Source organism: Actinomycetota bacterium, from assembly GCA_035765775.1.
Classification (GTDB): Bacteria; Actinomycetota; CADDZG01; order JAHWKV01; family JAOPZY01; genus DASTWV01.
The window spans coordinates 55919-103223 of the sequence record DASTWV010000032.1 but is presented as its reverse complement, the minus strand read 5'-3'; the positions used below and the strand labels follow the sequence as shown (position 1 = coordinate 103223).

46 protein-coding genes, 3 tRNA genes, 1 pseudogene and 1 riboswitch (1 of these 51 only partly in view) are annotated in these 47305 nt (G+C 70.5%); of the genes and pseudogenes, 25 read left to right on the top strand and 25 right to left on the bottom strand.

Annotated elements, in window-relative coordinates:
• The 13 genes and pseudogenes from VFW71_07075 to VFW71_07015 form a co-directional block, all read left to right on the top strand.
• Positions 1-277 (top strand): FAD-binding oxidoreductase (locus VFW71_07075; GenBank protein ID HEU5002522.1); only part of this gene is annotated, 277 nt, incomplete at its 5' end.
• Between the two features lie 136 nt (positions 278-413).
• Positions 414-926, top strand: a complete 513-nt coding sequence (locus tag VFW71_07070) for a hypothetical protein (protein ID HEU5002521.1) — start codon at positions 414-416, stop codon at positions 924-926.
• Between the two features lie 430 nt (positions 927-1356).
• Positions 1357-2601: a sulfate adenylyltransferase gene (gene sat, locus VFW71_07065; GenBank protein HEU5002520.1), complete on the top strand. Its 1245-nt coding sequence runs from the start codon at positions 1357-1359 to the stop codon at positions 2599-2601.
• A gap of 3 nt (positions 2602-2604) precedes the next feature.
• Positions 2605-4248 (top strand): nitrite/sulfite reductase, encoded by a 1644-nt coding sequence (locus VFW71_07060; GenBank protein HEU5002519.1) that lies wholly within the window; start codon positions 2605-2607, stop codon positions 4246-4248.
• 10 nt (positions 4249-4258) lie between these two features.
• Positions 4259-4819: an adenylyl-sulfate kinase gene (gene cysC, locus VFW71_07055; GenBank protein ID HEU5002518.1), complete on the top strand. Its 561-nt coding sequence runs from the start codon at positions 4259-4261 to the stop codon at positions 4817-4819.
• Complete coding sequence (locus tag VFW71_07050) at positions 4803-5513, top strand: phosphoadenylyl-sulfate reductase (GenBank protein ID HEU5002517.1); 711 nt, start codon at positions 4803-4805, stop codon at positions 5511-5513. The genes cysC and VFW71_07050 overlap by 17 nt, the downstream gene beginning before the upstream one ends.
• On the top strand, positions 5510-5707 hold the full coding sequence (locus VFW71_07045; protein HEU5002516.1) for a hypothetical protein: 198 nt from the start codon (positions 5510-5512) through the stop codon (positions 5705-5707). The genes VFW71_07050 and VFW71_07045 overlap by 4 nt, the downstream gene beginning before the upstream one ends.
• 103 nt (positions 5708-5810) lie before the next feature.
• Positions 5811-7232: a siroheme synthase CysG gene (gene cysG / locus VFW71_07040; protein ID HEU5002515.1), complete on the top strand. Its 1422-nt coding sequence runs from the start codon at positions 5811-5813 to the stop codon at positions 7230-7232.
• A gap of 78 nt (positions 7233-7310) precedes the next feature.
• Positions 7311-7478: a hypothetical protein gene (locus VFW71_07035; protein HEU5002514.1), complete on the top strand. Its 168-nt coding sequence runs from the start codon at positions 7311-7313 to the stop codon at positions 7476-7478.
• 283 nt (positions 7479-7761) lie between these two features.
• The gene (locus tag VFW71_07030; GenBank protein HEU5002513.1) at positions 7762-9414 is read left to right on the top strand and encodes an MFS transporter; all 1653 of its coding nucleotides are present in this window, start codon (positions 7762-7764) and stop codon (positions 9412-9414) included.
• Between the two features lie 13 nt (positions 9415-9427).
• A complete protein-coding gene (locus tag VFW71_07025; GenBank protein ID HEU5002512.1) occupies positions 9428-10081 on the top strand; it encodes a TetR/AcrR family transcriptional regulator in 654 nt (217 codons plus the stop codon).
• 34 nt (positions 10082-10115) lie between these two features.
• A complete protein-coding gene (locus VFW71_07020) occupies positions 10116-11018 on the top strand; it encodes a L,D-transpeptidase (GenBank protein ID HEU5002511.1) in 903 nt (300 codons plus the stop codon).
• A gap of 121 nt (positions 11019-11139) precedes the next feature.
• Positions 11140-11270 (top strand): annotated as a pseudogene (locus tag VFW71_07015) (IS110 family transposase).
• A gap of 82 nt (positions 11271-11352) precedes the next feature.
• On the opposite strand, the gene VFW71_07010 reads toward VFW71_07015, so the two are convergent.
• The 9 genes from VFW71_07010 to coxB form a co-directional block, all read right to left on the bottom strand.
• Positions 11353-12258 (bottom strand): formate/nitrite transporter family protein, encoded by a 906-nt coding sequence (locus VFW71_07010; GenBank protein ID HEU5002510.1) that lies wholly within the window; start codon positions 12256-12258, stop codon positions 11353-11355.
• Positions 12259-12327: 69 nt separating this feature from the next.
• Positions 12328-13833 carry a ubiquinol-cytochrome c reductase cytochrome b subunit gene (locus tag VFW71_07005; protein HEU5002509.1) on the bottom strand — a complete coding sequence of 502 codons (1506 nt, stop codon included), beginning with the start codon at positions 13831-13833 and terminating at the stop codon, positions 12328-12330.
• A complete protein-coding gene (locus tag VFW71_07000) occupies positions 13830-14666 on the bottom strand; it encodes a Rieske 2Fe-2S domain-containing protein (protein HEU5002508.1) in 837 nt (278 codons plus the stop codon). The genes VFW71_07005 and VFW71_07000 overlap by 4 nt, the downstream gene beginning before the upstream one ends.
• Complete coding sequence (locus VFW71_06995) at positions 14659-15549, bottom strand: c-type cytochrome (GenBank protein HEU5002507.1); 891 nt, start codon at positions 15547-15549, stop codon at positions 14659-14661. The genes VFW71_07000 and VFW71_06995 overlap by 8 nt, the downstream gene beginning before the upstream one ends.
• The gene (locus tag VFW71_06990; GenBank protein ID HEU5002506.1) at positions 15546-16412 is read right to left on the bottom strand and encodes a cytochrome c oxidase assembly protein; all 867 of its coding nucleotides are present in this window, start codon (positions 16410-16412) and stop codon (positions 15546-15548) included. Before VFW71_06990 ends, VFW71_06995 begins: the two co-directional genes overlap by 4 nt.
• A gap of 13 nt (positions 16413-16425) precedes the next feature.
• A complete protein-coding gene (locus VFW71_06985; protein HEU5002505.1) occupies positions 16426-16839 on the bottom strand; it encodes a hypothetical protein in 414 nt (137 codons plus the stop codon).
• A 24-nt stretch (positions 16840-16863) separates the two neighbouring features.
• Complete coding sequence (locus tag VFW71_06980) at positions 16864-17523, bottom strand: heme-copper oxidase subunit III (protein ID HEU5002504.1); 660 nt, start codon at positions 17521-17523, stop codon at positions 16864-16866.
• Positions 17524-17526: 3 nt separating this feature from the next.
• Positions 17527-19431 carry a cytochrome c oxidase subunit I gene (gene ctaD, locus VFW71_06975; GenBank protein HEU5002503.1) on the bottom strand — a complete coding sequence of 635 codons (1905 nt, stop codon included), beginning with the start codon at positions 19429-19431 and terminating at the stop codon, positions 17527-17529.
• Between the two features lie 13 nt (positions 19432-19444).
• Positions 19445-20380: a cytochrome c oxidase subunit II gene (gene coxB / locus VFW71_06970; protein ID HEU5002502.1), complete on the bottom strand. Its 936-nt coding sequence runs from the start codon at positions 20378-20380 to the stop codon at positions 19445-19447.
• A gap of 527 nt (positions 20381-20907) precedes the next feature.
• Here coxB and VFW71_06965 point away from each other — a divergent pair.
• The 4 genes from VFW71_06965 to VFW71_06950 all read left to right on the top strand — a co-directional run bounded on the left by VFW71_06965 (position 20908) and on the right by VFW71_06950 (position 23182).
• The gene (locus VFW71_06965; GenBank protein HEU5002501.1) at positions 20908-21135 is read left to right on the top strand and encodes a hypothetical protein; all 228 of its coding nucleotides are present in this window, start codon (positions 20908-20910) and stop codon (positions 21133-21135) included.
• 21 nt (positions 21136-21156) lie between these two features.
• The gene (locus VFW71_06960) at positions 21157-21828 is read left to right on the top strand and encodes a hypothetical protein (protein ID HEU5002500.1); all 672 of its coding nucleotides are present in this window, start codon (positions 21157-21159) and stop codon (positions 21826-21828) included.
• Between the two features lie 134 nt (positions 21829-21962).
• On the top strand, positions 21963-22346 hold the full coding sequence (locus tag VFW71_06955) for a VOC family protein (GenBank protein HEU5002499.1): 384 nt from the start codon (positions 21963-21965) through the stop codon (positions 22344-22346).
• Positions 22347-22411: 65 nt separating this feature from the next.
• Positions 22412-23182, top strand: a complete 771-nt coding sequence (locus VFW71_06950; protein ID HEU5002498.1) for a DUF1206 domain-containing protein — start codon at positions 22412-22414, stop codon at positions 23180-23182.
• A gap of 38 nt (positions 23183-23220) precedes the next feature.
• On the opposite strand, the gene VFW71_06945 is transcribed toward VFW71_06950, so the two are convergent.
• Positions 23221-24000 (bottom strand): DUF6424 family protein, encoded by a 780-nt coding sequence (locus VFW71_06945; protein HEU5002497.1) that lies wholly within the window; start codon positions 23998-24000, stop codon positions 23221-23223.
• Between the two features lie 161 nt (positions 24001-24161).
• Positions 24162-24797, bottom strand: a complete 636-nt coding sequence (locus VFW71_06940) for an EndoU domain-containing protein (GenBank protein ID HEU5002496.1) — start codon at positions 24795-24797, stop codon at positions 24162-24164.
• A 247-nt stretch (positions 24798-25044) separates the two neighbouring features.
• On the opposite strand from VFW71_06940, the gene VFW71_06935 reads away from it, so the two are divergent.
• Positions 25045-27693, top strand: coding sequence for a thiamine pyrophosphate-dependent enzyme (locus VFW71_06935; protein HEU5002495.1), 2649 nt, complete (start codon positions 25045-25047; stop codon positions 27691-27693).
• Between the two features lie 237 nt (positions 27694-27930).
• Here VFW71_06935 and VFW71_06930 read toward each other — a convergent pair whose 3' ends face one another.
• The gene (locus VFW71_06930) at positions 27931-28527 is read right to left on the bottom strand and encodes a carboxymuconolactone decarboxylase family protein (GenBank protein HEU5002494.1); all 597 of its coding nucleotides are present in this window, start codon (positions 28525-28527) and stop codon (positions 27931-27933) included.
• 97 nt (positions 28528-28624) lie between these two features.
• Between VFW71_06930 and VFW71_06925 the strand changes: the two genes are divergently transcribed.
• Entirely contained in the window at positions 28625-29500 is an 876-nt protein-coding gene (locus VFW71_06925; protein ID HEU5002493.1) for a sigma-70 family RNA polymerase sigma factor, read from the top strand.
• A 100-nt stretch (positions 29501-29600) separates the two neighbouring features.
• On the opposite strand, the gene VFW71_06920 is transcribed toward VFW71_06925, so the two are convergent.
• The 7 genes from VFW71_06920 to VFW71_06890 all read right to left on the bottom strand — a co-directional run bounded on the left by VFW71_06920 (position 29601) and on the right by VFW71_06890 (position 37066).
• The gene (locus VFW71_06920) at positions 29601-30485 is read right to left on the bottom strand and encodes a hypothetical protein (protein HEU5002492.1); all 885 of its coding nucleotides are present in this window, start codon (positions 30483-30485) and stop codon (positions 29601-29603) included.
• A 10-nt stretch (positions 30486-30495) separates the two neighbouring features.
• Positions 30496-32556, bottom strand: coding sequence for a M64 family metallopeptidase (locus VFW71_06915; protein HEU5002491.1), 2061 nt, complete (start codon positions 32554-32556; stop codon positions 30496-30498).
• Positions 32557-32735: 179 nt separating this feature from the next.
• Positions 32736-33494 (bottom strand): DUF998 domain-containing protein, encoded by a 759-nt coding sequence (locus VFW71_06910; protein HEU5002490.1) that lies wholly within the window; start codon positions 33492-33494, stop codon positions 32736-32738.
• A 29-nt stretch (positions 33495-33523) separates the two neighbouring features.
• Complete coding sequence (locus VFW71_06905; GenBank protein HEU5002489.1) at positions 33524-34747, bottom strand: hypothetical protein; 1224 nt, start codon at positions 34745-34747, stop codon at positions 33524-33526.
• Positions 34747-35172, bottom strand: coding sequence for a sigma factor-like helix-turn-helix DNA-binding protein (locus tag VFW71_06900; GenBank protein HEU5002488.1), 426 nt, complete (start codon positions 35170-35172; stop codon positions 34747-34749). The genes VFW71_06905 and VFW71_06900 overlap by 1 nt, the downstream gene beginning before the upstream one ends.
• Positions 35173-35530: 358 nt before the next feature.
• A complete protein-coding gene (locus tag VFW71_06895; GenBank protein HEU5002487.1) occupies positions 35531-35980 on the bottom strand; it encodes a cupredoxin domain-containing protein in 450 nt (149 codons plus the stop codon).
• Positions 35981-36148: 168 nt separating this feature from the next.
• Positions 36149-37066, bottom strand: coding sequence for a cobalamin-binding protein (locus VFW71_06890; GenBank protein ID HEU5002486.1), 918 nt, complete (start codon positions 37064-37066; stop codon positions 36149-36151).
• On the opposite strand from VFW71_06890, the gene VFW71_06885 reads away from it, so the two are divergent.
• The 4 genes from VFW71_06885 (at position 37059) to VFW71_06870 (ending at position 41386) form a co-directional block, all read left to right on the top strand.
• Positions 37059-38456, top strand: coding sequence for a cobyrinate a,c-diamide synthase (locus VFW71_06885; protein ID HEU5002485.1), 1398 nt, complete (start codon positions 37059-37061; stop codon positions 38454-38456). The two genes, VFW71_06890 and VFW71_06885, sit on opposite strands and share 8 nt — an antisense overlap.
• 113 nt (positions 38457-38569) lie before the next feature.
• A complete protein-coding gene (locus tag VFW71_06880; protein HEU5002484.1) occupies positions 38570-39142 on the top strand; it encodes an RNA polymerase sigma factor in 573 nt (190 codons plus the stop codon).
• Between the two features lie 204 nt (positions 39143-39346).
• A riboswitch (cyclic di-GMP riboswitch) is annotated at positions 39347-39424 on the top strand.
• Positions 39425-39440: 16 nt separating this feature from the next.
• Complete coding sequence (locus VFW71_06875) at positions 39441-40130, top strand: hypothetical protein (protein HEU5002483.1); 690 nt, start codon at positions 39441-39443, stop codon at positions 40128-40130.
• 308 nt (positions 40131-40438) lie between these two features.
• Complete coding sequence (locus VFW71_06870; protein ID HEU5002482.1) at positions 40439-41386, top strand: ABC transporter substrate-binding protein; 948 nt, start codon at positions 40439-40441, stop codon at positions 41384-41386.
• Between the two features lie 637 nt (positions 41387-42023).
• On the opposite strand, the gene VFW71_06865 is transcribed toward VFW71_06870, so the two are convergent.
• From VFW71_06865 to VFW71_06840, 6 genes are all read right to left on the bottom strand, one after another.
• The gene (locus VFW71_06865) at positions 42024-42524 is read right to left on the bottom strand and encodes a Uma2 family endonuclease (GenBank protein ID HEU5002481.1); all 501 of its coding nucleotides are present in this window, start codon (positions 42522-42524) and stop codon (positions 42024-42026) included.
• A 182-nt stretch (positions 42525-42706) separates the two neighbouring features.
• Positions 42707-42780: transfer RNA gene (locus tag VFW71_06860), tRNA-Arg, on the bottom strand.
• A complete protein-coding gene (locus tag VFW71_06855; GenBank protein HEU5002480.1) occupies positions 42771-43358 on the bottom strand; it encodes a hypothetical protein in 588 nt (195 codons plus the stop codon). The genes VFW71_06860 and VFW71_06855 overlap by 10 nt, the downstream gene beginning before the upstream one ends.
• A gap of 113 nt (positions 43359-43471) precedes the next feature.
• Positions 43472-44848: a M20/M25/M40 family metallo-hydrolase gene (locus tag VFW71_06850; GenBank protein HEU5002479.1), complete on the bottom strand. Its 1377-nt coding sequence runs from the start codon at positions 44846-44848 to the stop codon at positions 43472-43474.
• Positions 44849-44912: 64 nt separating this feature from the next.
• Positions 44913-44983 (bottom strand) — tRNA-Gly (locus tag VFW71_06845).
• 4 nt (positions 44984-44987) lie between these two features.
• Positions 44988-45061, bottom strand: a tRNA-Pro gene (locus VFW71_06840).
• Between the two features lie 426 nt (positions 45062-45487).
• On the opposite strand from VFW71_06840, the gene tig reads away from it, so the two are divergent.
• Both tig and VFW71_06830 read left to right on the top strand, forming a co-directional pair.
• Entirely contained in the window at positions 45488-46810 is a 1323-nt protein-coding gene (gene tig / locus VFW71_06835; GenBank protein HEU5002478.1) for a trigger factor, read from the top strand.
• 42 nt (positions 46811-46852) lie between these two features.
• Positions 46853-47305, top strand: the 5' portion of a protein-coding gene (locus tag VFW71_06830; protein HEU5002477.1) for an ATP-dependent Clp protease proteolytic subunit. The gene runs 186 nt beyond the window's last position; 453 of the gene's 639 nt are visible here — the first part of the coding sequence; the start codon lies at positions 46853-46855; the stop codon falls past the right edge of the window.

Sequence of the window (47305 nt, the reverse complement as noted above, 5' to 3'; positions counted from 1 at the left end):
CACCGAGATCGCCCGGGGAGCCGCCGCCCTGGTGCCGGCCCTGGCCGGCGTCCCCCTGGTGGCGGCGTGGTCCGGCGTGCGGCCCACCAGCCCGGACGGGAGGCCGCTCATCGGGTGGCTGCCGGGCGTCGAGGGGTTCTTCGTGGCCGGTGGCCACGGCGGGCAGGGGGTAACCCTCGGGGCGGGGAGCGGCCGGCTGGCCGCGGAGATCCTCCTCGGGAGGCCGCCGTTCACCGATCCGGGTGATTTCTCGCCGGCCCGGTTTCTCCCTACGTAGTCCTTTATGACTATCTTCGCGGGCTAATGGATTTTGCAGGCTGGGGTTTGGGTACCGGGGTTCCGATGATGTTCAGGACAACTTGCGCAGTGACCGTTCTCTGAGTCCGCCCGGACACCCAGAAAGGGGCCCCTCCGTGCCAGACCTCACGATCATCTCCTGCCCGACCTGCGGGCTTCCCGCCGAACTCCTCACCAGCTTCGACCCCGACCCCGCCACCGGCGTGCTCCGTGAGTTGCTGGTGCGCTGCATGGACGACCACGTTGCCACGATCCAGCTTTCCGGCTCCGGCGCCGCCCCCAGCGGCGCGCCCGCCGAGATCGACCTCACCGAGCCCCCACCGGAGCCGTCGCCGGCCGATGCCCCCGTCGGCGTCGTGCCGATCCGGAACCGCCACTCGCTGCTGGCCCGGGTGGTCGACGCCCTGCGGACGCGCTCGCGGATTATTTTCTGGTTCGCTTTCGGGGCCTTGGCGGCCGCCCTGTTCCGCCAGTCGCCGCTCGCCGCCCTCGTGCTCCTGCCCCTGTCCCTGCCGGTTGCCGGGCTGGTGTCCGCCCGCCGGTCCTGGGCCCCGGTGCGGCTGGCCCCCCCGGCGCCGGGAGTGGCGCTGGTCGTGCCACCGGCCGAGGAGGGCCAGGAAGCCGCGTAACCGCCGTACCTTCCCCGAACCGGGGTCACTGTGCCCGCCGTAGCCGGGCAGAGTGGCCCCGTTTCCATTTCCAGTTCCATTTCCGGCGTGTCTATGGAGCCGGCGGTGGTAGACTACATATTGTCCGTTTTACCGAGAAACAAAGGAAAACGGGCCGAGATTCCGCAGGTGATGTGCCGGTGGTGGCTTGGGAGGGGGCGGCGTCGACCCCCCCGTCCCCTCCCCGATCCACCCGGCCGTTTCGCGGCTCCCCCATCCCCTCCCTTCGGGGGTGCCGCGCGCCCGCTCGGAGGGTAGAGGCGCCGGCCTCCCTTAAATAGAGTTTGCCCCGTGCTAAATGCCCAAAAAGCTGCTACAGTCGAGCCGCGCGTCCCCGACCGGGGCGCAAGATGTTTTGCTCATCCGAGTTGAGGCGATACAGGGAGCCTATGTGACCACCCCGGAACCGTCATCCCTCCGGCTGGCCCGGCCGTCCGGCATCCGGCCGACCCCCATCGCCGAGCGGCCCCTGCCCGGCCCGGAGCCCCACGGCGGCACGCTCACCAGCCGGCTCGCCGGCCCCGAGGAGCGGGACCGCTGGCTGGACCAGGTGCCCGTGCTCCCCTCGGTCACGCTGTCCGCCCGGGAGGTCGCCGACATCGAGTGCCTGGCCGTCGGAGCGTTCAGCCCGCTGGAAGGGTTCATGGGCAAGGCCGACTACGGCCATGTTGTTGCCGAGATGCGCCTGGCCAGCGGGCTGGTCTGGAGCCTGCCGGTCACGCTCGCGGCCACCGCGGACGAGGTCCTCACCCTGAAGAAGGGGGGCGACGTCGTCCTGCGCGACCCGCAGAGCGAACCGCTGGCGATCCTGCACCTCGACGAGATCTACGCCTACGACCGGGAGGACGAGGCCGAGAGCGTCTTCCGCACGTCGGACGCCTCGCACCCGGGCGTCGCCGCCCTGCTGGCGCAGGGGGAGTGGTTGCTGGGCGGCAAGGTCACCGTCCTGCGCCTGCCCCGGGGGCGCCCCTTCATCGCCTACCGCCAGACCCCCAAGGAGGTCCGGATGGCGCTGGCCGACCGGGGGTGGCGCACCGTCGTGGGCTTCCAGACCCGCAACCCCATGCACCGGGCGCACGAGTACATCACCAAGTGCGCCCTGGAGCAGGTGGACGGTCTCCTGTTTCACCCGCTGGTGGGGGAGGCGAGCAGCGACGACGACGTGCCCACCAAGGTCCGGATGCAGATCTACGAGACCCTCATCGAGAACTACTACCCGGCGGACCGGGTGCTGCTGGCGGTGTTCGTGGCCGCCATGCGCTACGCCGGCCCCCGGGAGGCCATCTTCCACGCCGTCTGCCGCAAGAACTACGGCTGCACCCATTTCATCGTCGGCCGGGACCACGCCGGTGTGGGCAACTACTACGGCACCTTCGACGCCCAGGACATCTTCCGGCAGTTCACGGCCGCCGAGTTGGGCATCACGCCGATTTTCTTCGACCACGCCTTCTTCTGCCGGCGCTGCGGCCACATGGCCACGGTCAAGACCTGCCCGCACGGCACCAGCGACCGGGTCACCCTGTCCGCCGCCGAGGTGCGCCGCCGTCTGTCCGGCAACGAAGAGATCCCGCCCGAGTACGCCCGCCCCGAGGTCGCCGGCATCCTGCGCTCGGCGTCCTCCGCACCCACGGAGTGAGCTATGCCCAAATTTGGCGAAGCACAGTGGGCACTGGGCTACATGGAGCCCCAGAATAAGAACGAGCGCACCAAGCGTGACGACGACGCGCTGAATGTCCGCCAGCGCATCGACACCATCTACGCCCAGGGCGGCTTCCGGTCCATCTGGCCCGACGACCTGCGGGGCCGGTTCCGCTGGTGGGGTCTGTACACCCAGCGCCGCCAGGGCGTGCCCGGGGGGGCGACCGCATCGGTCGAGCCCTGGGAGCTGGAGGACGAGTTCTTCATGATGCGCATCCGGCTGGCGGGTGGCCGGCTGACCAGCGAGCAGCTGCGCACCATCGCCTGGGTCTCCGAGCGCTTCGGGCGGGACGTGGCCGACGTCTCCGACCGCCAGAACATCCAGCTGCACTGGATCCGCATCGAGGACGTGCCCCGGATCTTCGAGGCGATCGAGGCCGTGGGCCTGACGACGTGCGAGGCGTGCGGGGACTGCCCCCGGGCGTTCCTCGGCTGCCCGCTGGCGGGAGTGGACCGCCACGAGATCCTCGACGGAACCCCCTCGCTGCTGGCCATCCACCAGCGGTTCGTGGGCGACCCCACGTTCTCCAACCTGCCCCGCAAGTACAAGACCTCGGTGTCGGGCTGCACCCAGCAGTGCGCCGCCCACGAGATCAACGACATCAGCTTCGTGGGCGTGCTGCGCAACGGCCAGCCCGGATTCGACCTGTGGGTGGGGGGCGGGCTGGGGTCCAACCCGCATTTCGCCAAACGCCTGGGCGCCTTCGTGGAGCCCTGCCTGGTCGAGGAGGTCTGGGCCGGCGTCACCGGGTGCTTCCGGGACTACGGCTACCGGCGGGCGCGCAACCATGCCCGGCTCAAGTTCCTCATGGCCGACTGGGGGCCGGTGAAGTTCCGGGAGGTCGTCGAAAAGGAGTACCTCGGCTTCAGCCTGCCCGACGTCGAGGCGGCCCCGCCATCGACCACCACCCAACGGGACCACGTGGGTGTGTACGAGCAGAACGACGGCGACTACTACGTCGGCTTCGCCCCCCGGGCCGGTCGTATCTACGGCCACCAGCTCCGCCAGGTGGCGGAGTTCGCCGACATCTACGGCTGCGGCCGGGTGACGCTGACCACCCAGCAGAAGATGGTGATCCCGGGCGTGCCCGAGGGCAAGGTCGATGAGCTGGTGGCCGCCCTCGAGGACCACGACCTTCGGGTGCGGCCGAGCGCATTCCGGCGCTCGACGATGGCCTGCACCGGCATCGAGTTCTGCAAGCTGGCCCTGGTGGAGACCAAGCACCGGGCCGACTGGCTGTACCGGGAGCTCGAGGAGCGGATGCCGGAGTTCGACGAGCCCATCCGCATCAACCTCAACGGCTGCCCGAACAGCTGCGCCCGCTTCCAGCTGGCCGACATCGGCTTCATGGGCTGCCTGGGGAGCGCCTCGGACGGTACCAAGGTCGACCACTTCCAGGTTCACGTCGGGGGGCACCTGGGCGAGGGCCACACTTTCGGGCGCAAGGTGAAGCGGCTGAAGGTGCCGGCCTCCGAGCTGGCGAACTACTGCGAACGGGTACTGCGCCGCTTCCAGTCCACCCGCCACGCCGACGAGCCCTTCCACTCCTGGGCCGCCCGGGCGCCTGAGCCCTGGCTCCTGTGACGAGGCTGCGTTGAGTACGCACGAGGCGGTGGCGGTGCGGGCGGACCGCGGGGTGGTGATCTGGTTGACCGGGCTCCCCTCGGCGGGCAAGAGCACGGTCGCCGAGGCGGTGGCGGTGGCCCTGAAGGCCCGGGGTGAGCGGGTGGAGCTCCTGGACGGCGACCTCGTGCGGGAGAACCTGTCTAAGGGCCTGGGGTTCTCCAAGGAGGACCGGGACATCAACATCCGGCGGATCGGCTTCGTGGCCGAGCTGCTGGCCCGCAACGGGGTGAAGGTGATCACGGCCGCCATCTCGCCCTACCGCTCGGTGCGCGACGAGGTCCGGGCGCACGTCGGCGAGCATTTTCTCGAGGTGTACATCTCCACCCCCCAGGAGGTGTGCGAGGCCCGGGACGTCAAGGGGCTGTACGCCAAGGCCCGCTCGGGCGCCCTCACCGGCTTCACCGGCATCGACGACCCCTACGAGCCGCCGTTGGCGCCCGAGATCGAGATCCAGACCCAGGGCGAGACGGTCGATGCCTCGGCCGCCCGCGTGATCGACGTACTCTTGAACCGTGGCTACCTCGACTGACGATCTGTCGCCGGCAGGTGCGGCCTTCGCCGAGCAGCCCGTGCTGCCCGACCTGGACGATGCCTCCGCCGAGTACATCCTCACGTGGGCCATCGAGCGCTTCTACCCGGACATCGCCGTGGCGTGCTCGATGCAGGACTCGGTCGTGGTGGACATCGCCTGGCGGATCGAGCCCCGGATCGAGGTCTTCTTCCTGGAGACCGGGTTCCACTTCCCGGAGACCCTGGAAACCGCCGATCGGCTGCAGAAGCGCTACGAGCTCAACCTCGTTGCGGTGCAGCCGGTCGAGAACCCCGCCATCTACTCCCGGGACGGCGTGGAGGCATGCTGTGCCGCCCGCAAGGTGATCCCCATGGACCGCCACCTCGCCGGGCGGCGGGCCTGGGTGTCCGGGCTGCGCCGGGCGGAGTCCGCCACCCGGGCCGGTGCCCATGCCCTGGAGTGGGACGCCAAGCGGGGCCTGGTGAAGGTGAATCCCATCGTCGCCTGGAGCGACGAGCAGGTGGCCACCTACATCGCCGATCACGACCTGATCGTGAACCCCCTGCTGGCCCAGGGCTACGGCTCGGTGGGCTGCTGGCCGTGCACCCGGGCGGGCGAGGGCCGGACGGGCCGCTGGGCGGGCCTGGACAAGACCGAGTGCGGGATCCATCCCGTATCGCCGGGACCGGCCGGGCCCGCAGGGGGCCAGTGACGGGGGAGTCCTCCCCGTCGCCGGACGAGGTCCGGGTCCAGCCCTACTACTGCCCCTACTGCGGCGAGGAGGATTTCGTGCCTTCGGGGCCCCTGGACGGACCGCCGGGGGAGTACCACTGCCGGTCGTGCAACCGGCGGTACCGGGTGCGCTTCCTGGGCCACGGCGCGGGTGCGGAGGAGGGCGGCGGATGACGGTTCGTGCGCCGGGGGCCGCCGAACTGGGGAGCATGTTGCCCCATTCCGGGATCACATCCTCCCCAGAACGATCCGAGCGATCCTCTCAAGGAGTGCGGACGTGAGTTTCAGCTACCCGATCACGCTCGACGTAGAGGGGCGGCGGTGTGTGGTGGTCGGCGGCGACACGGTGGCCGAGCACAAGGTGACCGGGCTGCTCGAGGCCGGGGCGGCCGTCACCGTGGTGGCCGCCGGCGTGACCCCCGGTCTTGCGGCGCTGGCCGATGCCGGGTCGGTGGCCCGGGTGGTGCGGGGATACCAGGACGGGGACCTCGAGGGTGCTCTGCTGGCCATCGCCGCCAGTGCGGACCCCGGCGTGAACGCCGCCGTCCACGCCGAGGGCCGGGCCCGCGGCGTGCTGGTCAACGCCGTCGATGACATCGCCCACTGCGACTTCGCCGCGCCCTCCATCGTGCGCCGGGGGGACCTGACGATCTCGGTGGCCACCGGTGGCAAGGCCCCGGCCCTCGCCCGGCGCCTGCGGGAGCAGCTCGGCCGGCAGTTCGGGGAGGAGTGGGGAGAGCTGGTCTCGCTGCTCGCCGAGGCGCGGGCCTCGGCGGCGGGGGCCCGGGCGTCGGTGGACTTCGCTACCTGGGCAGCCCGGTGGCAGGCGGCCCTGGACGCCGACCCGCTCGCCCTGGTCCGGGAGGGCCGGACGGACGAGGCTCGGGAGGCGGTGCGCCGGGCGCTGGAGGGTGAACGGACGGCCCCCGGGCGCGGCCGGGTGGCCATCGTGGGCGCCGGGCCGGGCGATCCCGAGCTCATCTCGGTCCGGGGCCGGGCGCTGCTCGACCGGGCCGACGTCGTCGTCTACGACCGGTTGGTCCACCCGAGCCTGTGGGAGGGCCGGGAGGCCATCGACGTCGGCAAGCAGGCGGGCGGGCACCGGGTGGAGCAGGAGCACATCAACGCCCTGCTGGTGTCCCTCGCCCGGGAGGGCAAGTCCGTCGTGCGCCTCAAGGGCGGCGACCCCTTCGTCTTCGGGCGGGGGGCGGAGGAGGCGGAGGCCCTGATCGAGGCGGGGATCGACGTCGAGGTGGTCCCCGGCCCGACCTCGGCGATCGCTGCGGTGGCCGCCGCCGGCATCCCGGTCACCGACCGCCGGCATGCCTCCTCGGTGGCCATCGTGACCGGGCACTGCGGTGGTGGAGGAGGCCAGGCTGGCGGGGGTGCAGGCGGGGACCCGGACCGGGTGGACTGGGCCGGTCTGGCGATCGCGGTGGACACCCTGGTGGTGCTCATGGGCCTGCGCCACCTGCCCGAGATCGTCGCCCGCCTGCTGGCCGCCGGGCGCCCGGGCGATACCCCGGCGGCGGTGGTGGAGAACGGTTCCCTGCCCTCCCAGAGGGTGGTCACCGCCTGCCTGGCGGAGCTCCCGGCGGCGGTGGCGGCGGCGGGCGTGGCCTCGCCGGCGATCATCGTGGTGGGCTCGGTGGTGACGCTCCGCGAGCGGTTGGACAGGCGAGATTTCCCGCGGTTGTAACAGGTTGGCAACGGGTAGGTAACCTTTCAGCGTTAGGGTGGTGTTGCCGCTCGGAAGTCCTGCCGAAGGAGGTCCCGAATGCCCCGTTGCCCCGTCTGCGGCTCAACTCACATCGTGGTGGAGATCCGGCCGAAGCGCCGGGCACAGTGCGTGGGGTGTGACCTGCAGTGGGGGTTGGACGGGCCGGGCAACCGGCCGAGCAGCAACCCGGAAGACGGCACGCCCGCCTACCGCACCCAGCGCTGACCCGCTGATCCCCTCGCAGCACCTGGTGGTCCGCCGGCCGCCAGGTGCTGCGCCGCGTCTGGGGTCCTGCGCGCGAGCCGAGGTAGGGCCAGGCTCACCAACGACGCCGCCCGGCCGCCCGCCCGCAGAAAAAATTTCTGGACCGATGAATTTTTTTCGGCCCGAAGGTCTTGACATGGGACGGGGCGCCCGGCACACTGCGTAACGCTACGTATCGGTTTCGTAATGGTTCGTTCAGCACTCGTACTGGTCTGAGGCAGCACCGAGACGGGAGGTGGGGCGGGTGGAGCATCCAGAGGGGTACGAACGCAGGTGGTGGATCCTCGGGGTCCTCTGCCTGAGCCTGTTGCTCATCGTGATGGACAACACGATCCTCAACGTGGCGCTGCCCACCCTGGTGCGCAAGCTCCACTCCACCGAGAGCCAGCTGCAGTGGATGGTGGACGCCTACAGCCTGCTGTTCGCCGGCCTGCTGCTGACCATGGGCACCCTGGGCGACCGGTTCGGCCGCGGGACGGCGCTGGCTACCGGCCTGGTCGTCTTCCTGGTGGGCTCGCTGCTCTCGGCGTTCGCCGGCTCCAGTCACGTGCTGATCATCACCCGGGGCTTCACCGGGATCGGGGCGGCGCTGATCATGCCGGCCACACTTTCCATCCTCACCAATGTCTTTCCGGCCGAGGAGCGGGCCAAGGCCATCGGGATCTGGGCCGGCATCTCGGGGCTGGCGGTGGCCATCGGCCCGGTGGTCGGCGGCCTGCTGCTGGCGCACTTCTGGTGGGGGTCGGTCTTCCTGATCAACGTGCCGGTGTGTGCCTTCGCCCTCATCGTCGGCCGTCTGATCGTGCCGAACAGCCGTGACCCTGAGGCCCGGCGGCTCGACCCGGTGGGCGTCGTCCTGTCGATCATCGGGCTCGACGCCCTGGTCTACGGCATCATCGAGGCACCGAACCACGGCTGGGGCTCGGCCACGATCCTGACCGCCTTCGGCATCGCGGCGGTGGTCCTGATCGGCTTCGTGATCTGGGAAACCCGCATCGACCACCCGATGCTGAACCTCAAGTTCTTCGCCAACCCCCGCTTCACGGCGGCGAACATCTCGATCACGCTGGTGTTCTTCGCCCTCTTCGGCTCCATCTTCTTCCTGACCCAGTACCTGCAGTTCGTGCTCAAGTACACGCCCCTGGAGGCCGGGGTCCGGCTGGTGCCCATGGCGGCGGTGCTGATGATGGTGGCACCGATCACCGGAACGCTCGTCAAGAAGCTGGGCAGCAAGGCGTTGGTGGCGCTCGGCATGCTGGTGGGCGGCATCGGCCTGTGGTACCTGGGGTCGACGACCACGGGCTCGGGCTACGCCCACGTGCTGACCGGCCTGATCATCGTCGCCGCCGGTCTGGCGATGTCCATGGTGCCGGCCACCGAGTCGATCATGGGCTCCCTGCCGCCCGGCCAGGCGGGCGTGGGCTCGGCCATGAACGACACCACCCGGGAGATCGGCGGCGCTCTGGGCGTGGCGGTGCTGGGCAGCGTGCTCACCTCGAAGTACGGCCCCGCCATCGTCAAGGCGGTCGGCGGCCTGTTCGCCGGGCACCCGGGCGGGGCGGCGGCGCTCGCCGCCGCCAAGAGCTCGGTGGGGGGCGCCATCGGGGTGGGCAACACCCTCGGGGGCGCCGCCGGGCACGCCCTGATCCTCACCGCCAACGCCACGTTCATCTCGGCCATGGACTCCACCCTCAAGGTGGCCGCCCTGGTGGCGGTCGCCGGTGGCGTCGTCTCGGCGCTGTTCCTGCCGAACCGGCCCCGGGACGAGGTGCCCTCGGCGGGCGAGCCGGTCCAGGGGATTGAGGATGAGGCCGCGGAGGCGCTGCTCGGTGCCGAGGCGGTGGAGGTGGTCGAGGAGGCTGAGGCGGCCATCCGCCCGGTCGGTGCGGCCGAGTAATAGGGTATTACCAGTGGAAACTCTCGCTACGGAACAGAGTGCACGGTCTCCCGGTCGGCCCCGCAGCGCGGTGGCCGACCGGGCGATCATGGACGCCATCGTCGAGCTGCTGATCGAACGCGGGTACCGGGAGGTCACCATCGAAGGGGTGGCCGCCCGGGCCGGAGTGGCGAAGACCACCATCTACCGGCGGTGGCCCTCCAAGGCGGACATGGTGGTGGAGGCGGTGTGCTGCGCCGGGAAGGACTGCCCGGTGGAGGCCGCGTGCGACGGCTTCGAGCCCGTGGTGTGCGGGTTGGAGCGCATGCTGAGTGCCCTGTCCTGCTCGCAGGTGGCGAAGATCGTGAGCGGGCTGGCGGTGGAGATGCCCCACAACGCCGAGTTGGCGGAGACCGTCCGGGAGCGCCTCGTGAAGCCGAACCGGGCGGCCATGTGCGCCCTCCTGCGCCAGGGCGTCGCCTCGGGCGAGCTCCGTGCCGACCTGGACCCCGAATTCGTGGCCGACCTGTTGGTCGGCCCGTTGTTTTTCCGGATGCTGATCAGCGGGGAGCCGCTCAGCCCGGAGCTACCCGGGCGCACCGTGAGCGAGCTGCTGCGGGGGATCGGGGCCGAGCGCGCGCGCGAGTCGGCGCCGGGGCTGACGCGGGGGTTCGGCGGATTCGGGTAACACTGCTTGCAGGATGCGGTAACGTACCGGTGCGATGCGCAAGGCAGCTTCCCTGCTCCAGCGGTGGCCCTGGTTCACGAAGCTGGCGGCGCTGGGTATCGTCATCGTCCTCGGGGGCCTGGTCGGCTGGCAGACCGAAGGGGTGACCGGTCACAAGCCCGCGATCCACCACGTCACCGCCGCGGGCGCAAGCCCCTCACCGTCGCCCAGCCCTGGCCCCTCGCCGTCAGCCCCACCAGCGGCATCACCCGCCCCGGCGACCTCGACGGCCGCCCCGGTCGTGCCCGGCGGTCCCGCCGCACCCCCGGCGCCCGTCCCGCCGCCGCCGGCCAGCGACGTGCTCTCCAGTTCCACCATCGTGTACGTCAACGGCCCGGCGCCCCTACAGGTCTACAGCGCCCCCGACACCGCCAGGCCCTCGATGCAGCTGCCGGGGCAGAACACCATCCAGCAGCCCGCCGCCTTCCTGGTCACTCAGCAGCAGCCGGGCTGGTTCCAGGTGGTGCTTCCCGTGAAGCCGAACGGGTCCACGGGCTGGGTGCCGGCCACCGCGGTGCAAACCGCCTCCACCGACGACTACCTGCTGGTGTCGGTGTCGCGCTTCGCCCTCTACCACTACTCGAAGGGCCAGCTGGTGCAGAGCTTCCGGGTGGCGGTGGGGCGCCCCTCGACGCCCACGCCGCTGGGGCTGTTCTACATCTGGGGCAGCCAGGCGGTGAGCTCGGCCCCCTACACCCCGGGCATCTTCGCCCTGTCCGGTTTCACCGTGCAGCCGGTGCCCGGCTTCATCGGCGCCCGGGTGGGCCTGCACGGCTGGACCGACGCCAGCGTGATGGGCGAGCAGGTCTCCAACGGCTGCGTGCGGGTGGCCACCGCCGAGATGAACCAGATCCTGACCCACTTCATCCTGGGGACGCCGGTGCGGATCGTCGCCTAAGCCTGGGCGTCGCCTAGACGGGCTCGCCGGCGGCCCCTCGGCTGAAGTCGGGGGCATTCGTCCCGGCCAGTGGGACAAAAGTCCCCCGAATGATGGGGGCGGCGGCCCGGTTGGCATCTGACCCGAAAAATTCCGGGCCCGGAGGCCAGCTTCGCCAAAGCTGTGCGGCGCGGCCCCCTCGAGGCCTCCAGCGGCAAGGTGTTCCGCCGCCGCCTGAACCGGGGTGGGGACCGCCAGGCCAACGCAGCGCTGCTCCCCAAGTCCGTCCACCCGGTCGCCGCCGCGGCTTGACTCTCTATAGGAGCATCCCAGAACTCCACGGCCCGGGCGTCGCCTAGACGGGCTCGCCGGCGGCGGCTTTGTCCTCCTCCTCCTGGATCTTGCGCCGGCCCACCTGCACCAGGCGCAGGACGGTCACCAGGCCTACGCCGCCCAGCATGTTGCAGAACGCCGCCCAGAGCATCACCTTGAACCACACCAGGTAGCCGAAGGGGGCGCCGGCGTGCAGGGCGGCGAACATCTCCAGCGACACGATGATGGCGTGGTCCAGGGCACCGGCGGCGAGGAGGAAGGCGGCGCTCATGGCGGCGACGATCTTGCCCGGCACCGAGACCGTGGAGCGTTCCATCCACGTCATCAGGGTGATGACGACCCCGCCCAGGACGGCCAGGGCGAACGAGTGCAGGCCGATGCCCAGCTTCGGGTAGACCTCGGCCACCTTGATGGCGGTGGGCTTGAGCTTCGGCTCGGCGGTCACGATGATCCAGGCCATCACCCAGCCGGCCAGCAGGTTGGTGGCGGCAGTGCCGAACCACAGCCGGGCCAGGGACCGCAGGTTGGACCGCCCGGCGGCCACCGCCACGATGGGCACCAGGAAGTTCTCGGTGAACAGCTCGCTGCCCGCCAGGGTGAGCGCCACGAAGCCGATGCCGAAGGCCAGGGCGGCCAGGAGGGCGTTGCCGGTTGCCTGCTCGACGAGCAGGAGCCCCAACAGGCCGGCGCTGACGTCGATGCCGCCCACCGCCCCGGTGGCCAGGAGGCCGGGCCAGGTGCGGGTGAGGCGGTGGGTGCCCTCGGTGATGGTGCGCTCAAAGGCGCTGTTGAGCTGGGGCTCCTCCTCCCCCTCCTTCTCGCGCTCCTCGGGCTCCTCGGGTTCCTTCTCGGGGCCGCCTGTGCTGGCGCGGCTCCTCCGCTCGCCGGGGGGCGGGCCCTCCGCCGTGCGCCGCTTCGTGGTCGCCACCGCGTGCTCCCCTGGCTCTGCCGTCAGTCGTCTCCCCGGTCTACCCGGGGGGTGGCAGGCGAAACGGTGTCACTCCTCGGGGGGGCGCCGGTGCAGCAGCCGCTCGATGCCCCCCACCAGGGCGCCCATGCCGGCGCCCACCGCCACCCAGCGGGCGATGCGGCGGGCGTCGAGCGCCCCGTCGGCGGTGGCGGCCGCGGCTGCGGGGGCGTGCGCCGCCAACCGGGCGCGCACTGCCGCCGGGTCGGAGAGCGCCCGGGCCGGCATCCGGCTGAGCCGGGCGGCGCCGCTGGCCTTCAGGGCCTTCATCAGGCGGTAGACCACAAAGCCCACCACCAGCGGCAGGACGATGACCAGCACCCGGAAGGTCCAGGTGATGACCTCCACCGGGGCCTGGAACCACTTGGCCAGCAGGTCGTTGGAGCCCGCCGCCAGGAGCACCGTGTAGAAGGTCAGCGTCGCCAGGCCGAGCGCGGTGCGGACGGGCCGGTCCCGGGGCCGGTCGAGCAGGTGGTGGGGGAGGTGGTCGCCGGTGGCCCAGGACTCGATGAACGGCCAAGCGAACAGGAGGGTGAAGGTGATGCCGGGCAGCAGGACCGCCGGGAAGAAAGCGTTGGGGATCTCGAAGCCGAAGACCCGGGTCTCCCAGGCCGGGAAGATGCGCAGCGCCCCTTCCAGCCAGCCGAGGTACCAGTCGGGCTGGGCCGGGGAGCTGACCTGCGAGACGACGTAGGGGCCGTACTGCCACACCGGGTTGATCTGCAGGAGGCCGCCCAGAGCGGAGACGACGGCGGCCACCCCGAAGAACAGTCCCATGGACTTCGCGGCGTACGTGGGCCAGAGCTTCTCGCCCACCACGTTGCCCTCCAGGCGCCCAGGCCCGGGGAACTGGCTGTGCTTCTGGCGCCACACGATGCCCAGGTGGGCGCCCAGCAAAGCGCCGATGAGGGCCGGGATGAACAGGATGTGGATGACGAAGAGCCGCCCGATGATCCCGGGCGAGCCGTAGGGGCCGCCGAAGAGCAGGAAGGCGATCCAGGTCCCGATGACCGGGATGGAGATGGCGATCGAGTAGGCGATCCGCAGGCCGGTGCCCGAGAGAAGGTCGTCGGGCAGCGAGTAGCCGGTGAAGCCGTTGAAGATCGCCAGGATCAGCAGCACGACGCCGATCACCCAGTTGATCTCCCGGGGCCGGCGGAACGCGCCGGTGAAGAAGATGCGGCACAGGTGCGCCACGATGGCGGCCACGAAGACCACCGCCGTCCAGTGGTGGATCTGGCGCATCACGAGGCCCGCCCGCACATCGAAGCTGAGACGCACCACGGAGGCGTAGGCGCTGGAAACGTGGGCACCGTTCAGCGGGGCGTAGGCCCCCCGGTAGACAGTGGGGGCGGTGCTCGCCGTGAAGAAGAAGGTGAGGAAGGTCCCGGTGAGCACCAGGACGGTGAAGCAGTAGAGGGCGATCTCGCCCAGCAGGAACGCCCAGTGGTCCGGGAAGACCTTGTTCAGCGCCTCGGCGGCGAAGCTCGACCCGCCCAGGCGGTCGTCCAGCCAGGAGACCAGGCGCCGGATCACTTGTGTTCCCTGGTCCAGAAGCCCGGGCCGATGGGCTCCGGGAAGTCGCCCTGAGCGATGACGTAGCCGTCGGCGTCCACCGCCAGCGGGAGCTGGGGCAGCGGCCGGGTGGCGGGCCCCGCCGAGGGCCGGCACGCCTCGAGCACCTCGAAGATCGACTGGTGGCAGGGGCAGTACAGCTCCTGGGAGTCGGCCCGGTAGAGGCCCACCGGGCACCCGGCGTGGGTGCACACCTTGGAGAAGCCCACGATGTCGCCCGGCGCCCAGTCCGCCCGGCCCGGGAGGGGGTGGTAGTCGCCCGCCGGCAGGCGGATGAGCAGGGTCTGGGAGTCGGCCGAGCCGGGGGCGCCCTCGGGATACACCGTGAGGACGGTGTTGACCGGCAGGTCGGCGGCCAGGACCGGGTTGCCGTCGTCCGTGACCGCCCGCGACCCCCGGCGCCACGAGGTGTGGGAGAGCAGGCCGTCGGGGCGCCCGCCGAGCGAGCGGATGGGCACGACCGCGGCCACCCCGAACGCCCCGATGGCCACCGCCAGCATGCGGCCGAGGAACCGGCGCCGGCCGATGCGCCCGGCCCCCTCCTCGAAGGCCTCGGCAGCCTCCGGCCGTTCGGCGGCTTGCGGGGGCGTCACCGCCCGGGCCTGGGTATCGGGGCCGTGGGGCATCAGGCGTTTTGCCCACAGGATCAGGCCGACGGAGACGCCGCCGAGTGCCACCCCGAGCAGCGCCCCCTCCAGCTGGGCCTCGCCGCCCTTCACGTATACCACCGCCAGGCTGAGCGACGAGAGGGCGCTGAGGGTGAAGGCCAGCGCGATGGCCCGGGTCTTATTCACCGTCCCCCCCTCCGTGGCTCCCACTCTGGCCCCCTCCGTGGCCCCCGGAGCGCTCGCGGCCGCTCGTCCCGATCCAGCGCACCAGCAGGAGGAGCACGCCCAGCCCCAGCACCCAACCGGCCGCCCCCTCCGCCACCGGGCCGATCCGGCCGAGGTTGAGACCGCCGGGGTCGGGGGCCTTCTGGAGGAACTCGATGTAGTGGGCGATGGCGTTGACCTGGGCGTCGGAGAGCTGTGAGGGGCCGAAGTCCGGCATCCCCGGGGGGCCGGTACGGATAGCCTCGGCGATCTGGGTGGCTGTTGACTGCAGGAGCGGCGGAGCCACCAGGCCGCGCCGGCTCACGACGTAGCCGTTGATGACCGCGTCCTTGCCGGTGGCCAGGACGCCGCCGGCCCCGGTGGCGGAGTGGCAGGCGGCGCAGTTGGCCTCGTAGGCGGTCTTTCCCGCTGCCAGGTTGCCGGCGGGGGCATCCACCGCCGGGATGGCGGTCTCGCTGGCCGAGGCGTTGAACGTGGCCACCTCGGCCACGATGGCGGCGACCTGTGCCTCGGTGTACTGCGCCGGCTGGTGGAGGGCGTTCTTCTGGGCGGGGGAGGCGATCGGCATGCGCCCGGTCGACAGCATGAGGTCGGTCAGGGCGGGCGAGTTGGTCCCGCCGGTGAGCGGCGGGCCGTTCCCGGTGCCCTCGCCCTGGCTGCCGTGGCACCAGCCGCAGTCCCGCTGGTAGATGACGAAGCCGTTGGGCGGGTTGGAGACGTCGGGCACGATGCCGCCCGGCGGCCGGTAGGGCACGGTCTCCCGGGCGTGCAGCGCCGAGCAGCCGGTGGCACCGAGCACGAGCAGGGCAAAGAGCGCGGCGAGGGCCGCCCGGCGGCCCCTCATGGCGCCTGGGCCGGGGCGAGGCGGGCCTCCCGGTGGCGCATGCGGCGCTCGACGTCGGCGAACCAGCGGCTGGCCAGGGCCACGATGGTGATCAGGTACAGGCCGCCCGGCGGCACCCACATGAGCGCCCCGGCGAGTTGCTGGTCGCCCAGCGCCGACACGTGCCACATGGCCGCCCCGGCGCCGTACGCCGGGTAGAGCACCGCCGGCGAGAGGGCAATCGCCGCTCCCAGGGCGGCGCCCTGCAGCATCACGCCGAAGGTGAGGAGCATCGCCGGGGCGTAGCCCAGCTTGCGCCTGGGGGCCGGGTCCACCACCAGCCGCCAGAAGAGCAGGGCGGTGCCGAGGAAGGCGGCGTGCTCGGCGGCATGGAGACCAGGGTGGGCGAGGGCGGCGTCGTACACGCCCGGCAGGTGCCAGCCCCACATCGTGGCCGTGACCAGGACGAGGACCACCAGCGGGTTCCGCGCCCAGCGGGCGGGGCCGTGGAGGCGGCGGGACAGGACGACCAGGCGCCGGCGGCCGGTCAGCGGCAGGCCGCGGGGGAGGACCAGGCCGGGGCGCCCGGCGAGGAGCAGCGGGGGGGCGGCCACCAGCAGGATCAGGTGCTGCGCCATGTGGGCGGAGAGCAGGGTGGCGTCCAGCCCGTCGAGCGGCGAGACCAGGGCGACCACCAGCAGCCCGAGCCCGGCGCCGAAGGCAGCGGCGTGGCGCCCGGTCACCGGGGGCCGGGCGAGGCGGCGCAGCGCAGTCCATCCCCGTTCGTACGCCACGGCCGCCAGGACCAGGCCGCCCACGACGGCGGGGTCGAAGCTCCAGGCTCCCCAGAGGCCGGCGGGCGGGACCGCCACAACGCCCGCCATCACGTCCTGGCCATCACATTGAGGGGGCGCACGGCGGGTCGAGGATGGCGATGGGCAGGAAGCTGGCCAGGATGATGATGAGGAACAGCACGGCGACCATGACCCCGGCCAGCGCCATCCACCGGGCGCGCTGGCCCGTGGTGTGGTCCTCGGCGCGGAAGCGCCGGTAGGCGGCCAGGGACAGGGCACCCGTGAGGAGGCACACCAGGACGGCGACCCCGGTCACCGCGGCGCTGGCGATCTTGACGCCGCCATCCATCCCGAGGAAGCGGATGGCGGAGGGGCTGCAGCCCAGGCTGTCGGCCAGGTTGTAGTTCAGCAGGAACTCAGCGGCCCACGCCCCGGGCGGGGCGAGCACCGCGATCCACTGGGCGACGAGCGAGCGCCTGGGCTCGTTGAGCACCTGGGTGTCGAGGGTCTGGCTCATAGGGACTGGCTCATAGGGACTGGCTCACAGGCGGGGGGAGAGGTAGACGGTGCACAGGATCAGCGCCCACACGGCGTCGACGAAGTGCCAGTACATGGCGAAGTTGCGCACCATCAGGTGGCGGTGCCGGTCGAAGGCGCCCTGCCACGCCCGGATCTGGACGAAGACGCTGATCGCCAGCCCGACGAGGACGTGGAACCCGTGGAAGCCGGTCAGGGTGAAGAACAGCGAACCGTAGGCGTTGGTGCGGGGTGTGAACAGGTCCAGGGTCTTGGGGTACTCGACGATGAGCTGGAGGCCGAGGAACGTGGCTCCCAGCAGGAACCCGCCCAGAAGGCCCAGGCGTAGGCCGCGCTGGCTGCCCCGCCGGATGGCATGGTCCGCCAGGTGGACCGGGATGCTGGAGGACCACAGGATGGCGGTCATGATGAGGGGCAGGGTGAGCTCGGGCGGGGCGATGCCCGCCGGGGGCCAGTGGTGCGGCCCGGCCCGGAAGCGCAGGTAGAAGTAGCTGGCGATCAGCGAGGAGAACAGCAGGGCCTCGGTGGTGATCAGGCCCAACATCCCCCAGAACCCGAAGGAGTCCGGCCCGCTGGCGTAGCCGGGCAGCAACTCGCCCGGGGCACCGGTGGGTACGAGGGGGTCGACCTCGGGGACATCGCTGGTGGCGTGCGTGATGGCCATGGATCAGGTCTCCTGGGTCTGGTGCCGGGGCCAGAACCAGTCGATCATCCCGCCGGCGAACACTGTCGCCCCCACCCCGGCCAGCAGCCAGGCGCCGAAGACCACGCCCCAGAAGCCCACCAGCAGCCCCAGGCTGGCGATGACCGGAGCGAGGGTGGCGTGGGGCATGAAGACCACGGCGCGCGGGGTGCCGTCCAGCAGGGAGGTGGACAGGGTGAGGTGGCCCCCCAGCAGCGGCCGGCCCCCGGCCTCGGGGGGCTGGGCGCCGTCCCGGAGGTTGGGTTGGTCCCAGGTCGGCTCGAGGCTGGCGACGGTGGGGATGGTCTCGAAGTTGTACTCCGGTGGGGGCGAGGTCGTGGCCCACTCCAGCGTGTCGCCGCCCCAGGGGTCGTTGCCGGCCGGCGCCCCGTGCCACCGGCTCCAGACCCAGTTCCAGAACGTCAGGGCAATTCCCAGGCCCAGCAGGAAGGCCCCGATGGTGGAGATGAGGTTCGGGCCGGTCCAGCCCAGCCCGGCCTGGTAGGTGTACGTGCGCCGGGGCTGGCCGAGGATGCCCATGACGTGCATCGGGAAGAAGCACACATTGAAGCCGGCGAACATCGTCCAGAAGCTCCACTTGCCGAGACCCTCGCCCATCATCCGGCCGGTCATCTTGGGGAGCCAGTAGTAGAGGGCGCCGAACAGCGGGAAGAGCAGGCCCCCCACCATCACGTAGTGGAAGTGGGCGATGACGAAATAGGAGTCGTGCACCTGCTGGTCGAAGGGCACGGCAGCAAACATCACGCCCGACAGGCCGCCGATCACGAAGACCAGCAAGAAGCCCAGCACGAACAGCATCGGCGTCTTCAGGCGCGGTCGTCCGGCGATCAGCGTGGCGATCCAGGCGAAGATCTGCACCCCGCTGGGGATGGCGATGAAGAAGCTGGAGAGCGCCACGAAGGAGATCGCCACCTGGGGCAGGCCGGTGGTGAACATGTGGTGGGTCCACACGCCGAAGCCGATGAGGGCGGTGGCCATCTCGGCGATGACGATCCAGATGTAGCCCACCATGCGCCGGCCGGTGAACGTGGGAATCAGGGCGGAGACCATCCCGAGCGCCGGCAGGATGATGATGTACACCTCGGGGTGGCCGAAGATCCAGAACAGGTGCTGCCACAGCAACGGATCACCGCCGTGACCGGCGTCGAAGAAATGGAAGCCGAATTTTCGCTCCAGCTCCAGGAGCACGCAGGCCACGGTCAGGGTCGGCAGGGCGAAGACGATGGAGAACGACATCGCCAGCTCGCCCCAGACGAAGATCGGAATGCGGTTGATCGACATCCCGGGGGCGCGCATCTTCAGGATGGTCACGATGAAGTTGATGGCCCCGGCGGTGGTGGAGATCGCCACGAAGATGAGGCCCAGCGCGTAGAAGTCGATGTTGATCCCGGGGGCGAAACGGGGCCCGGAGAGGGGTACGTAGTTGAACCAGCCGGCGTCGGGCACGTGGCCGGTCAGGAACGCCGAGTACAGGAAGATTCCCGAGGCCAGGAACACCCAATACCCGAAGGCGTTCAGCCGGGGGAAAGCCATGTCCCGGGCTCCGATCATCAGCGGGACCAGGTAGTTGCCGAAGCCCGAGAGCACTGGGGTGGCGAACAGGAACATCATTGTCACCCCGTGCATGGTGAAGAGCTGGTTGTAGACCTCGGGGCTGATGAGATGCAGGTTGGGCTGGGCCAGCTGCGCCCGCATGATCAGCGACTCGACCCCTCCGGCCACCAGGAAGACCATGGCGGTCACCAGGTACTTCATGCCGATGCGCTTGTGGTCCACCGTGCTCAGCCACGACCCCAGGCCCTGGGGCTCGCCCCACATCTCCTCGAGGGAGGGCGAGGAGGACGAGGTGGCGTCGTGGACCGTGGCCATTGCTGTTGCCTCGCTAGTTGAGGGTTTGCAGGTAGGCCACGAGGGCCTGGACCTGGTCGGGGGTGAGGTCGGTGGGCGGCATGTCGGCGCCCGGCTTGGCGTGCTGCGGGTCGGTGATCCAGGCGGCGAGATTCCCCGCGGTGTTGTCGAGCACCCCGGCTCCGATCGTCTGGCGGGAGGCAATGTGGGTCAGGTCGGGGCCGATCCTTGCCGCCGCCGAGGTCCCCCGGATGGCGTGGCACCCGGCACAGGTCTGGGTGGTGAAGATCTGCTCGCCCGCGGTCGCCAGCGCCCCGGTGGGCGGGGGGGCGGGCTGCGCCTGACCGGCCAGCCAGGTGGCGAAGGTGTCCGGGGGGTCCGCCACCACGTAGAAGATCATGTGGGCGTGCTGCAGGCCGCAGAACTGGGCGCACTGGCCGCGGTAGCGCCCGGGCTGGCCGGTCTCGAGCCAGGTTTCGTTGGTGCGGCCGGGGATCATGTCGGTCTTGGTCTGCAGCTGCGGCACCCAGAAGCTGTGGATGACATCGGCAGTCAGCAGGCGCACCCGGACGACCTCGCCGGTGGGGATGTGGATCTCGTTGGCGGTGATGGCCCCACCCGGGTAGCGGGCCTCCCACCACCAGTCGTGCCCGGTCACCGTGATGGTCATCGCCGCGTGGTGGCCGGGCGAGGAGAGGACGTTCATCTCGTGCAAGGTCAGGCCGAAGGTGCCGGCCAGGATGATCGCCGGCACGACGACGCCGGAGAAGAGGATGAACGACCCTCCCCAGGCAGGTTCGTCCTCCGGGTGCTTCCCGGCGGCTTCGTCAGCCGGGACGGGCCGGTGGCGGCGGGCGAGCGCCACCATCATGAGCCCCAGGACAATGGCGAAGACGGCGGCGGAGATCCCGAAGAGGATCCACCAGAAGCGCTCGATATCCAGCGCCCCGAGGCCGTCGGCGCGGAGCATTGACGGCGAGTTCGCCTCGCTGGCGCACGCCGTTCCCAACACCGCGACGGCGACTAGAGGGCCGACGTGGGCCAGCGAGTCCAGGGGGCGGTGCAGTGGCCGGCGGCGGTTCCTCCGTAAGAAACCGTCAACCACGATGCTGGCGAGGTACCCGCTTCCCGAGTCCCTAAACGGGTCAATTCGGGACGGGCCAAGTCGGGCAGGACCACCCCGAACCCGGGGAGGGTGAGCTTGAGGAGTGAGCTTGAGGAGGACCTCCCCGGCCGCGGCACAGGGCCTCGAGCTGGGCGAGGCGGGCCCGCAGAGCCTCTGGCCGCCGCCCGCGTTGATCTCGGCGGCGACCGCGATCGTCCCCCGGCGGTCACGCCGTGGCACGTCGGCGCTGGTCCCCGGCCGTGTCCAGGCGAGCCGGCATCTCCTCCATGCGGGAGAGCTGCGTGATTTCTGCGGTCAGTGGGTAGGGCTACTACAGGGCCCCAAATGGGCCTCACTTGGGGGCGGGAAGTCGGAAAGAAAGGAGCAGTCTCATGTCCTGGAAACTGTCATTCCTAGGCATTCTTGCCATCGTAGGGGGGTTGCTGGCGGTGTTCCGCCCGTGGGGCAAGAAGGCCGCCGCCGGTCTCGTCAACGACGAAGGCGTCGGGCCGGCCCACGTCGCGGGCGTCCCCCGGGGCGAGGAGCAGATCCTGAAGCACGGGAGTGACGAGCCCTCCAGCGTTGCCGGGCGGATTGCCGGCAGCGTGCAGCCGGTGTAAGGCTCGAGGAAGGAGGCACCAATGGCAACCGAGGCACATGGATCCCGGCACGAGTACAACCTGCTGGCCACGTTCGCTGACATGGCGGCCGCCCGGCGCGCGGCCGGGGCGCTCCGCCTGCGCGGTCTTGATCCGAATAGCTACAGCATCGAGACCCTCCGGGAGCGTCCGGGGGTGGATGAGGCCCGGATGCGGGACGAGCTTGAGGGGGCGGCCGTGGGCGGTCCTCTGGTGGCTACCGGCCCGATGACCAAGGGGGCGGGCGTCGGCGCCGTCGCCGGCGTCGTCGTCGGAGCGATCGTAGGACTCATCGTGGGCGCGCTGCTGTTCCTGGGCAGCGGCCACTCCGGCTCGGCGGTGGGCCTGTGGGCCACGGTCATCATCTGCGCTGCTGCCCTGGGCGTCGCCGGGGCCATGGTCGGTGGATTCGTCGGCCCGCGGCGTCGGGCGTCGGCGGCACCTCCCCAGTGGGCGCCCGAGTCGGACGTCGCCCCGGCCGTGGTGCTCGCCGTGCACGTGGACGACATGGCGGCGATGACTGCCTCCGAAGAGGTACTGAAGGAGGCCGAGCCGCTCCGTCTCGACCGCCTCAGCTGGGCCGGTGAGGTCCTGGGGACCCAGTCACTGGGGTTGGATGCCCCGCCGGTGGAGCCGGGAAGCGGACGGGTGCTCGGCGAGGGCGAGGAAACCTGAGGCACCTGGGCCGCGCGCCCTTCCCCGCATCACCTCGTGAGCTCGCGGCTCGTCGCGGGCTCGCGGCGCGTCCGATGAGTTTTGCCGGCTGCCCCGGTCATACCCGGTGACCGTACCGACCGAGGAGGGCAGCGATGAGCGAGACCATGACCGGCATCACCCGCGTCGGCAATGTCGGCGTGCCTACCGCCGACCAGGGCCGGGCCCTGGCGTACTACGAAGGGACGCTGGGATTCGAGAAGATCCGGGACATGCCCTTCGGCGGCGGCCTGCGATGGATCGAGGTGGCACCCCCGGGCAGCGCCACCACCATCGCCATCCTGCCCACGCCCCCCGGCGCCCCGGTCGGGGTGGACACCGCGATCCGGCTGTTCACGCCGGACGCCGGAGCCACCCACGCCCAGCTGAAGGCGGCGGGGGCCGACCTGGACGACGTCATGAACTTCGGCGCCGGCGTGCCGCCGATGTTCACCTTCCGGGACTCGGAGGGCAACACGCTGTACATCGTGCAGGGCTGAGCGCCTGCTCGGGGAGCCCCGCCTCCTCGCCGGCCGTAGCCGCCGGAAGGTAGGGTCCCCCCGCCGTGCCCCCCAGCGACCGGGTCCTGAAGAACCTGGCCCGGTTCGGCCTCGCCAGCCGGGGGCTCGTCTACCTCCTCCTCGCCCTGGTCGCGGTGAAGATCGCCGCAGGCCAGACCGGGACGGCAGCCGACCAGCGGGGCGTCTTCGAGGCCATCGCCCGCCAGCCGCTCGGCCGGGTTCTGTTGCTGGCGGTGGCCGCAGGCTACGGCTGCCTGGCGGTCTGGGAGGGCTTCAACGCCACCCGGGAGATGCGCGGGCGCGTGCGGCGGGTGGCTGCGGGGGCGAAATGCATCATCTACCTCGTCCTGTCAGGGTCGGCGCTCGCCGTGGTGGCATCGTTCCACCTCCGATCGGAGAACAAGGAGGTCGTCGACGTCACCGGCAGGGTGATGCTCCATCCCGGCGGCAGGCTCCTCGTCGGGGCGGTGGGGCTGGGGCTCATCGTCGGCGGCATCCTCCTCGCCCGGCAGGGCGTGGTGCGCGCCTACGGCGGGGAGATTGACCTCGCCAGCGCCTCGCCCGGGTGGCGGCGGGCGGTTGACTGGGCGGGGGTGGTCGGCATGGCGGCCCGGGGCCTGGTCGCCGGGGCGCTCGGCTACTTCGTCCTCGACTCGGCGGTGACCTTCGACCCCGGCCACGCCAAGGGGATCGACGGCGCCCTGCGCACGCTGGTGCACCAGCCCTACGGACCGTTGTGGTTGTTCGGCGTCGCCGTGGGCCTGGCGGCCTTCGGCACCTTCTCGCTGCTGGAGATTCGCTTCGTGAAGCCGTAGCGCTGGGCCCGAGCGTCGCGCTGCGGCCCCCCGGCGGTTCAGGTCTGGTTGACGAAGGCGGCCTTGGCGATGGGGTGATCGGCCGGCAGGATCAGGCGCCGGTCCGCAGTCTGGGCCTTGGCGAGCTCGCCCGCCAGGGGGTGCTTCTCCGATGTGTGGACCACCTGGACCTCGGACTGCCCGGATCCGGGCGGCCCGACCGGCACCACGGCGGCATGGGCGCCGGTGGCTGGGTCCATGACCAAGAGCTGGAAACTGTCCACCTTGAAGTGCTGGATGTCGGTGATGGGCTTGGGGTCGTTGTGCTCGCCGATCGTCCCGCTCTTGGCGAAGCCGATGTGGAAGTGCTGGTTGAGCGGCACGCAGGAGTTGAAGATCGAGTCGGTCCATTTCGCGACGCCCGTGGCGTCGGTGATCGGGGTGTGCAGGAGGCCGGTGCCCGGGTAGCCGAGGGCGCTCAGCTGCTTCTCAGACTCGGGGAAGCCAGCGTAGATGCGTTCGGCATTTTGGCGGAGCACCTCGATCTTGGCGGGGTCGGCGCAGAACTGGCTGGACCACTCGATGCCCGCCTCGTTGAGGACCAGCAACCACCCTTTGCCGTCGTGCAGCCACAGCGAGCCGCCGTGGTGCATCTGGTAGTCACCCGGACCCTGGAAGAGGTCGGGCAGCGTGGTGATGATCTTGTGGGCGGCTGCCTTGGCGTGCAGGAACTCCGGGGAGTCGGTGCGCTCGGGATGGCCGTCGACGTTGACGGTGGCGACCTCGCCCACCTTCATCGAGTGGACCTGGGAGACGTCGGTGCTGCTCGTGGCTGCCATGCTCACCTCCGTGGCCGATGCGGGCTGCGGACCGGCCGACCCGCCCCGGCCGTCGCCGGCCGTCCTCCCGAGGTCAGATCAGCCACATCGCCCCGAGCCTGCCATCTTGCGCCTGCCCCGTCCAGCGCGATCGTGTAGGGACCCGTCGTGTGCTACTCGTCTCAGTCCTTGTCCGGGAAGAAGCTGGCATCGTTGAAGAGCAGCTTGATCCCTTCCCTGGTCTCAAAATGCCGCCCGCTCGGATTGGCGCCGTCGATGGCCGCCTTGATGCGATCGGCGTCCCAGGTATCCGGGAAGAAACTGGAGCCCTTCGGTTTCGCAATCTGCCCGTCGATCGACCGGACCCCGGAGTGGTAGCAGCCGAGGTCGTCGGTGGCCCCCTGCGTTCCGGGGGTCTTCTCGACCAGGGGCCGGTCACCATTCACTGAATGGAATCCCTTCGGAGCCCCTCCCTCGCGGATCTCGCCGTTCATGATGTGGTCCATGACATCGGAGGTGGCCCGCTCCTGCCTGGGCGGGATCACCGGCTTCTTCTTGCCTTCATCCTTCCGTGCCCGCAGCACGGCCTGGACCAGCCGCACATTGGCGTTGAAGTCTCCGGGTGGCGCCCCGTACACCGATCCCGCCAGGACGCGCCTGGCGTACACCTGCGGGTGCTCCTTGGGCCCGGGCTCCTCCTGACCCTCGAGCCAGTCCGCCGCCGCCTCTTGCGATCCGAATTTCTGTCGCTGCACCCGGAGGCTCCCGAGGAGCGTCCCGGTGGCACGGTTGCCCGCCGCCCGTTGCAGCTGGAGCACCCGTGGCTCCGGTGCTCCCCAGGAGGCCCGGGCCCCGCGGGCGCCGTGGGTCCCGCGCGATGGGATCGGCCCTGACAACACTCGCTGACGCATCTCGGCGCCATCTTGCTGCTGGCGGCTGTGCCCTTCAAGGCGCGATCGGGCGACCTTCGGGGCAGCGGCGGTCGCCCGTTCGGGCAAGTGGCTGGCGGCCCGCCGTAACGCGAGGATCTCGGCCTGAGACTGGTGCCAGGAGGAGAGATCGACCGTGACCGACGACGCCGCTGACCGCGCTGACCGCGCTGACCGCGCTGACCGCGGGCCCGTCATCCGCCTGGAGAAGGACGGGCCGCTCATCGTCGAGGGTCTGAAGGAGTTCCGCAACTCCCGGGGGGAGGCGATCCGGGTGCGTACGAGCATGCGCCTGTGCCGCTGCGGCAACTCATCGACCAAGCCGTACTGCGATTCCACCCACAAGCGGGTGGGGTGGACCGACGGCAAGGGCGACGACCGGGTCCCCGACCACCTGGACACCTACGCCGGCCCCGAGGTCACCATCGTGGACAACCGGGGGCTCTGCTCGCACGCCGGGTTCTGCACCCGGGGGCTGCCGGCGGTGTGGCGCACCGGTGCGGAGCCGTGGATCGATCCCGCCGCAGCCCCGGGGAGCGAGATCGTCGACACCGTGCGCCGCTGCCCGTCCGGGGCGCTGAACGTTGTGCCCGCGCCCGGCGGGAGCCTCGCCCCCGGCCCCGGTCCCGGCGGGCCGCGCATCGAGATCACCCACAACGGCCCGTACCGGATCAGAGGCGGCGTGACCCTCGAGGGCGTCGTCTTCGGGGAGGGCGCCAGCCGGGAGCATTTCACCCTGTGCCGGTGCGGCCACTCCCGCAACAAGCCGTTCTGCGACGGGAGCCACTGGTACGCCGGTTTCCGGGACGACGAGGGGGCCACGATCGCGGCGGCTGCCCGGGCGGCCGGCGACATGACCGAGGAATGGCTACCGGTGGCGCAGGCCGGCGATGTGCCTGACGGCGCGGTGCGGGCGGTGTCGGTGGGCGAGGTCCCGGTGGCCCTGGTGCACACCGGGGGTGCCTGGTACGCCCTCGAGGGGCGCTGCCCGCACCAGGGGGGGCCGCTGGGCGAGGGCCTGCTGTGCGCCGGGGCGCTGCGGTGCCCGTGGCACGGCTACGACTTCGCCCCCGCCACCGGGGCAGGGGTGGGCAACGAGCTGCGCGCCGTGACCCTGCAGGTCCGGGAGCGGGACGGGGTGGTGGAGGTGCTGGCCCCCAAGCCGAAGCACCCGGCGTGGACGGTGAGCCACGTGGTGGTCGAGACGCTCGTCAACTGGGGGATCGACACTGTCTTCGGCATGGTGGGCCACTCCAACCTCGGCCTGGCCGAGGCCCTCCGGGTGCAGGCGGAGCGGGGGCGGCTCCGCTACATCGGGATCCGCCACGAGGGGGCGGCGGCCTTTGCCTGTGCCGGCTATGCCAAGGTGACCGGCCGGCCGGCGGCCTGCCTCTCGATCGCCGGGCCCGGGGCCACCAACCTGCTGACCGGCCTGTGGGACGCCAAGCTCGACCGGGCGCCCGTCGTCGCCCTCACCGGGCAGGTGCAGACCCAGGTCATGGGACCAGGGACGTTCCAGGAGGTCGACCTCGCCTCGGCCTTCGCCGCCGTCGCCCGCTTCAGCCACACGGTGCTGCCCGGCAGCCGGCACGCCGAGCTGGCGTCCCTGGCGATGAAGACCGCGGTGGTGGAGCGCGATGTCGCCCACCTGATCTTCCCCGACGAGGTGCAGACCCTCGATGCCGGCTCCGAGGGCCCCGGTACCCCCGAGGGGCGCCTCGGGCCGACCGACGTCGCCCCCTCGCCCGGCGCCGTGGCCAGCGCCCTGTCCCGCATCCGCCGGGCCCGCCGCCCGGTGGTCATCGTGGGCTACGGCGCCCGGGGGGCCATGGGCGAGGTGGTGGCGCTGGCCGAGGCGCTCGGCGCCCCGGTGATCACCACCTTCAAGGCGAAGGGCCAGATCTCCGACTCCCACCCCCTGGGGGCCGGGGTGCTCGGCCGCAGCGGCACGCCGGTGGCGAGCTGGTTCATGAACGAGTCGGACCTGCTCATCGTGTTCGGGGCGTCGTTCTCGGACCACACCGGCATCACCACCAGCCGGCCGATCATCCAGGTGGACTTCGACCGGATGGCCCTGGCGAAGTTCCATCCCGTGGACGAGGCGGTCTGGGGTGACATCGCCACCACGGCGGCGGTGCTCCGCCGGGGGCTGCCTACCGGGGGCCGCTGGGAGGACCGGCGCGCCGAACTGGCCCAGCGCTGGGCGGCATGGCGGGCTGAGAAGGCGGCCCGGGCCGCGAAAGACAACGGAGCCGGGGTCAACTCAGCTGCCCTGTTCGCCGTCCTGTCCGAGGTCCTCCCCGAAGACGCCATCGTCTGCGTCGACGTCGGCAACAACACGTACTCGTTCGGCCGGTATTTCGAGTGCCGGCGCCAGTCGGTGGTCATGTCCGGCTACCTGGGCTCGATCGGCTTCGGCTTCCCGGCGGCGATGGGGGCGTGGGCGGCCCGCACCGGGCGGCCGGTGGTCTCCGTGAGCGGTGACGGGGGCTTCGGCCAGTACCTGGCCGAGGTGACCACCGCCGTGGAGCACGGCATGGACATCACCCACGTGCTGCTGAACAACAACGAGCTGGGCAAGATCTCGAAGGAGCAGCGCGACGGGGAATGGAAGGTCTGGCAGACCGCCTTGCACAACCCGAATTTCGCCGACTACGCCCGGCTCTGCGGTGCCTACGGGCGCCGGGTCGAACGGGCCGAGGACCTCGCCGCCGTGCTGGCGGAGGCCCTGGCGACCCCGGGGCCGGCCCTGGTGGAGGTCATGACCGACCCGCTCCTGACGTAGCTCGTGGCAGGCCGGGGTGAGGCCGGCACGGGTGTCCGTGGCCCGCCATACCCGGTGGACGTGGCCGCAGCCCCTCACTGGTAGAAATCGGACGCCGCATGCTCTGTCCTCGGATACCTGGCGGAGTGAGACATCCAGTGGCTGTACCACGCCGCCAACTATGACCCGGGACCAGCCCACCCCGGCGGAGGTGCCCGTAGCACCCTTGGTCTTCGGCTCGATCGTCCTGCGGCTCGGCTATCCGCCGGCGCCCACCGGCACTGCGCACACCAAGCCCTCGCTGAAGCCCGCAGCCCCGATCCCCAGGGCGAGGTTGAACCGGCCCCGGTAGTTCTCCAGGGCGATCAGGTGGGTCAGCTCCACGATCTGCGCCTCGCTGAAGTGCTGGCACAGGGCGGCGAAGAGCTCGTCGGGCACCTGCACCGGCGTCCGGCTCATGCCCGCGGCGTAGTCCAGGACCAGCTTGTCGACGGCGCTGAACACGTCGCTGGTCGGGTGCACGGGGAGGGCGACCATTTCCTCATCGGTGAGACCCCAACGGCGGGCGATCGCCGACCCGATGTCGATGCAGTACTCGCACTGGGTCAGGGTGGCCGCCTTGAGTGTGGCCAAGGCGTGGGTCCGCCGGTCGGTGCCTCCCAGCTTGGTCGTGGCCTGCTCCAGGCGCCCGTAGGCCCGCAGCAGCCGGGGGAGCACGGCGAACATTTCCAGCGGCTCAAGCCCCCGCTCCGGGGACCGCCCGGCCAGGGCCCGCATCCCCCGACGCATGAAGCGGTACAGCACCTTCATCACCACGCCTGCATTGCCCTCGGTCACTCCCGTCAACCTCGCCATGGGATCCTCCTCGTATGTCTCGGGCCCGCGTCACGCCGGGCCGTTGCGGCGTGTCCTACTTCTGACAAGGGGACACGCCGGATGCGGAGGATGTGACATGGCCGACACCGACTGGCTCACGGAGGCCTTCGAGGCCAACCGGGGCAGGCTCCGGGGGGTTGCCTACCGGATGCTGGGTTCCGCCTCCGAGGCGGACGACGCCGTCCAGGAGGCCTGGCTCCGAGTGAACGCCGCCGGGGCCGACGGCGTCGAGAACCTGGGAGCATGGCTGATGACCATCACCGCGCGGGTGTGTCTGAACATGCTGCGCTCCCAGCGGTCCCGGCGCGAGGAGTTCTTCGAGTCGGCCCCGGAGGCGGCTGCTGGTTTGGCGGGCGAGGCCGACCCTGAGTCCGAGGCGATCCTGGCCGACTCCGTCGGGGCGGCGCTGCAGGTGGTGCTCGACACCCTGGCGCCGCCCGAGCGCCTCGCCTTCGTGCTGCACGACCTGTTCGCCATGCCCTTCGACGAGATCGCCCCGATCCTGGGCCGCTCGGCGACAGCCGCCCGGCAGATGGCGAGCCGGGCGCGGCGGCGGGTGCAGGGGGCCGAGATGGATGCTGGCCGGCCCCGCCACCCGCACCGGGCCATCGTTGACGCCTTTCTGACGGCCGCCCGGGGCGGCGATGTCACCGAGTTGCTGGGCCTGCTGGACCCCGATGTCGTGCTCACCGCCGACGCCGGATCGAGCGGGTTTGGGGAGCCGAGGGTGGTGCGAGGCGCCGAGGCTGTCGTCCGGGGCGCCACCCAGTTCCCGGCCCGCGCCCGGTGGGCACGGGCAGCCCTGGTCAACGGCAAGCCCGGGATGGTGCTCGACCCGGGCGGGAAGCTGCTGGGCGCCCTCACCATGGAGATCAAGGGAGGACGGATCACGGCCGTGGACATCATCGGCGACGTCGATCGGCTGGTGGCCCTGACGGTTGCCGCCTTATGAGCCGGTGGGGAGCGATCTCCGGCGCGAGGTGGGGGACAGAACCCCGGTGACTATACGGTTGTTGTCCCCCACCTCCGGCCGCGAGCCTCTTGCCGAGCGCTCAGGCGGTCCCGAACGTGGCGGTCAGCGCCGTGCGCACCGGCTCGGCCAGGGCGGCCGCCTGGATCCCGGGCAGCCGGGTGAGCTCCTTGACCAGGTTCGGGAACTGGGCGGCCAGCGGCTTGTCGCCTACGGGCTGGATCACCTGGCTCGGGTCGAGTTGGAGCACGGCCACGTGCACCGAGGGCAGGTCGGCGGCGGCGATGGCCTGCTTCGGCACCCGGACCGTGAACTCGTAGTCGGTCGTCTCGACGAAGAAGTGCTCCCGGAACTGCTCGGGGGCACCCTCGCTGGCAAACGACCGGCGCACGCCCGGATCGGGGATCGAGCCGACCCGGATCGCCCGGTCCCCGACGGTGACCTCGTAGGCGAGCCCGCCGTGCAGGGGTGAGGGGTCCGCCAGCGGGCCCGGCACTTCGGCGACGTGGGACACGCTGACCTGCGACCCGCTCACGCTGATGAGCATGCGGACATAGGACTCGCCGGGCGCGGCTGCCCGGGCGACGGGGCGGGCGGCCTGGTCGCCCCGGGCACCGCCCCCTGCGGCGGCGTCGGGGGCGGCGCCGGTGGGCACCGCCGCCATGAGCGTGCCGGTGGTGGGAAGCTGGAGGCTCCCCATCGCATTCTTCAGCGGCACGAGGCGCAGGGCCGGGTTGCCGACCGCGGCGACCGTCGCCGCGCTGAGATCGGCGCCCCGGGCGGCCATCGCGGGCAGGCCGCTGTTCTCGACGATCGGTGCGGAGCCTTCCTTCTGGACCATCGTGCTGACGGTGGAGGCCACCCGGGTGGCGATGGACGCCACCGAGGGCCCGAGAGCGGCCCTGGTTGCCGCCGCGCTCACTTCGGGCTTGCTGCGAGATGGTTGATCGGTCGGTTGATCGCTCATGGCTTCTCCCTCACCAGTTTCGCCCGTAGGGGTAGTTGTGGATGAAGCGGTAGTAGATCTTCTGCAGCGACAGCCCCGGGGTGGCGTGGATGAGGCCCAGCCAGTCCTGGTTGTGCACCACCAGGTCCCGCCGGCCGGCGACCCCTTCGTAGTTGCACGGCTCGAAGCGGTCCACGGCGCCGAGGTTCCACTCGCCGACCCAGTCGGCCACCCAGCTGGCCGAAAGGGCGGAGCCGTTGGAGATCATGGTCCCCAGGTACTGCGTCGACCAGTCCTGCCAGTTGTAGACGAACAGGTCGGCCTTGCCGTCGCCGTTGACGTCGGCGATCCAGTGCTGGTCGTTCTTGCGCATCTGCCAGCCCGGGGCGTTGCCGTCGTAGCGCTCGACCATGGCGAGGTTGGCGCCGTCGGAGCGGAGCATCCCGAGGTATGCCATCGACCAGTCCGATCCGTTGAACACGTAGAGGTCGGCCTTGCCGTCGCCGTTGAAGTCGCCGACGAAGTGCTGGTCGCCCGGCTTCATCTGCCAGTCGGGCATCGTCGAGTCCCAGCGGTGCGCCTGGGCCAGCGAGTTTCCCTGGCTGAGCATGCAGGTGAGGTAGGGCATCGACCACTCGCCGCCGTTGAAGACCCACAGGTCGGCCTTGCCGTCGCCGTTGAAGTCGCCGACGAAGTGCTGGTCGCCCGGCTTCATCTGCCAGCCCGGCATCGTGGCGTCGTAGCGGTGCACCAGCGACAGCGAGGAGCCGTTCGAGCGCAGCATGCCCACGTAGGGCATCGACCAGTTGTGGCCATTGAACACGTAGAGGTCGGTCTTGCCGTCACCATCGAAGTCGCCCACGAAGAACTGGTCCCCGGCGGTGAACTGCCAGCCCGGCATCGAGCCGTCGTAGCGGGCGACCAGGTGCAGGCCACCCTGGCCGTCGGAGTCGAGCAGGCCGAGGTAGGGCATGACCCAGTCCTGCCCGTTGAAGACCACGACCTCGGCCTGGTGGTCGCCGTCGAAGTCGCCGATGAAGAACTGGTCGTGGGCCTGGAACTGCCAGGAGCCCGGTACCCGGTCCACGCAGCTGAACGCCACATCGAAGGCATTGCCCAGGCTGCGGTACAACATCAGCGAGTTTCCGTTGTGCAGCAACAGGTCGTCCTTGCCATCGCCGTTGAAGTCGCCCATGTGGGCGTCAAGGAACGTGCGGGCGGTCTTCGGGTCCGACTTGCGCTTGATGGTGGTGTAGCAGACCGTGCAGTAGGGCGGGGAGTTGCTGATCATGCGGCACGACAGCGCCGGGCGGTACATGCCGGTGTTGTTGGTGCCGCCGCCCTCGAACAGCCCGACGCTCTTGTTGTCGTCCCAGTCCGCCGGCTTGGTGCCCTGGTTGTAGCCGACGCAGCTGCCCGTGCCGGTGGGCACGGGGGTGGATGGGTTCACGAAGTTGCCCCACTTGAGGGTGGCCCGGTTGGTGTTGATGGTGTCGTTGGGCACCCCGGGCTCGCCGCCGGAGTAGGCGCGGGCGGCGCAGTACTCGTCGCCCAGCCCGCCGTAGCCGTGGCCGAATTCGTGGGCGACCGTCGTCCAGTCAACCCCCATCGGGAGCACGGCGAACCCGCCGCCCCCGCAGCCGCCGAAGCCCGGGTTGTTGAGCAGGATCAGGCACAGCTGGTAGTCGGGCACCCACTTGGCCAGGGCGGCGCTCACCAGGGCGCTGGTGTTCGGGCCGCCCTCGAGCCAGCAATGCGCCCAGGACCCGCTGAAGATGTAGCCGAGCGCCGTGTTGCGGGTGGTCTGGCTGGTGACCGTGTCGTCGCTCGGGTCGGCCGGGGTGCCGTGCTCGTCATAGGTTTTGGTGCTGACCCCGGAGTCCACCGAGATGAGGTTCACCCGGAAGATGTTGAAGCCCGAGATGTCCTCGAAGTAGTAGTCGTGCTTGAAGACCCCGTTCAGCAGCAGGTCGTCCACCTTGTTGTTGTAGGTGCTCTGGTCGCCGGCGGCAAAGCCATCCCCGAGCACCGCGATGTTGACCTTGGTGCCCGGAGGACCGGAATTGAGAATCTGCGTCACGCTGTCCGCCATCAGCCTCCCTCCTCTCTCGGGCCACAGCCCGGGTCGCCCACCCAGCTCCGTGGCAAAAATTCCGAAACTAGCTTGTCAAGGCTAAAAAGCATATCCATCTGGTCGAGAATAAACAAGGGTGGTAGCACCAAGGTCGTCGAGGGGGTGCGGGCACCATCTGTTGGGTCCGTGGGGCGGGGCTACCGCCTCCTGTGGTCTGCCGGCGCGGACCTCGGGCGCGAGGAATGTGTGCGGGCGATGTAGGCCCCGAACGCGATGAGCCACACGCTGGCCGGGTAGGCGGCGATCCGCTCCATGGTGCCCGCACCGATGCCCAGATTGATGTGCACGGCGAACAGGATGCCCGCCCCGATCGCTACCGGCGGGACGGCGAGCATGGGAACCCGCAAGCCTTCCGGGAGCGTCAGGGCGCGGGCGAGGATGAAGATTCCCACCGTGCCGGCCGCTATGCCGGGAATCGCGCCGATGATGTGCATGGTGCGGGACAGGTTCTCCGGGAAGGCACCCACGACCATGGCACCCACACCGCAGATCACAAAGGCCGCGAAGCCTATCCGTGCCCGCAGCCGCTGCTCCGGTTCTCCGTCAGTGAATTCCTGATAGATGAGTACAGCGCCCGTGGCCATGATGAGGCCCAGCACGAAGAACTCGGTGTTCATCCAGGCGTGCCGGGGCGAGCAGATGGCGTGCGTGCACACCGTGGTGCCGAGGTCGCTGATGCTGTTGTTGAGCCAGCTGTATCCCGGATTGTTCCAGGCTTGGGCGACCCCGAGCTGCACCACGAAATAGGAGGCTGCTGCCATCCAGACGACGGGTCCCAGCCACGGATGGCGCTGCGTGAAGGTCTTGAGCCGTGGGGCGGGCCGGGCTTGGAGGCCCTGCTCACGCCGGACCAGCTTGTCCCAGAGGCCCTTCCCGTGCACCACCGGCCGCGTCATGATCTCCGCAAGACTCTCCTCACCTGGGGCTACCTGCCTGGGGTGTACAGGGCGCCCGAGGCCAGATCGCGGGTCTGCCCGTAGCCGCGTCCGCCCCAGATGAACACGGTGCTGCCGGTCCACACCGCCGTGGCGCGGTACCGCCCGATGACACCGACCGGGGGGAGGGCTGTCCAGGCCCGGGTCGTGGGATCGTACATGGCCCCGTCGGAGAGGTACTTGTCCCCGATGGTGGGCACCCGGGCTCCGGCCGGGCCATCGAGTTCGCCCCCCCAGACGATGAGCGTCCTGCCGGTCCACACGACCGACGCATCAGCCCTCTTGGCCAGCGGTGCCGCCGGGAGGGCCTGCCAGGCATTGGTCGAGGGGTCGTATGCCTGCCCTCCCGCCTCTGTCCAGACCATGAGGGCCTTGCCGGTCCAGACCGCGCGCCCGTCATCCCCGATGGCCCGGACCGGGTTGGGTAGCGACGTCCAAGCGCCCGTCGAGGGGCGGTAGGCGGCGGCCGACTGTTGTCCTGGCCCGACGTCGCACATGACGATCATTTCGGCGCCCGTCCAGCCGGCCAGCGGCGGGAATGCGCAGGCGAGCGGATTGGGGGGCAGGGCGCGCCACGCATTCCCGGCCGGGTCGTACGTTGCTCCATCGAGCTGTGCTGCCTCGGTTCCGCCCTCGGTGCCGGACACGGTGGCCAGGACGATCATGCTCCTACCGGTCCATACCGCCAACGACGGGACCTGCCCGGCGAGAGGCGACCGGGCGAGCAGCCGCCAGGAGTTCGTGGCGGGATCGAACGTCGCCGTGTCGGACGTTGGGAGGGCCGCCCCCGATGCCCCTGGGTCGAGCAGGATCATCTGGCTGCCCGTCCACACGCCCAATCCCTGTACGCCGTCGGGATCTCCGGCAAACGGTGGGAGAGCCAGGTCGCGCCAGGTTGCTGTGGATGGGTCGAACGCCCTGCCGACGAACAGCACCTCGCGGCCCGTCCACACGGCGGGGCCACGCACGCCCGCCTCGTCGGGCAGCACGCGCCAGGAGGGTGGTTGGCCGGTCACTACCAGGACCTGGGTATGCCCGTGCAGGCCGACGAGCGCCCCGATCCCGCCTGCCAGCAGGAGGACCGCGGCAATGACCGCCGCCATCTGCCGGCGCCGCCGCCGGGCTCGACCCCGTTGCTCCAGCATCTCGATCGGGGCGGGACCGGCGGGCGGGTGGGCGAGGGCCTCGTCGATCAGGTCATCTAAGCGCGCCATCACGGGACCTCCTCGAGCGATGGGTCGTCCAAGAATCGGGCCACGGTGCGTCGGGCGTCAGCCAGGGTGGTGCCCATCGTGTGGGCCACGTCCGCTTCGGTGAGGTTGGCCACGTAGCGCAGGACGATGGCGGTGCGCTGCCGGGGGGCCAGCAGCTTCACGACCTCCCACACCTCTCTGGCCGGTCCGGGGATGTCGACCGGGAGTGCCCGCCGGGCGAGCAGCCGCGACGCGGATGTGGAGGTCCACCCGGCCGGGGAGGCCATGGCGCCCACCGCAGCCCGCCGAGTGAGCGCCCGGGCACAGGCTTCGTCGACGGCGTCCTGCGCATCGGCGAGGTTGCCGGCGATCAAGACCAGGGCGGTGATGAGGCGGGCGTGGTTCGATCTATACCAATCTTCGAATCCGGCAGCTGGGGTGCCCATTACCTATTAAAGGCACGGGGCGAGCCGAGTGCTGGTTAGGTTCCCCAACTACCCAACCCTATTCCCGCCCCGGGCTGGCGTTGAAGCACAAGGGCCCGGGGCCACGGGGCGTCGGGGACCGGTTGTCGGCGCCAGCCGGAGGCGGCGGCCGGACGGGGGCGGAGTGTTTCTTCCAGTGACCGCGCAATCCGCGGTTACCTATGCACAGCGAGAAAACCCAGGCGCCGGCCCCCGGCGACGGCCATTGGACCTCTCGCCGGGGCCCGGCGTCGGCTCGATCGTGGACACTCCCCTAGTTGGGGCGGTGGACTGGTCCGGCGGCCGCCTGCCGCCCCCAGCCGGAATGCCCGCCCAAGTTTCAGGACACCGACAACTCTCCGACCATGCCGAGGCTCTGGTGGTACTCGCAGTGGAACTCGGCAGTGCCGGACTGCGGGAACGTGATGGTTACTGTGGCGGACGATCCCGGGGTGTTCACGTCCTGGTTGATGTTCTGGTCCGACAGCGTGAAGTTGTGCTTGATGCTGCCGACGTTTTTCAGCGTGAGCGTCACCTTCTCGCCCGGGCTGCCCTTGAGCACCGTGGGCTGGAAGTAGTAGATGCCCGGGTCGTTGTCGAGGTTGAGTGTGAAGGTGCTCTTTCCGGTGAGGTCCTGGGTTCCTTTGTCCGTCGCCTTCTCTCCGTTGATGGTGAGCGTTCCGCCGCTCGTCCCGGAGGAAGCGCCCGAAGACGTGGAGGACTTGGAGCAGGCCGTTCCCATCAGAAGCAGAGCACCAAGCACGATCGCGGTCGTCGGCAGTCGTCTCACGAGCACCTCCTTTGTCAGGGTCTCTCAGGGGGACTACGGGCGACCGGCGCCGATGGATTGCGGGCCGCAGGAAGTGCTCGGCGGAACGTCGCCCTACTCCCGGGTCGGCCGGTCGCCGAGGGACCGGCCTCACTCGGTCGCGACGCTGACGCGAAGCTGTTCTGTGCGTCAGCGGATCCGGGCGATGGCATCGAAGGGGCCGGTGACCCCAACTCCCGGATGCAGCACAGCGGCCAGGGCTTCGACGCCGTCCACCAGCCGGGGACCCGGACGTGAGAAGTAGGAACCGCCGTTGGCGGCGTAGATCTCCCTGACGCCGGCGAGCTCGGGCCGCTCCGCCAACGCCCTCCCCTCGGCCACCGCGGCTGCGAGGTCGTAGCCGCAGGGCATGAACACGACAACCTCGGGGCCCGCCGCAGCGATGGCGTCCCAAGTCACCCGCACCGACGGCGCCCGCCAGGAGCCCAGCAGGCATCGGCCACCGGCCGTCTCCACCATCTCCGGAAGCCAGTGCCCTCCGTTGTACGGGGGGTCGCCCCATTCGAGGGCGAAAACCGCGGGGCGGGACGAGCCCCTCGTGGCGGCCTCCACGGCGGCCAGGCGGCCATGCAGCGAGGCCACGAGGCTCTCGGCCTCAGCAAGGCGGCCGGTCACGGCGCCCACAGTGGCCACGCAGTCGATCACCTCGTCCAGGGAGCCGGGGTCCAGGGAAACGACCTGGGCCGGGCAGCCCAGCACGTCCAATGCTTCGTGCACGTGCCCCGAAGGGACGGCGCAGACGGCACAAAGATCCTGGGTGATCACCAGATCCGGGGCCAGTTCCCTGATGGCGTCCGGGTCCAGGCGGTAGATCGGTTCCCCGCCTTCCAGGCTGGCGCTGACCCGGGCGTCGATCTCGGCGGGCGTGGCCGCCGGCGGCAGGACGGAAACCGAGACCCGCCGCACGCCGCGAGCCGCCTCGGGCCAGTCGCACTCATGGGTCACGCCGACCACCTGCTCGGACAACCCCAGGGCAAAGAGCATCTCGGTGGCCGAGGGGAGAAGCGAGACGATCCGCACGCCGCCATAGTATGCGGCGGTGCCCACCCTCGGCCCCCGCCTCGTCGTCGCCGGCACGCACTCGGGCGCCGGCAAAACCACTGTCGCGGTGGGCCTGATGGCGGCGCTGGCCGCCCGGGGCTTGACGGTGGGGGCAGCCAAGGTGGGCCCCGACTTCATCGACCCGGGCTACCACACCCTGGCTACCGGCCGGCCCGGGCGCAACCTGGACGCCTGGCTCTGCGGCGAAGAGCATCTGGGCGCGCTCGCCGCCGCTGCAGGCAAGGGGACCGACGTCCTCGTCGTGGAGGGTGTGATGGGCCTGTTCGACGGGTCGGCCCAGCCCGGGTGCGATGGGTCCACGGCCGCCGTCGCCCGCATGCTGGGGTGCCCCGTTCTGCTGGTCGTCGACGCCTCCGCCATGAGCGGGTCGGTTGCTGCGGTTGTCCATGGCTTCGCAACCCTGGACCCCCGGGTTCGGGTAGCCGGCGTGGTTCTGAACCGAGTGGGGGGGCCGGGTCACGCGCTTCTGCTCCGGGAGGCCCTCGAGCCGCTGGGCATCCCTGTCCTCGGCGTGCTGGCCACAGACGACGCCTTGGTCTGGCGGGAACGGCACCTGGGTCTGGTCCCCATTGCGGAGGACCCGGCGGGGGTGCAGGGCTCGCTGGCCGGACTGGCCGCTGCGATAACGGCAGGCTGTGACCTCAACGCCATCCTGGCCTTGGCGCGCTCGGCGCCCCGGCGCACGGAGGCTGCGCCCCCGACCGCTCGGCCGGTCGATGGGGGGGAAGTGGTGCGGGTGGCGCTGGCGGTTGGACCAGCTTTCAGCTTCATGTACCCGGAGAACTTGGAAGCGCTGCGGGCCACAGGCGCCGAACTGGTGCCCTTCGACCCCCTGACCGACCCGGCGTTGCCGGAGGGGTGCCACGCCCTGTACTGCGGCGGCGGCTTCCCGGAGGTGTACGGCCCAGCCCTGGCCACCAACGAGCCCCTGCGCAGAGCCACACGCGCAGCGCTCGCCGGGGGCCTCATCGCGTGGGCCGAGTGCGGAGGCTTCCTGTGGCTGTGCGACGCCCTGGATGATCACCCCATGGTCGGCGCCATTCCCGCCTCGGCGCGCATGACCCCGGACCTGACGCTCGGCTACCGGGAGGCGCTCACCCGGGTGGCCAGCCCGCTCGGTCCGGCGGGCACCACACTGCGGGGCCATGAGTTCCACCACAGTTGCGTGGATCCCCCAGGGGGTGCCCTGACCCTCCACAGCCGGTGGGGCAGCGGGACAGGCGGTTACGCCTCGAGCTCGCTGTTCGCCTCCTTCCTGCACCAGCACCTGGGCGCCGATCCCACGCCTGCTGAGCGGTTCGTGGCCTGCGCGGCCGGCCACCGTGGGCGCAGGCGCGTGAGCACCCCGTCACCTTCCGGGCGTCGCGGGCGCTGACCGGAGAGAAGAACCCATGCCCAACCGGTACCGTCCGGCGGGGCACCGGAGCGAGATGGTGATGGCATGACCGTGCAGCGCAGCGAGTCGCAGCACCCTGCCCCCACTGCCCCATGACGCTGGGCGAAGCGTTCGCATCGATCCTCCAGGCGGCCCGGACCGGCTCGGACAGCGCCTGGCGCGCCATCTTCGACGACCTTTCCGGGCCGGTGTACGGGTACCTGCGCAGCCGAGGGGCCGCCGAACCGGAAGATCTCGCCGCCGAGGTCTTCCTCCAGGTCGCCCGCGACCTGGCTCGGTTCACGGGCGGCGAGCCCGAGTTCCGGTCCTGGGTCTTCGTGGTTGCCCACCACCGGCTGCTGGATGAACGCCGGTACCGCCGCCGCCACCCCGCGGAGGCCGCTCCCGCGGAGGCCCTGGCCGCACGCGCCGGGGAAGGCGACGTCGAGGAGGAGGCCATGCGCTCCCTCGGCACCCAGGACGTGGTGCGGCTCCTGGAGTCCATACCGGTGGCCCAGCGGGAGGTCCTGCTGCTGCGCATGGTTGCGGGGCTCAGCATCGAGGAGGTGGCCCGGACCACCCGGCGCACACCCAACGCAGTCAAGGCCCTGCAGCGCCGCGGGCTGGCGGCCATCCGGAAGAAACTTACCCGGGAGGCGACACCTTCCCCGGGTCCGCGGCGCTGACAGGGCCGAGATGGGAAAGCTCGACGGCATCAGTGACCGGGACCTCGATCAACTTCTCTCCGGGACGGCGCCCAACGGAGGCAAGGACATCGACCCGGTGCTCGCCCGGTTTGCCGACGAGGTGGGGACGGCCTTCACTCGGCCCCTGCCTCCCGAGGCGGCCCGGCGGGCACTCACCGCAGCCATCGAGGTGTCCCGCCTCGCCATCGACAAGGGCGACCCGGCCGCGAGGCCGGCAAGCAAAGCCCACGGGCCTGCGCGGCAGGAATCCGGGCTACCGAAATGGAGGAGGAGAACCGTGTTCAGCACCCTGTTCGCATCACTGACCGCCAAGATCGCCGGCGTTGCCATCGCCGCCGCGGCCGCAACCGGTGGGCTGGCCGCCGCCGGCGCCCTGCCCGCCCCGGCCCAGCAGGCCGTGGCGAACGCCGCATCGACCATCGGTGTGCACCTGCCGTCTCCTCACGCCGCTGCCGCCGCTGCGACGGCCGCCAAGAACGACCTGCAGGACGTGACGGGCACCGCAGGCGCCGGGGTTTCGGAAACCGCCTCCGCCGGCGTGAACCACGGCAACTGCGTCTCCTACGCCGCCAGCGCCGCCGACAGCCTCGGGCTCAGCGGAAGCGCCAAGGGCCAGTTCATCGCCGCTGTCGCCCAGGACTCCTCGGCCGTCTCTGCCCAGGTCTCCGCCACCGCCACCCCGGATGCCGCCTGCCAGACCGCCATCGCCGCTGCCCAGCTGGCCGCGGACTCGACCGGCACCCACGGAGCCCCGCACGGGGCCTCGGTGACCGGCACCGCCTCCTCGTCGAACGGGGTGTCCCGCAACCCCACCGGCAACGGCCCGACCAGCCACCCCAACGCCACGGACCACCCCGGATCGTCCAGCCCTGCCGCCGAGCCCACCGACCTCCCCAGCGCCGCAGCTTCGGCCTTGGCCCACAACCCGACCGGCTTCGGTCCCACGACCCACCCCGGCAAGCCGTAACCTCGCTCGCTGCCGGTCTCGGAAGAACCCGCCCTTGCCGGGCGGGTTCTTCGCGTCGGGCCCTTCAGGGCGTGCTTGCATCGCAGTGTGCCGGCTACTAGCCTGGCGCCAGCATCCAGCCGGCCAGCGAAGTCCGGTCACCAACCCGGCGCTGTCCCGCAACTGTGGAGCCCCCCGAGCGTTCGCCCGGGGGGCCGAGCCAGGTCGCCTGACCTGCTGGAAGCGGCCAGAAGCGCTTCGTCGAGGAACGAGCGGGCCGGCGAGCGGGGCATTCCCCTGGCGTCGGACCATGAGACGGGAGGGGAACAATGCACCGCTGCACCGCCGCCCTTGCCGCTTTCGCCCTGGTCCTCGGAGGGTGCGCGTCGCCCCGGAGCTCCCCGGCGTCCACGCCCTCGGTCGGTTGGCCGGTCACGGTCACAGCCGCCAACGGTCCCGTGGCGATCGCCGCCCGGCCGGTGCGTATCCTGTCCCTGTCGGCCAGCGCCACCCAGATGCTCTATGCCATCGGTGCCGGCCCTCAGGTGGTCGCCGTCGACAAGTACTCCATCGATCCGCCTCAGGCTCCCCGGACGTCCATGACCGGCTACGAGGACAGCGCCGAGAGCTACCTCACCGTCAAGCCGGACCTGGTGATCCTCGCCTCAGACGCCGGGGGCACGCTGGAGGCCCAGCTGAAGGCGCTGCACGTGACGACAATGCTCCTCCCGCCGGCCACCACGCTGGGTGACACCTATGCCCAGATGCGTCAGCTCGGGGCGGCCACCGGGCATACGTTGGCAGCGGGGGCGGCCGTAGCGGCGGTCCGGGCGCGCATCGCCAAGATCGTGGCCACGGTAGGCGACCGGGCCAAGGGGCTCACTTACTACCAGGAGCTGGACAACACGCTGTACACCGCCACCTCGCACACCTTTATCGGCGAGCTCTTCGGACGGTTGGGCATGGTCAACGTCGCCGACCTCGCCGGCAAGTCCTCGGACTACCCACAGCTCAGCGCCGAGTACTTGATCCAGGCCAACCCCCAGTACGTCTTCCTGGCCGACACGGTGTGCTGCGCCCAAAACGCGGCCACCTTCGGCGCCCGCCCAGGCTTTGACACCCTGCGGGCGGTGCGTGACGGCCACGTGTTCCCGGTCACGGATTCCCTCGCCTCAGAGTGGGGACCTCGGGTGGCCGACTTCCTGGCGACCATCGCCGACGACATCGCCCCCGGCTCGGTGACCCCGACGGCCTCGCCCCTCGGTGGGCTGCCGTGACCGGCAATGCCTGCACGGCCTGTGGCGTCCCGCTGCACGAGGAGCGCTGGGCCCGCTGCGAGGTCTGCGACGACGCTGAACTCTGCCTTTCCTGCGCGCGGGCGCACCTATGCACGACTGAATGCGCCGGCCGGGGATGCCTCCCCGGCCTCTGCGTCCACGAGGTCCGCCGTGGCGCAGTGTCGGAGGGCTTCGGGGTGCGGGACGACCCCGCGGGCGAATAGGACGAGGACGGTGTCGCTCTCCGGCGGCCGAACGGTGCCGTTATGTCCTCTACGGTAGACGCGGCTTTGGCCTCCTGCGCTGGCGTCCCGGCGCCGCACGGGGCTTGCCGGCAGGGGTACCCGCTCCCGGTCCCTCGCTAGGATGATCGCCTCGCCGTCAGGGAGACAGAGGAATGCCCCCGCCCGCTGAGCCCGAACTGCCGGTGAAGTGCCGCACCTGCGGCCAGGTCATCGACAAGAGGGGAAACTTCTGCCCGCAGTGCGGCCACGCCCTCCCCTCGCTCAAGTCTGTGTTGCTGAACAAGTCGTGGATGTCGCGAGGCTCCCAGTAAGCTCCCCCGTGGCGGCCAGCGGGGCTGCAGTGGCACAAGGCATGCCGGGATTGCATGCCGCGGGTTTGTTCTGCGACGGATCTAGGGTCGGAGTGCTGCCGGGTCAAGGGAAATCGGGAACGGCTTGGTGACTGCCAGGAGTCTGCCGGGGCGCGCCATCGCTGACTGGATGTACTCGTGGCCATCCAGCTGGTACACGGTCACCGAGGGGCCTTCGTCCGGCTCTACGCGCCAGTACAAGGGGACGCCGGCCCGGGCGTACAGCGCTGGCTTCGTCAGCCGGTCCGTCGTCTGGGAACCGGGGGAAACGATCTCCACGACCAGGCTCACCTGGGTGGCATCCAAGACCAGTGCGCGCTCCGCCTCGGGTGCTGGCAAGGAGACCACCAGCACGTCGGGAACGAGCAGGGTGCCGCCTGGCAAGCGGACGCCGACGGCTTCGAGGACGGTGACCCCGGGAGGAGCAACAGTGTGCAGCGCAATGGCGAGCCTCAGGCTCATCCCTTGGTGGCCGGCGCTGGGAGGAGGGTTCACGAGGAGGGCCCCCTCCACCAGCTCATAGCGCTGCGTGCCCTCTGGCAACGCGAAGAGATCGTCCTCGCTCCATAGGCCAGAGTGCTGCTCAAGACCTGTCGACACCCTTGCAGCATGCCATAGGGCGGCCGAAAAATACACGGCACCGTTCCACCAGTGGGTGCAATCCGCTCAAGGCCTCGTCAAGAGTGCGGGGACTATGAGCCGCGGCCTATACCCGGCAACGCGTGCGCGCCCGGAGGGATTCGAACCCCCGACCCTCGGATTAGAAGTCCGACGCTCTCTCCAACTGAGCTACGGGCGCCTCTGGCCAGTGTAGAGGGCGCTCGGCTCGAACGCGAAGTCGTCGATGTGGTCCTCTTCGGCGTCGTAGTACGGGTCGAACCACCGCTCGCCCGCCCGGGCGACCTCGACCTCCTCCAGGCTGAGGGGTAGCTCGATCACCTCCGGGCGCTCCTCCCGCTCCACGATGCCGATGGTCTCGGCCATGGCTGCCCGCTGGCGCAGCTTCAAGATCAGCGCCGCCGCCAGGGCGAGGGGAAGGAAGCCCAGCCAGCTGGGGAAAGGGGCACCCGTGTTGGGCAACTGGGCGCCCTGCGCCGGGACGTTGCTCAGCTGGGGGCCGCCCGCGGCGGCGGCATCGCCAGCAGCGCCGTTGGCGGCGGCGGCCGCGCCTGCCGACGACGAGGACCCGCTCGATGCCGAGGACCCGGTGCTGGCGGACGTTGTGGCCCCCGGCGTCCCTTTGCGTCCCGCAGGAGGAGCCGAGGACTTGGCCCCGGAATGCAACACCAGCAGCACGAGGGCGAAGAAGATCACCGCTGCAATGGCTGCCGCCGGTCCCCGGTAAGAGCGCCCCGGCGAGCCTCTCAGATTGCTCATGGCCAGCCTCACTCGTTTGGATGCCCCGAGGAGTTTACCAGCCGAAATGACAGAGGTGTAGTTTATCGGCAGAAGTTTTTCGCGATCTTTTGGGCACAGTGGTAGGGCGCCGGCTACAGCGCCCCGTACGCCTCCAGGTAGGCCGTGGTGTAGCCGATCACGTCGAAGAAGTCGTCGATGCGCACGTGCTCGTTCGGGGCGTGGATGGCCGAGTCCGGCCGGGTGACCCCGGGCGGGGAGCAAATCGGGATGCCAAGCAGCTTGGAGATCGGGTACATCGGTCCGGTCGCCGGCATCAGGGGCCACACGCCGGGCGCCCGGGGGAACCACTCGGCGGCGACCGACTCGATGGCCCGCCCCAGCAGGTTGTCGGTGGGGGAGCGGGAGGGGTTCTCGGCGCTGATGACCTCCATCTCGATATCGGTGAAGCCGTGCTCGTCCAGGTGGCGCCGTAGCTTGCGGGCGATATCGTCGGCGTCCTGCTCGGGGACAAGCCGGAAGTCCAGCTTGGCCATGGCCTCGGCGGGCAGCACCGTCTTCGTGGCCCCGGGCACGGTGTAGCCGGTCAGGAACCCGGCGATGTTGGCCGTGGGGTTGTAGATCAGGGCATGGCGCAGGGCGGCTCCGCGCAGGCCCTGGGCGAACTCGTCGATGCCCAGGCGGTCGAGCTCCGACGCCTCGTCGAAGGGCAGACCCTCGATGAGGGCGGCGTCACGCTCGTCGGGGGCCAGGGCGTCCTCGTAGAACCCCGGGATCACCACCCGGCCCTCGGCGTCCTTGAGTGAGGCGAGTGCCTGCACCATCCGCCAGGCGGCCGAGGGGACGTACACCGCGTTCGACGAGTGCTGGTCGTAGGTCAGCTTGCGGCAGCGCAGCTCGATGTAGAGCAGGCCCTTGCAGCCGTACACCAGCTCGGGGCGGCCCTCGTGGTCGATGCGCCACCCCTCCCAGACGCAGTGGTCGGCGCCCAGGCGCTCGGCGTGTGCCCGGCAGATCTGCTCGAAGTGGATGCTGCCCGACTCCTCCTCCCCCTCGACGAAGAACTTCACGGTGAAGGGCAGCTCCCCGATCACCTGCCGGTAGGTCTCCAGGGCGCACATGCGGGCGACCAGGTCGCCCTTGTTGTCGGCGACCCCCCGGGCGAACACCCGGCCGTCCCGCTCGGCGGGCTCGAACGGCGGGGAGTGCCACAGGTCGATAGGGTCGACCGGCTGGACGTCGTAGTGGTCGTAGATCATGAGGGTGCGCCCGCCAGGCCTGCCCGGGATCGTGCCCACCAGCGCGGGTGGGGCGCCCGGGACGGCAAGGCGCTCGACGGTGGCCCCCAGGCCCACCAGCCGCTCCTCCAGCCAAGCCGCCATCTGGTCGAGCCCCAGGCCCTCGGCCGAGATACTCGGCCACTGGCAGGCCTCCTTCAGGGTCTCCACGAAGCGCCGCCCATTGGCCTCGACATAGGTCCGGATGGCGGTGAACTGCGAGCGGTCGGTCATGCTCCCCCTCTCCTCATCCGGTCCTCGTTCGGCCCGCGTCCGGGTCACCAGTGGAGTGCACGAGAGCGGGCGAAGGGAATCGAACCCTCACCACCAGCTTGGAAGGCTGGAGCTCTACCATTGAGCTACGCCCGCAGAGTCGGGACGGGGAGATTTGAACTCCCGACTTCCTGCTCCCAAAGCAGGCGCGCTACCAAGCTGCGCTACGTCCCGTCGCCATCCGCAGAGGCCGACCCTACAACGAATGGGGCGACCAGCCCACCCAGAGCTGCTCAGGCCGGCCCGGTGCCTCATTCATTATCCCGCCCGGCGTTGGGGGGCCGCCCCGGCGATGGGCAGCCGCCCGGAGTTCCCTAGAAGTTCCGGCCTGCTTGCATTCCGTTCCCCCATCGCGATCCCGAGACCTACCGCCATCAACGTCCGCGGCTGGGGTACGAGCGCGGACCTGGCCGGCCGGACCGCCCGGGTAGGCGGGGGTACGGCACCAGCGGAAAAAAGCTGTCTTCTCCGGCTACGCCAAGGTTGCCTGGCGGGTGGGGCCACCTGCCCCCCAGGCGCCGGCGCTCCGCCTCCGGTTGCGGCATTGCTGCGCTCCGCCTCCGGCTACGCTGTCTCCTCTCGGGGTACCATGCGCCGCACATGAAAACCACAGTCGAGCGCGAGAGCCCCACCAAGGTGAAACTCCTGGTGGAGGTGGAGCCGATGGAGGTCGAGCGGCTCACCGCCGAGACCATCCAGCGCCTTGCCAAGGACATCAAGATCCCGGGCTTCCGCAAGGGGAAGGTGCCCCGGCAGATCATCGAGTCGCGCATGGGGAAGGACGCCATCCGCCAGCGCATGCTGGAGGAGTCGATGCCCCGGCTCTACACCGACGCCACCCGCCAGGAGTCGCTGCGCCCGGTCTCCTCGCCGGACATCGAGGTAGTGGATTTCGACGGCGACGCCTTCAGCTTCACCGCTTCGGTCGAGGTGCGTCCGGACATCAAGCTTCCGCTGTACCTGGGCCTCGAGGTCCAGCGTCCGTCGAACCAGGCCACCCGGGCGGAGATCGACGACCGCCTGGCCGTGCTGCAGAAACGCTTCGCCACCCTGGAGCCCGTAGGGCGCAACGCTGAGAAGGGCGATTTCGTGCTCATCGACATCCGGGCGAGCATCCACGACACCACCATCGATGAAGCCAGCGCCAATGACCTCATGTACGAGGTCGGTACCGGCACGCTGACTCCCGAGACCGACGACGAGCTGGTGGGCAAGCGGGCGGGCGACATCATCAAGTTCAACAGCGTCCTGCCCGAGCGCCTGAGCCCCGAGCACGGGGGCAAGGAGGTCACCATGACGGTGATCGTCAAAGAGGTCAGCCAGCGCCGGATGCCGCCCCTGGACGACGACTTCGCCAAGACCGCCTCCGAGTTCGACACCCTGGAGGAGCTTGAGGGGGAGATCCGGGACCGCATCGAGGAGTACAAGGGCGTCCAGGCCGACCGCGAGGTGTCCAACCGGCTCCTGGACGAGCTGGTCGACATCACCGACGTGACCGTCCCCGAGTCCCTGATCAGCGCCGAGGCCGAGGCCCGGATGACCGCCCTCGAGGAGGAGGTCCGCAAGCACGGCATGACGGTGCACGACTACCTCGAGACCGTGAACATGACCCAGTTGGAGCTGAGCACCTCGCAGCGCCGGGCTGCCGAGCGGTCGATCGCCGCGGACTTCGTGCTCGATGAGATCGCCAAGGCGGAGGGCCTGAACGTGACCCGGGCCGAGCTCGACGCGGAGATCGACAAGATCGCCACCCGGGCCGGCCGGGACGTGGACGAATTCCGCCGGGACGTCGATAAGAGTGGCCGGGTTGAGGCACTGGCCGGTGATATCCTTCGAAGGAAGGTGCTCAACTACCTGGTCGAGCACGCCGAAATCACAGACGAGACCAACGAAGAACCGGCTAGCGGACCACCTGCCGACTAGCCCGGGGCCCCAGCGTTTGCCAGAGAAGAAGGAGCGCGTTTCGTGGACAACTACCTGGTGCCCGTCGTCGTGGAGCAGACCAACCGGGGCGAGCGCTCCTTCGATATCTACTCCCGGCTGCTGAAGGACCGCATCATCTTCCTGGGAACTCCCATCGACGACAATGTCGCCAACCTGATCACCGCCCAGCTGATCTTCTGCGAGTCCGAGGACCCGGATCGGGACATCTGGCTGTACATCAACTCGCCCGGCGGCTCGATTACCGCCTTGCTGGCGATCTACGACACCATGCAGTTCATCAAGCCGCACGTCGCCACCCTGTGCATCGGGCAGGCGGCCAGCGCCGCGGCGGTCCTGCTGGCGTCGGGGGAGAAGGGCAAGCGCTTCGCCCTGCCGAACTCCCGGGTGCTCATCCACCAGCCCGAGTCCGGGGGGGTCGGCGGGCAGGCGGTGGACATCGAGATCCACGCCAAGGAGATCCTGCGGATGCGGGCC

Bases quoted from the DNA above. Each gene is read 5' to 3' on its own strand.
- VFW71_06985 (HEU5002505.1), bottom strand. From the start codon at position 16,839: ATGAGCCAGACCCTCGACACCCAGGTGCTCAACGAGCCCAGGCGCTCG.
- VFW71_06900 (HEU5002488.1), bottom strand. From the start codon at position 35,172: ATGGGCACCCCAGCTGCCGGATTCGAAGATTGGTATAGATCGAACCAC.
- VFW71_06995 (HEU5002507.1), bottom strand. From the start codon at position 15,549: ATGAGGGGCCGCCGGGCGGCCCTCGCCGCGCTCTTTGCCCTGCTCGTG.
- VFW71_06980 (HEU5002504.1), bottom strand. From the start codon at position 17,523: ATGGCCATCACGCACGCCACCAGCGATGTCCCCGAGGTCGACCCCCTC.
- VFW71_06870 (HEU5002482.1), top strand. From the start codon at position 40,439: ATGCACCGCTGCACCGCCGCCCTTGCCGCTTTCGCCCTGGTCCTCGGA.
- VFW71_06905 (HEU5002489.1), bottom strand. From the start codon at position 34,747: ATGGCGCGCTTAGATGACCTGATCGACGAGGCCCTCGCCCACCCGCCC.
- VFW71_06910 (HEU5002490.1), bottom strand. From the start codon at position 33,494: ATGACGCGGCCGGTGGTGCACGGGAAGGGCCTCTGGGACAAGCTGGTC.
- VFW71_07060 (HEU5002519.1), top strand. From the start codon at position 2,605: ATGCCCAAATTTGGCGAAGCACAGTGGGCACTGGGCTACATGGAGCCC.
- ctaD (HEU5002503.1), bottom strand. From the start codon at position 19,431: ATGGCCACGGTCCACGACGCCACCTCGTCCTCCTCGCCCTCCCTCGAG.
- coxB (HEU5002502.1), bottom strand. From the start codon at position 20,380: ATGCTCCGCGCCGACGGCCTCGGGGCGCTGGATATCGAGCGCTTCTGG.
- VFW71_06855 (HEU5002480.1), bottom strand. From the start codon at position 43,358: ATGAGCAATCTGAGAGGCTCGCCGGGGCGCTCTTACCGGGGACCGGCG.
- tig (HEU5002478.1), top strand. From the start codon at position 45,488: ATGAAAACCACAGTCGAGCGCGAGAGCCCCACCAAGGTGAAACTCCTG.
- VFW71_06955 (HEU5002499.1), top strand. From the start codon at position 21,963: ATGAGCGAGACCATGACCGGCATCACCCGCGTCGGCAATGTCGGCGTG.
- VFW71_06965 (HEU5002501.1), top strand. From the start codon at position 20,908: ATGTCCTGGAAACTGTCATTCCTAGGCATTCTTGCCATCGTAGGGGGG.
- VFW71_07020 (HEU5002511.1), top strand. From the start codon at position 10,116: ATGCGCAAGGCAGCTTCCCTGCTCCAGCGGTGGCCCTGGTTCACGAAG.
- VFW71_06915 (HEU5002491.1), bottom strand. From the start codon at position 32,556: ATGGCGGACAGCGTGACGCAGATTCTCAATTCCGGTCCTCCGGGCACC.
- VFW71_06960 (HEU5002500.1), top strand. From the start codon at position 21,157: ATGGCAACCGAGGCACATGGATCCCGGCACGAGTACAACCTGCTGGCC.
- VFW71_06920 (HEU5002492.1), bottom strand. From the start codon at position 30,485: ATGAGCGATCAACCGACCGATCAACCATCTCGCAGCAAGCCCGAAGTG.
- VFW71_07035 (HEU5002514.1), top strand. From the start codon at position 7,311: ATGCCCCGTTGCCCCGTCTGCGGCTCAACTCACATCGTGGTGGAGATC.
- VFW71_06925 (HEU5002493.1), top strand. From the start codon at position 28,625: ATGGCCGACACCGACTGGCTCACGGAGGCCTTCGAGGCCAACCGGGGC.
- VFW71_06880 (HEU5002484.1), top strand. From the start codon at position 38,570: ATGACGCTGGGCGAAGCGTTCGCATCGATCCTCCAGGCGGCCCGGACC.
- VFW71_06850 (HEU5002479.1), bottom strand. From the start codon at position 44,848: ATGACCGACCGCTCGCAGTTCACCGCCATCCGGACCTATGTCGAGGCC.
- VFW71_06930 (HEU5002494.1), bottom strand. From the start codon at position 28,527: ATGGCGAGGTTGACGGGAGTGACCGAGGGCAATGCAGGCGTGGTGATG.
- VFW71_06990 (HEU5002506.1), bottom strand. From the start codon at position 16,412: ATGGCGGGCGTTGTGGCGGTCCCGCCCGCCGGCCTCTGGGGAGCCTGG.
- VFW71_06945 (HEU5002497.1), bottom strand. From the start codon at position 24,000: ATGGCAGCCACGAGCAGCACCGACGTCTCCCAGGTCCACTCGATGAAG.